This is a genomic window from Microbispora sp. H10830 (assembly GCF_014161375.1).
In the GTDB taxonomy this organism is placed as follows: Bacteria; Actinomycetota; Actinomycetes; order Streptosporangiales; family Streptosporangiaceae; genus Microbispora; species Microbispora catharanthi.
On record NZ_JABBWX010000003.1, the window covers coordinates 512,280 to 569,950 of the forward strand.

A 57,671-nucleotide genomic window follows, 5' to 3' on the forward strand; every position below is an offset into this window, starting at 1 on the left:
CGGGGGAGCGTTCCACGACCTGCTGCCCCTGCGTGCCGAGCCATCCCATCGGAGGCAGCTCGGGGCCGGCCAGTGCTCCGCTCACCAGAGTGAGAGTCAGCGCGAGGACGACGATCGCCCCGCCGACCGCGGCGGCTGTCAAGATCTTGGCCCGGCGCCCGCTCTGGTCCACGAAGACGGCCGCACGCTCCGGACGATGATCTTTCACAGCGCATGATCGTACGTGAATCGAAAGCAGCTTCGAGAAGTTCAAGCCGTTTTGTGATCAGGCATTCGCGATTTCCCGATGCCCGGTGCGAGGGCCTCCCGTCGGCGGCGGTCGTCTCCGGCGGCTGTATGCGCATGAGACCCCTCGGCGGAGGCGTGGCTGGTTAAATGGGGCAAGGTCAATCCCCTGATTGCGAGCGCGCGACGAAGTTGACGTTTGTGCCGTTATGGGGTGGTATCGGGGGCGGTGGTGCCGGGCTTTCGGTCAATGGGGACCGGAAGGGACGCGCCCATCGTGGAGGAGTGGCGCATGCCTGCGACGCCGTATGGCCGGGCCGGGTCCGGGGACGTGCTTCCCCCGCCCCGCAGCTTCGGTGAGGAGGGCGGGCGCCTGTCCTATGGCGGCTATCTCCGCCTGCCCGAGCTGCTCGGCCAGCAGGAGCAGCGGTCGGGGGCCAGCGACGAACTGCTGTTCATCACCGTCCACCAGGTCTACGAGCTGTGGTTCAAGCTCCTCCTGCACGAGCTGGAGCGAATCAGGGACGCGATGATCGAGGGCGCGCTGTGGCGCGCCCGGCATCTGTTCCGCCGGGTCCACGCGGTGGAGAAGGTCCTGGTCGACCAGGTCCAGGTGCTGGAGACCATGACGCCGCAGGACTTTCTGGAGTTCCGGTCGGTGCTCGCTCCCGCGAGCGGCTTCCAGTCGGTGCAGTTCCGCGAGCTCGAGTTCCTCTCGGGTGCCAAGGACCCGGCGTACCTCGGCCGGCTGAGGGACGCGAGCGAGGCGGAACTCGCCAGGCTCCGGCGTCGGCTCGCCGAGCCGACGCTGTGGGATGCTTTCCTCACCGCCCTCTCCCAGCGCGGCCTGCCGGTCTCCGACGAGGAGATCATGGAATCCCTGCTGGCCGTGGCCCGTGACCGGGGGTCGTACGACGATCTGTGGGACCTGGCCGAAGATCTCCTCACCCACGACGAGACGACCGCGCTCTGGCGGATGAGGCACGTGCAGATGGTGGAGCGCCAGATCGGCACGAAATCCGGTACGGGAGGCTCCTCCGGGGCACCGTACTTGAGGGGAAGGGCGCGTTTGCACTTCTTTCCCCTGCTCTGGGAACTCCGGGCCTGGCTTTGAATCCTCACAAGGGAGTGAGTAGCGACATGCCGCTCGAAATGGCGCTGAATCGGCAGGAATCGGATGAAGCGCTGGACGAGCTTCTCCGCATCGCCGCCGAGAGGTGCGCGCACGCGCCGGGAGCGCTGCACGTGGAGGGCGAGGACCCCCTGGCCTTCCTGAGGCGGTACTACCGCAATGTCCCGGTGGAGGACCTGGCCGACCGCGACCCGGTGGACGTGTACGGCCCCGCGATGGCCCACCGCCACCTGGCCCAGCACCGGCCGCAGGGACGCGCCCTGGTTCGCGTCTACACCCCCACGCTTGAGGAGTGCGGCTGGGACCCGGGCCGCACGGTGGTCCAGATCGTCACCGACGACATGCCGTTCCTCGTCGACTCGGTGACGACCGAGCTGGACCGGCACGAGATCGGCACCCACCTGATCGTCCACCCCCAGATGCGGGTGCGCAGGGACATGACGGGTGAGCTGCTCGGCCCCGACAGGGAGAACGTGACCGGGCAGGACGTCCGCGAGTCGTGGATGCACATCGAGATCGACCGGCAGGCCGATCACGGCGTGCTCAAGGAGCTGGAGAGCGACCTGCAGCGGGTGCTGCTCGACGTGCGCTGCGCGGTCGAGGACTTCGCCAAGATGCGGGCGCTGGCCGTGCAGACCGCCGAGGACCTGGCGGTCAACCCGCCGCCGCTCGACCCCGCGCAGGTCGAGGACGGCATGGAGCTGCTGCGCTGGCTGGCCGACGGCCACTTCACGTTCCTCGGCTACCGCGAATACCGGCTCGAGGACACCGACGGCGGCGCCGCGCTGCGCGGCCTGCCCGGCACCGGGCTCGGCATCCTGCGGGCCGACAAGGCCGGATCGGCCAGCTTCGCCGCCCTGCCGCCGAAGGTGCGGGCGAAGGCCCGGGAGAAGCAGCTGCTGATCGTCACCAAGGCCAACAGCCGGGCCACCGTCTACAAGCCCCACTACCTCGACTACGTCGGGATCAAGGTCTTCTCGCCCGAGGGCGAGGTGATCGGCGAGCGGCGGTTCCTCGGGCTGTTCACCCACGTGGCGTACAACGAGTCGATCTCCCGGATCCCGGTCCTGCGGCGCAAGCTCGCCGAGGTGCTGGAGCGTGCCGGGCTGTCGCCCGACAGCCACGATGGCAAGGATCTGATGGAGATCCTGGAGACCTACCCGCGCACCGAGCTCTTCCAGATCTCCGTGGGCGAGCTGCTGCCCATCGCGCTCGGCGTGCTGCGGCTGCGCGAGCGCAAACAGGTCAAGCTGTTCCTGCGCCGCGACGACTACGGCCGCTACATCTCCTGCCTGATCTTCCTGCCACGCGACCGCTACACCACCAAGGTCCGCCTGCACATGCAGCGGATCCTGATGAAGGCGCTCGGCGGCTCCTCGCTCGACTACAGCACGATGATCGGCGAGTCGGCGCTGGCCCGGCTGTACGTCGTGATCCGCGGCGAGCGCGGAAAACCGCTCGGCGAGACGCCGGTCGACGTCGAGGAGCTGGAGGCGCGGCTGGCCGCCACCACCCGCACCTGGGAGGACGACCTCGCCGCCGCGATCGGCGAGCTGTGCCCGGAGGAGGACGCGCCCCGGCTGCTGCGCCGCTACGGCACCGCCTTCCCCGAGGGCTACAAGGCCGACTTCCCCGCGCGTACGGCCGTCGCCGACCTCAAGCGGCTGGAAGCGCTCGGCGAGGACCCGAACGCCATCGGCATGAACCTCTACGAGCCGTACGGCGCGGCGGAGGGGGAGCGGCGCTTCAAGCTCTACCGGCTGGGCGCGCCGATCTCGCTGTCGCGGGTGCTCCCGCTGCTGCAGCGGATGGGCGTCGAGGTGGTGGACGAGCGGCCGTACGAGATCGACCGCGACCACGACCCCGACACCAGGGACGCTTGGATCTACGACTTCGGCCTGCGGTACACCCCCTCGGAGGAGGTGCACCGCGACGAGTTCAAACGGCTCTTCCAGGACGCGTTCGCCGTCCTGTGGCGCGGCGAGGTGGAGAACGACGGCTTCAACGCGCTCGTGCTGGCCGGCGGGCTCACCTGGGAGCAGGCCGAGATCCTCCGGGCCTACGCCAAGTATCTGCGGCAGGCCGGGACCACGTTCAGCCAGTCGTATATAGAGAGGGTGCTGCGCGGCAACGTGCGGCTGGCCCGGCTGCTGGTGCGGCTGTTCGAGGCCAGGCTCGACCCGCGGCGGCCGGACGACGGCAGGCCGGAGGTCTGCGACGCGCTGACCGAGGAGATCCTCGCCTCGCTGGACGAGGTGGCCTCGCTCGACGAGGACCGCATCCTGCGGGCCTACCTGGAGATGATCCAGGCGACGCTGCGCACCAACGTCTTCCAGGCCGCGCGCGACGACGGGCGCGACGCCGGGGACGCGGGCAGCCAGTTCGTCACCGGCAGGCGCAAGCCGTACATCTCGCTGAAGGTCGATCCGCAGTCGATCAGCGTGCTGCCGCTGCCCCGGCCGAAGTACGAGATCTTCGTGTACTCGCCGCGGGTCGAGGGCGTGCACCTGCGCTTCGGCAAGGTCGCCCGCGGCGGCCTGCGCTGGTCGGACCGCATGGAGGACTTCCGCACGGAGATCCTCGGCCTGGTCAAGGCGCAGATGGTCAAGAACACCGTCATCGTGCCGACCGGCTCCAAGGGCGGCTTCGTCGTCAAGCGGCCCCCCCAGCTCAAAAACGGCGCGGGAGGGCGCGACGAGTTCCTGGCCGAGGGCGTGGCCTGCTACCGCCAGTTCATCTCCGGCCTGCTCGACCTGACCGACAACCTGGTCGCGGGGGAGGTCGTGCCGCCGCCCGACGTCGTGCGGCACGACGGCGACGACACCTACCTCGTGGTGGCCGCCGACAAGGGCACCGCGACGTTCTCCGACATCGCCAACGAGGTGGCCAAGGAGTACGGATACTGGCTCGGCGACGCCTTCGCCTCCGGCGGGTCGGTGGGCTACGACCACAAGGCCATGGGCATCACCGCCAGGGGCGCCTGGGAGTCGGTCAAGTACCACTTCCGCACGCTCGGGGTGGACGTGCAGAGCACCGACTTCACCGTGGCCGGCGTCGGCGACATGTCGGGCGACGTGTTCGGCAACGGCATGCTCCTGTCGGAGCACATCCGGCTCGTGGCGGCCTTCGACCACCGGCACGTGTTCGTCGACCCCGACCCGGACGCCGCGCGGAGCTTCGCCGAGCGGCGACGGCTGTTCGAGCTGCCCAGAAGCTCCTGGGACGACTACGACAGGTCGCTCATCTCGGCGGGCGGCGGCGTGTGGCCGCGCACCGCGAAGTCGATCCCGGTCTCGCCGCAGACGCGCGCCGCGCTCGGCCTGCCGCACAACGTCACCGCGCTCGCGCCGAACGACCTGATCAGCGCGATCCTGCGGGCCCCCGTCGACCTGCTGTGGAACGGCGGCATCGGCACGTATGTCAAGGCGTCGTCGGAGACCCACGCCGACGTGGGGGACAAGGCCAACGACGCGCTGCGGATCAACGCGGCCGACCTGCGCTGCAAGGTCGTCGGCGAGGGTGGCAACCTCGGCTTCACCCAGCGCGCCCGGATCGAGTTCGCGCTGAACGGCGGGCTGATCAACACCGACTTCATCGACAACTCGGCCGGTGTGGACACCTCCGACCACGAGGTGAACATCAAGATCCTGCTCGACCAGGTCGTCCGCGACGGCGACATGACCGACAAGCAGCGCAACCAGCTCTTCCTCGACATGACCGACGAGGTGGGCAGGCTGGTGCTGGAGGACAACTACGCCCAGAACGTCGTGCTCGCGGCGGCCCGGGCGCAGGCGCCGGAGATGCTGCACATCCACGCCCGCTACCTACGGAGGCTGGAGCGCGAGGGGCTGGTCAACCGGGAGCTGGAGTTCCTGCCGTCGGACAAGGTGCTCGCCGAGCGGCGCCAGGCCGGGCTCGGGCTCACCAACCCCGAGTTCGCGGTGCTGCTCGCCTACACCAAGCTCGTGGTGGACGCGGAACTGCTGCAGTCGGACATCCCCGACGACCCTTCGCTGGCGTCGTGGCTGGTGTCGTACTTCCCCTCGGCCCTGCGCGACCGCTTCCGGGCGTACATGGACTCCCACCCGCTGCGCCGGGAGATCATCACGACCCGGATCGTCAACGACGTGGTGAACTTCGGCGGGACGAGCCTGGTCTACCGGTTCGGCGAGGAGACCGGCGCCTCGACGCCCGACATCGTGCGGGCCTACCTCGTGACGCGGGAGGTCTTCGACCTGCCCTCGTTCACGCGCCAGATCGAGGAGCTGGACAACGAGGTGGACACCGCGACCCAGCTCGCCATGCTGCTGGAGGGCCGCAAGCTGTCCGAGCGCGGCACCCGCTGGCTGCTCGGCAACCGCCGCCCCCCGCTCGACCTCGCCTCCACGGCCCGCTACTTCATCGAGGGCGCCGGGGGCCTGCTGCCCCACCTGCCCAAGCTGCTGACCGGCCCCGACCTGGCGGCGTACGAGGAGCGCAGGGACTCCTTCGTGGCCAGGGGCGTGCCCGGCGAGCTGGCCGAGCGGGTCGCCGCGATGGTGCCGGCCTACTCCACGTTCGACCTCGTGGAGATCGCGGCGTACACCGGCCGGCCGGTGAGCGAGGTGGCCGAGGTCTACTTCGACCTGGCCGACCGGCTCCAGCTCGCCCGGCTGCGCGAGCGGGTGATCGCGCTGCCGCGCGACAGCCGGTGGAACTCCATGGCCAGGGCGGCGCTGCGCGACGACCTGTACGCCGCCCACGCGACGCTCACCAGGGACGTGCTGATCCACAGCCGGCCGGGCCTGTCGCCGGAGGAGCGGCTGGCGAGCTGGACGGAGGCCAACCAGGCCGCGGTGACGCGGTCGCGGCAGACGCTGTCGGAAATCTGGGAGAGCGACACCTTCGACCTGGCGACTCTGTCGGTCGCGCTGCGCGCGGTGCGGACGCTGGTGTCCACCAGCAACCTCCCGCACGCGGAGGCGTGACCGCGCTCGGCGATCAGCGGTTGGAGCCGCTGGTGACGATGCCCTCGTAGCCGACGACGTGCGCGGGCGCGGTGGACACCTTGGGCGGCACCGCGCTCACGTACTGCTGGGTCTCGACGATCTGCCGCTTCTGCCGGATGAACAGGTCCTTGGTGTGGCCCAGCAGCCAGCGGGCCGCCGCGGGGATCGTCACCGGGCGCCCCTCGCCGCACTTCGGGATGGGGTTCCATGAGGACGTGCGGATCAGCGTGTACAGCATCATCGCGCCGCCGTCGCGCGTGCGCAGCGCGAAGATCGGGTAGTTGGGGGCCGAGGCGAAGATCGACTCGTAGGCCATGCAGTCGTCGTCCTTCGCCGTCGCCTTGGTCTTGACGATCTCGTCGTAGAAGCCCGTCGTCTGCGGGCCGGGGGCGATCAGCCCGGAGGCGTAGCCCTTGGGGCCCTCCTCGGCGACCGTGGCGTGCAGCGGGCCCATGAGGTTGGGGCTGATGGCCACCGAGGCGTCGCGCGACTCCAGCGCCGTGGCGTACCCGTCCGCGTCGAGGGCGACCGAGGGCGGTTTCTCGCCGGGGTAGAGCAGGGACGCGAAGCTGTTGAGCCACCGCTCGTCCCGGCCCTGCCGTACGAACGTGAACACGCCCGTGCGGACCTCGCCGGACGCGTCCCGCCGCCGGGCGGTGGCCGCGAACCAGACGGTCGAGCGGCCGCTCTGCCGGGGCACGAGCACCGTACGGCGATCCCAGGTGTAGCGGGCGGGCTTGCCCTCCTGTGAGTGGATGTCGGCGATCGTGATGGGCCGCTGGCCGTCCTGGGTGAGCAGGAGCTCCCACCGGTCGGCCCCGGCCAGCCGTAGCACGTCGTCGGTGTCGAGGAACGCGTCGAGCGCCCGGGACGCCTCCTCAAGCGTCACCGCGAGGGGGCTGGGCGACGGCGACGGGCTGTCGGCGGGACTCGGCAGGGCGGAGGTGGCCGCCGCCGGGCTGGCCGTCGGCCGGGCCGGCTCCCCGCCGGAGCAGGCGACGGCCGTACAGGTGACGAGGGCAAGAGCCAGCGCACTCCGAACGACCCCGTTCACGCCAGCCTCCCCATGCAATCGATCCACATGCTACCGACGCGTGCTGCCTGACCGGGTCTCCGATTCGCGTACCCTTTACAGACGTGGCAGTCATCGATCCAGCCGAAGAGATCAACGAGCTTAGCGGCACGCTGAAGGGCATTCAGGACGTGCTCGACCTCGACGCCCTGCGCAAGCAGATCGCCGAGTTGGAGGAGCAGGCTGCCGCGCCCGACCTGTGGAACGACCCCGAGCAGGCCCAGCGCGTCACCAGCCGGCTCTCCCATGTGCAGGCCGAGGTCAACCGTGTGGACGGCCTGAGCCGCCGCCTGGAGGACCTGCCGGTCCTGTTCGAGCTGGCCGCCGAGGAGGGTGACGCCGACGCGCTCGCCGAGGCGGAGAAGGAGCTCGCCGCGCTCAGGTCCGAGGTCGGCGCGCTGGAGGTGCGCACGCTCCTGTCGGGCGAGTACGACGCCCGCGAGGCCCTGGTGACCATCAACTCCCAGGCGGGCGGCGTCGACGCGGCCGACTGGGCCCAGATGCTGCTGCGCATGTACCTGAGGTGGGCCGAGCGCAAGGGCTACCCGGCGGAGGTCTACGAGACCTCCTACGCGGAGGAGGCCGGCATCAAGTCCGCCACCTTCGCCGTGAAGGCCCCCTACGCGTACGGCACGCTCAGAGGCGAGCACGGCACCCACCGGCTGGTGCGGATCAGCCCGTTCGACAACCAGGGCCGCCGGCAGACCTCGTTCGCGGGCGTGGACGTGGTGCCCGTGGTCGAGCAGACCGACCACATCGACATCAACGAGGACGACCTGCGCATCGACGTCTACCGGTCGTCCGGGCCGGGCGGCCAGGGCGTGAACACGACCGACTCGGCCGTGCGGATCACCCACCTCCCGACCGGGATCGTGGTCTCCTGCCAGAACGAGCGGTCGCAGCTGCAGAACCGCGCGACGGCGATGGCCGTCCTCCAGGCCAAGCTGCTGGAGCGCAAGCGCCAGGAGGAGGCCGCGGCGATGAACGAGCTGCGCGGCGAGACGACGACGTCATGGGGCACGCAGATCCGCAACTACGTGCTGCACCCCTACCAGATCGTCAAGGACCTGCGTACGGGTGTGGAGGCGGGCAACCCCACCGCCGTGCTGGACGGCGACCTCGACGAGTTCATCGAGGGCGAGATCCGCTGGACGCGCCGCCAGGAGTCCGGTGACGGTCAGTAACCGCTGACGTGCGTGAGCGCGACAAGCGCCACGACCAGTAGCACGACAAGCGCGATGACCAGGGGCGACAGCCCCATGAATCCGTGGTGGTGAACCTTGGCGCGGCCCTCGCGGCAGACGGGGCAGCGCCCCTCCACCACGGGGCCCGCGCACGCGGCGCAGATCAGATGTTCGCAGCTCATAGCAGCTTTACCGCCCCATCGCCCAAGGGCTAATCGTTTTGTTTCCGTTATGGACGTTCCATGCCAGTGTTACCCCTAGACTGGCCTCTGGCCAAACGGAACGTCGATCCAGAGCAAAGTGACCGGCGACCCCCGTACCGGCCGTCCCACCCCCTAGACTGGCTAGCCGTGATGCGCCCGTGATCCATTTCGATAATGTCACCAAGGTCTACGCGAACCAAAACCGGCCCGCCCTCGACCACGTGAGCGTGGATGTCGACAAGGGCGAGTTCGTGTTCCTGGTCGGTCCGTCAGGGTCGGGGAAGTCCACCTTCCTCCGGCTGGTCCTGAAGGAGGAGCGGCCCAACAGCGGCTCCATCCACGTGGCCGGCAAGGATCTGTCGAAGCTGTCCAACTTCAAGGTGCCGCACCTGCGCCGCCGCATCGGCTGCGTGTTCCAGGACTTCCGGCTGCTGCCGAACAAGAACGTCTACGAGAACGTGGCGTTCGCCCTGGAGGTCATTGGCAAGCCTCGCCGCTTCATCCGCAAGGTCGTGCCCGAGGTCATCGAGCTCGTCGGCCTCGAGGGCAAGGCGCACCGCATGCCGGAGGAGCTGTCCGGTGGCGAGCAGCAGCGGGTCGCCATGGCCCGCGCGTTCGTCAACCGGCCGATGATTCTGCTCGCCGACGAGCCCACGGGAAACATCGACCCCGCCACGAGCATCGGCATCATGAAGGTGCTCGACCGAATCAACAGGACCGGCACGACCGTCCTCATGGCGACACACGACGCCGCGATCGTCGACTCCATGCGCAAGCGCGTGGTCGAGCTCGAGGACGGCAAGATCGTCCGCGACCAGTCGCGCGGCGTGTACGGCCAGGCGTATTAGGAGTAACTGGGACCATGCGGGCCAACTTCATCTTCTCCGAGGTCTGGATCGGCCTTCGGCGCAACCTCACGATGACCATCGCGGTGATCGTGACAGTGGCGGTCGGCATGGCGCTGCTCGGCGTCGGACTGATGATCAATTCCCAGGTCTCGAAGCTGACCGGCTTCTGGAGCGACAAGGTCGAGCTGTCGGTCTACCTGTGCACCAAGGGCTCTCCCTTCGAACCCTGTAAGAACAGGGGCGCGGTCACACAGGAGGAGAAGGGCACCCTGGAGCAGACGATCAAGGCGCTCCCGGACGTCGAGCGGGTGCAGTTCGAGAACCAGGCCCAGGCGTTCAAGAACTTCCAGAGCACCGAGAGCAACACGCTGCTGCTTTCGGTGACCAAGCCCGAGGACATGCCGGAGTCTTTCCGGGTCAAGCTGAAGGACCCGGAGAAGGCGGCGGCCGTCGCGAGCAGCCTCAAGGGGCAGCCCGGCGTCTCCAACGTCGTCAACGAGCGCGACCTGCTCCAGTCGGTCTTCGGCTTCATGGACACGCTGCGCAACGTGGCGCTCGGCATCGCGATCCTCATGGTGATCGCGGCCACCCTGCTGATCGGCAACACGGTCCGGCTGTCGGCGTACAACCGCCGAAGGGAGACCGGCATCATGCGGCTGGTCGGCGCCTCCAACATCTACATCCAGCTTCCGTTCGTGCTGGAGGGCCTGATCGCCGGCCTCATCGGCGGCGTCCTGTCCGGTGTGATCCTGATCATCGTCAAGGTCTTCATCTTCGAGTCGATCCAGACCTACATGGCCGCGCCCCTCGGCTGGGACACGGTCGCCGGCGTGATCACCGGCACCATGGCCGTCGGCGTGCTGATCTGTGTGCTCGCCTCGTTCGTCACCCTGCGCCGCTACCTGCGGGTGTGATCCCGCACCGGCCGCGCAGCTCGTTTCCGCCCTTCGCGGCGACGGTAGGCTCCCCTTATGCCACGTGAGACCGGGCGCAAGCTGATCGCCCAGAACAAGCGTGCCAGGCACGACTTCTTCATCGAGGACACCTACGAGGCCGGGCTCGTCCTGACCGGCACCGAGGTCAAGTCCCTGCGGGCGGGAAAGGCCAACCTGACCGACGGCTACGCCTCGGTCGAGGGCGGCGAGGTCTGGCTGATCAACGTGTACATCCCGGAGTACAGCCAGGGCACCTGGACCAACCACGCCGCCCGGCGCACGCGCAAGCTGCTGCTGAACCGCAAGGAGATCGGCAAGCTCGACGCGACGCTGAAGGAGAAGGGCCTCACGCTGATCCCGCTGTCGATGTACTTCAAGGACGGCCGGGCGAAGATCGAGATCGGCATCGCCAGAGGCAAGAAGGACTACGACAAGCGACAGACGCTCATGGAGAAGCAGGCCGGCCGGGAGATGGCGCGGGCCATGTCGAACGCGGTCCGCCGCCGGGGGGGCCGTTAGGCCGTGTCCTTCCGATCATTCGGGGTCGTCCGGGCGAGAGCCGTACGGGCCGCGCTCGCGCTGGGGCTGACCGCGCCCCTGCTGACCGGCTGCTTCGAGGAGCCGTCGCCGCACGAGGCGGTGCGCGACTTCCTCGTCGGCTGGCAGACGGGGGACTACGCGGCCGCCGCGCGGCGGGCCGACGGCGACCAGGCGGCGGTGCGCAAGGCGCTTGAGGACGCCCGGCTGCAACTGGACGCCGCCTCGATCCGCTTCTCCCTGCGCGGCATCAGCCAGGACGGCGACGCCGCGCAGGCCGGCTACCACGCCGAGGTGGACCTCGGCGAGAACAACCCCCTCTGGCAGTACGACGGGAACCTGCCCCTGCACCTGGTCGGCAGCCAGTGGAAGGTGCGGTGGTCGCCGAGCGTCGTCCACCCCGACCTGCACCCCGGGCAGCGGCTCGCGGTCGCCACCGTCCCCAAGGGCCGCAGGCCGGTCCTCGACCGGAACGGCAGCCCGTTGCAGGACGAGACCGTCCTGCACGTCGCCGGGGTCTACCCCGCCAAGGTCAAGGACCCCGGCCGGCTCTGCGACCAGCTGTCGAAGGTCACCGGCTTCGCCCAGGACCGCCTGCTGAGCCGCATCCTGTCGTCGCCCCCGCAGGACTTCGTCCCCCTCGCGACGTTCGGGCGGACGAAGTTCGCCCAGATCAGGTCCAAGCTGGAGGCCATCCAAGGTCTGGAGTTCCAGATCGACAACCCGCCGGTCGCTCCCAAGTCGCCCACCCAGATCGTCGGGGTGGTCACAGCCATCACCCCGGAGGCGGAGCAGCGGCTCGGCGGGCCGCAGCGGGCCGGCGACACGCTCGGCCGGGACGGCCTGCAGAAGGCCTACCAGGACCAGCTCACCGGCTCGACCGAGACCCGGGTCGTCATCCTCGACAACGCCACCGGGCGACTGGTCAAGGAGCTCAAGGCGTGGCCGGGGCGGGAGAACTCGTCGGTCCAGACCACGATCGACAGCCGCCTGCAGAGCGTGGGGGACGCCGCGGTGGCGGGGCCCCGCCCGGCCGCGCTCGTCGCGGTGCAGGCATCCACCGGCCAGTTGCTCGCCGTCTCCACCAACCAGTTGCACCAGGAGAAGGACGCACTGGCCGGCAAGTTCGCGGCCGGCACCGCCTTCTCGGTCGTCGCCGCGGAAGGACTGCTCCAGTCGGGCCTCGACCCGAAGCAGAAGGTGCCGTGCAGCGCCGATCGCACCGTGGGCGGAGCCCGATTCCAGCAGCCCGGCGTCGACGGCGTGATGACGCCCACCTTCCAGACCGACTTCGCGCAGGGCTGCGTGACCGCCCTGGCGTCGCTGGCGCGGCGGATCAGCGGGCAGCGGCTGTCCGCCAGCGCGAGCCAGTTCGGCATCGGCGGCGACTGGAAGCTGCCGCTGAAGACGTTCAGCGGGTCGATGGACGCCCCTGACGGCGACGCCGCCATCGCGAAGATCATGGCCGGGCAGGGCGCCCGCGTGAGCCCGCTGGCGATGGCCCTCGTCGCCGCGGCCGTCAAGTCCGGCACGTGGCGGCCGCCGGTGCTGGTGACCTCGCCCGTCGCTCCCGACCCGGCGGCCGGGGACGGCGTCACGCAGGCCGCCGCGCAGCCCGTGACGCTCGATCCCGCGATCATCGCGAAGCTGCGCACGCTCATGCGGGCCGGTGTGACGTCCGGCGCGGCCTCCGCCGCCTCCGCCCCCGGCGACCCCGTGTACGGCGTGGCCGCCGAGGTCACGCAGACGGAGAAGAAGGAGCGCACCAAGCTCTCGTGGTTCGTGGGCTGGCAGGGGGACGTCGCGGTCGCCGTGCTGGCGCAGAGCGGCGATACGGCGGCCGCTTCGGCGATCGCCGGGAGCTTCTTCCGCGACGCCCAGCCCCAGACCTGAAAAATGCTCGGAGGCGAGCAACCATCAGGGCGGCGACCGGCGTCTTTCTAGGTGACTGGGACCCGCTTGGGGGGTTGCGGGCCCAGTCGCCGTGATGAGGACAGGGCTCCATCTCGGGGGGAGCCCTGCCCGTCTGGACCGGCTCGACCCTGCCGGTCGGCCCCCGGGGGCGCGCGCCAGAGGCCGCGTTCCCGGGGGCTTCGGCGTCTCACCGGCCCACCGGCCCACCGGCGCACCGGGGGGAAGGAATTCGAGTCGCGTCGCCGGTGTTGTCATGAGTAAGCTTGTGAAGCCAGGCCCTCGGGTCTGGGTTGACAACTGCACAGGGGGTGACCGGTTTCGACTTCGGCATTGCAAGTCAGGGGAAGCGGGTCGGGGACTGCGGACATAACCCCGTCAACACTGTGACCGCAAACAAATAAGTGCCAATAAGAAGAGCACTGAGGTGAGCCAGGCTTCCCTGGCTCTCGCCGCCTAAGCAGCGAGAAACCTCTGTCAGCCCGGGAGTGCCTTCGGCCCGGAACTGACATCGCTAGAAGGCTCAACCGTCCGGCCCGGTCACGGGGTCGTACGGGAAACCAAACAGTGACTGGGCCCGTCGGCGACTCGCCTGTGAGATTGCCGGGGCCGAGAAAAGCGCAACAGGCTGCACCCGGAGAAGCCCTGTCTTGGTGTTGAAGGACGCGGGTTCGATTCCCGCCACCTCCACATCTCCGCGGAAGGGCGGGGAGGAAGCGAACGCTTCCTCCCCGCCCTTCCGCTGTTTTCCGCAAGGTCACCGCGGCCTGTCGGCGCCCACCTCCGGAGTGGCTCTCAGGTATGACGAGTACTGTCGGGGACGGTACATGGGAGGGGTCTGCCGTGGGGGAGCCGAGAATCGTGGTGCGGCGATCGTTGCCGTCGGAGCCTGCCGTACGGGGATCGGCCTCGTTGTTCCTGACGGAGGCGCAGCGGCAGGGGGTGCGGGCCGGGCGCAGAATGCTGTACGTCGGTCCGGAGCCCGCGTCCGAGCATGTGGCCGCCGGGCTGCGGGTCGAGCCGGGCACGCCGGTGCTGGCCCGGCGCAAGCTGCTGCTCGCCGGTGACGTGCCGGTGCGGGTCGCCACGAGCTTCCTGCGGCTCGACCTCTTCGCGGACACGCCGCTGTGCGAGCCGGGCTTCCTCGCGCCGAGCCTGCAGGCGCGCATCGAGGAGCTGGGCCACCGGTTCGGGCGGGCGGAGGAGCACCTGGTGGCCCGGCCGCCCCGGGGCGACGAGGCGGCCACGCTGGAACTGGACGCTCACCCCGCCGGCGGAGTGGGCGAGTGGGTGGTCCAGATCGTGCGGGCCGCCTATTCGGCCGACGACCTGCCGATCCACGTGCTGGAGACGGTCTGCGCCGCCTCACGGCACGTCTTCGACATCGTTCAGGTGAGCGGCGCCGACGAGTTCTGAGCGACGTAGGCGTCGATCTCCGCGAGCAGGGCCGAGGTGCCCTCGGCGCCGAGGAAGGACGCCTTCACCGCGGCGCGGGCCAGGTCGGCGACGCCCTTCTCGTCGAGGGAGAGCAGTTCGGCCGCCACGGCGTACTCCCGGTTCAGGTCTGTGCCGAACATCGGCGGGTCGTCGGTGTTCACCGTGATCGGCACCCCGGCCGCGACCAGCGCGGGAAGCGGGTGCTCGGCCAGGCTGGGCACGGCCCGCGTGCACACGTTCGAGGTGGGGCAGACCTCCAGCGTGATCTCGTGCTCGGCCAGGTGCTCCAGCAGCGCCGGGTCCTCCACGCTGTGGATGCCGTGCGCGATCCGCTCCGCGCCGAGCTCGCGTACGGCGTCCCAGACGCACTGCGCGCCGGTCACCTCGCCGGCGTGCGGCACCGAGTGGAGCCCGGCGGCGCGGGCCGCGGCGAAGTGCGGGGCGAACAGCGACCGGGGCACCCCGTGCTCCCCGCCGCCGAGCCCGAGGCTGACGAGCCCGTCCGGCCGCTGGTCGAGCGCGAGGGAGAGCGTCTGATCGGCGGCCGGGACCCCGAAGTCGCCGGGGATGTCGAAGCACCAGCGCAGGACGGTGCCGTAGTCCGCCTCGACCCTGTGGCGGGCGTCCTCGATCACCTCGCAGAACTCCTGCGGGGCGAAGCCCCGCACCAGATGGAGCTGCGGCGTGATGGTGAGCTCGGCGTACCGCACCTGCTGGGCGGCCATGTCGCCGCCCACGCCGTGGATCAGCGTCCACAGGTCGTCGGGCGTCCTCACCAGGTCCACGACCTGCAGGTAGACCTGCAGGAAGTGGGGGAAATCGCGGAAGTCGTAGAACGCCTCGACCAGCGCGGGATCGGCGGGCACGGGCGTGAATCCTTCGTGCCGTGCGGCGAGTTCGGCGACGATGCGCGGAGACGCCGCGCCCACGTGGTGCACGTGCAGTTCGGCCTTGGGCAGCCCGGCGATGAACCGGCTGAGTTCCGGGGAGATCACGGACCGACCGTAACAACCAGGTGGGAGCCCCCTCCAAGAGAATTCGCGGTATCTCACACCACTTTGTCAGGATCGGGGTCATCCCCCGGCCGGTAGCTCGCTGAGCACGACGGTGACCGTGCTCCTGGTGCCGTCCGGTTGCATCAACTCGACCCGGGCCTTGTCGCCCGGCTTCAGCGTCACCAGGACCTGCGACAGGGCGCTGGCGGTGGGCGTGGGCGTGCCGTTGACCTTCACGATCACGTCGCCGGGGCGGATGCCCGCCTTGTCCGCGCCGCCGCCGGGGGACACCGAGCCGACGGCCACGCCGATCGGGTTGCCGTCCGCGTCGACCGCCGTGCCGACCCGTACGCCGAGGGCCGCCCGATGGCTGTTGACGACCCGGCCGTACCTGATGATCTGACGGGCGATGTCGGTCGCGGTGTCACTCGGGATCGCGAAGCCGAGGCCGGGCGCGGCGCCCAGGTTGGGGTCGACGGCGGCCAGCGTCGGGATGCCGATGACCTGGCCGGACAGGTCCACCAGCGCGCCGCCGCTGTTGCCGGGGTTGATGGGCGCGGAGGTCTGGACGGCGTTGGTGATGGTCGCGGCCCCGCCGCCGGCGTGCCTTTCGCCCGTCACGGTGCGGCCCAGGGCCGACACGATGCCCTGGGTCACGCTGCCGGAGAAGCCGAGCGGGTTGCCCATCGCGAGCACGATCTGCCCGACCTTGAGGTTCGCGGAGCGGCCGAAGGTCGCGGGTGTCAGCCCGTTCTTGTTCTCGACCTGGATGATCGCCAGGTCGCCGGGGGGATAGGAGCTCACCAGCCTGGCCTTCCTCGGCTTGCCGCCGGTCGCCAGCGTGACCTGGAACTCCTTGGCGGCGCCCACGACGTGGGCGTTCGTCAGGATGTGGCCGTCGGTGTCGTAGACGATGCCCGAGCCCAGCGCCTGTCCTGTGGTGATCTGCACGATCGACGGAAGGACCCTCTTGATGACCTGCTCGTAGGCCGTCTCGAGCTCGATGGGGCGGGTCGGGACGGGCGCGGCCGTCCCCGTCTTCGGGGGCGCCGCCGGAGGGGAGGTCTCGCCCGGGGCGGTTCCCGGCGCGCATCCCCCCGCGACCAGCGCGGCCACGGCCGGGGCGGCGACCGTACGGAGGACCTTCCGTGAGAGCTGCATAGTCCCCTGTCTACCTGCGGGAACGGTCGCCGCAAGGCGGCACGCCGGACCCGGCGCAGGTCATGACGGGTGCCCGGGACAGCCGATACCCGGGCGCTCCGAGCACCCGCGCTCCGAGCACCCGCGCTCCGAGTAATCCGAGCGCACGGCCACGGCCTAGCCAGCGAATATTCCTCTAGAATATGGTTCTACAAGGACCTAGTGCTGGAGGATCTAATGGCGATCGGGCTGAGCGAGGAGCACGAGGCGCTTCGCGAGTCGGTGACCGGATGGGCCGAGCGGGCCGTGCCCGCCGACGTCGTGCGAGGCACGGTGGGTGTCCTCGCCGATCCGGGAACGGAGGAGCGCCCGGCCTTCTGGCCCGCTCTCGCCGGACAGGGGCTGCTCGGGCTGCACGTCCCGGAGGAGTTCGGCGGCTCCGGCTACGGCCTCCTGGAGGCGGCCGTGGCGATCGAGGCGCTGTCGGAGCGGGTGGCGCCCGGTCCGATGGTGCCGACCGTGCTCGCCAGCGCCGCGATCCTCGCCTCCGAGGGCAAGGCGCAGGCCGAGCTGCTGCCCGGGCTCGCGGACGGATCGCTGACCGGCGCGGTGGCGCTCGGCGGCGAGATCACCGGTGTCCGCGACGGCGACGTCCTGACGATCAGCGGCGCGGCCGGGTTTGTCCTCGGCGCGGCGGTCGCCGACGTGCTGGTCCTGCCGGTGGCGACGGACGGCGGCGAGGAGTGGGTGGCCGTCGACGCCGCCCAGGCGACGGTCACCGCGGTCAAGTCGCTCGACCTCACCCGCGGCGTGGCCAAGGTCGAGCTGGACGGCGTAGGGGTGCCCGCCGAGCGGGTGCTGACCGGCCTGACCGGCGCCGAGGTGCGCAACATCGCCGCGATCGTCCTCGGTGCGGACGCGGCCGGGGTGGCCGCCTGGTGCGTGTCCGCCGCCGCCGACTACGCGAAGGTCCGGGTGCAGTTCGGCCGCCCGATCGGCCAGTTCCAGGGCATCAAGCACAAGATCTCGCGGATGCTCGTGGCGCTGGAGCAGGCCAGGGCCACGGTCTGGGACGCCACCCGGGCGGAGGGCGCCGAGCGCGACTACGCCGCCGCGATCGCCGCCGTCATGGCGCCCGACGCGGCCGTGCAGTGCGCCAAGGACGCGATCCAGACGTTCGGCGGCATCGGTTACACCTTCGAGCACGACGCCCACCTGTACTACCGCCGGGCGCTGACCGTCCGCGCGCTGCTCGGCTCCTCCTCCGAGTGGTCCGACCGGGTGGCCGCGCTCGCGCTCCAGGGCGTCGCCCGGGAGATGGAGATCGACCTGCCGGAGGAGTCGGAGCCGCTGCGCGAATCCATCCGGGCGGAGCTCGCCGAGATCGCCGCCCTGGAGGGCGTCGAGCAGAAGCGTGCCCTGGCCAAGGCGGGCTTCGTCATGCCGCACCTGCCCAAGCCCTGGGGCCGCGCGGCCTCCCCGCTGGAGCAGGTGCTCATCCACCAGGAGGTCAGGGCGGCCAAGATCAAGCCGCCGCAGATGATCATCGGTGCGTGGGTGGTGCCGTCGCTGGTCACCTACGGCACGCCGGAGCAGCAGGAGCGGTTCCTGCCGCCGACGCTGAGCGGCGAGCTGATCTGGTGCCAGCTCTTCTCCGAGCCGGGGGCAGGCTCCGACCTCGCGTCGCTGCAGATGAAGGCGGAGAAGGTCGAGGGCGGCTGGAGGCTCAACGGCCAGAAGATCTGGACGTCGGTGGCGCACGTCGCCGAGTGGGCCATCTGCATCGCCCGGTCCGACACCTCCAAGCCGAAACACGACGGCATCACCTACTTCCTGGTGGACATGAAGGGGCCCGGCGTCACCGTGCGGCCGCTGACCGAGATGACCGGGGAGAACCTGTTCAACGAGGTGTTCCTCGACGACGTCTTCGTGCCGGACGAGCTGGTCGTCGGCGAGGTCGACGAGGGCTGGCGGGTCGCCAGGAACACGCTGTCGAACGAGCGGGTCTCGCTGTCGTCCGGCTCGGGCGGCACCGGCGCCTCGGCACCAGACCTGCTCGGCCTGACCGGCCGGCTGGGCCGCGAACTCACCGCCGCCGAGCGGCAGGACCTGGCCCGCGTGGTGTGCGAGGCGCACTCGATCAACGCGCTGTCGCTGCGGGTGACCCTCAAGCAGCTCGCCGGCAGCGAGCCGGGCGCCGACGCGTCGGTGCGCAAGCTGCTGTCCACCGCGCACGCGCAGCACGTCTCCGAGGTGGCGGTCTCGCTGCTGGGCCCGGCCGCCGTCACCGCCGCCGACTGGAAGCTCGGCGACGCCGGCTACTGGAACCGCGCCGTGCTCGCCACCCGCGCGATGACGATCTACGGCGGCACCACGGAGGTGCAGCTCAACATCATCGCCGAGCGCATGCTCGGCCTGCCCCGCGACCCGGAGCCGGGCAAGTAGCCCCGGCCGCGGCAGGTCGCGCGGGCCCCTCGTGCGCCCGCGCGACCGGCCGCCGGCGCGGACGTACACGCGGGCGGCGCGACAGCCGTGGGCGCGGGCCGGGGTCAGCCGCCGCCGTGGCGCGGGCTCGTCCCAGGGGCAGGATCGCCGAGGTCGAGCCGGCCCAGTTCGGTTCTGGAGGCGACGCCGAGCTTGGGAAAGGCCTTGTGCAGGTGATAGCCCACCGTACGCGGGCTCAGGAAGAGCCGGGCGCCGATGTCACGGTTCGTGGCGCCCCGCGCGGCCAGGCGGACGATCTGCAGCTCCTGCGGGGTCAACAGGCCGGCCACGCCCACCGCGCGGGCGGCGCTGGACACCTCTCCTGTGGCACGCAGTTCGGCTCGGGCACGCGTGGCCCAAGGGCGGGCGCCGGCGCGTTCGAACATGTCCAGCGCCTGTCTGAGGTGGATTCTGGCGTCGGCCTTGCGCCGGTTTCTGCGCAGCCACTCTCCGAACAGGAGTCTGGTGCGGGCCTCCTCGAACGGCCGCCCTCCGTTGAGGTGCAGGCTGACGGCCTGGACGTAGTCGCTCTCCGTCTCCTCATCCCGCGCGGCGGTCAGCGCTTTACAGCGCAGGGCGACGGCGCGCGCCCAGGGCTGCCCGGTGGCGGTGGCCCATTCGTCGAATCTGGCGAGCGGTGCCGTGGCCCGTTCGGGCTGCTCGCACCGGACCGCCGCCTCCACCAGGTCCGGCACGAACAAGGTGGTCGTGAGCTGGTGGCGGACGGTGCCGGTGATACCCGTCTCCAGATGGTCCAGTGCGGCCTGCGCCCTGCCTTGTCCGAGGGCGAGCAGGCTCTGCGCCCAGACCGCCCAGGCCAGGCTCGACACGTTGCCGTGGCCGATGGCGTGGGCGCGAACGCGGCTCGTGAGATGTTCGCAGGTCCGGTCGTCGCCGGAGACCGCGGCGAGCCACGCGAGCACACCGTGCAAGTGGTCGACGCGGTGATGCTGCCCGGTGTCCTCGGCGATGCGCACGGCTTCGGTGGCCGACGCCTTCGCGTCCTGGAACCGGCCCAGGTAGAGCTGGCTGCTGGCGAGGTTCTGCAGCGCGTGCGGCAGCCAGCCGATCATCGCCTGGGCCCGGCAGTCGTCGGCCAGGCCGGCGGACAGGTCCAGCGACGTCTCGTCGTCGCCCACCATGAAGGCCATCGACGCGATGATGAGCCGTTCTCCGGGGCCTGCCGGCTGGGATCGCCTGGCGTCGGCGAGTGCCGCGTGGATGGGCACCAGCCCGCGGGCGGGATCGCCCGCCAGCAGGGCGGCCAGGCCGGTCATCGCGGCGATGACCGGGTGGAGGGGATGCCCGGCCGGCAGCTCCAGGGCGTGGAGGCGGTCGACGGCCTGCGCGGCCAGTTCGGGCGCGCCGGCGAACCAGGCGTCGCGTACGGCTTCCACCAGCATGGACGCGGCCATGGACGGGTCCGCGGCCGCGATGGGAGCGGCGGCGGTCATGAGGATGCCGTGCGCGACCCGCGGTGAGCCCTGCTCGAACTCGACGGCCGCGCGGACTCCCGCGAGCTTGGCCTGCTCGCGCGGATCGTCGGTGAGCAGGGCCGCCCGGTCGGCCAGCGCGCGGGACCGTAGGAGCTGACCGGCGTCCATCGCCGCCTCGGCGGAGCTGATGAGCCGGCGCACCCGCTCGCGCGGGTCCGGGGACAGCTGCGCCGCGCGCTGGTAGGCGGCGGTCGTGGCGGCGTGGCCGCTTCTGCGCCTGGCCCGCTCGGCCGCGTGCTCCAGCTCGGCGGCGACGGCTTCGTCGGGTTCGGTGCACGCGGCGGCGAGATGCCAGGCCCGCGCGTCGGCGTACCGGCCTCCGTCGGCGGCTCCCTCAAGCGCGGCGGCCAGTGCCCGGTGCGCGGCCACGCGCCTGGTGAACGGCGCTCCCTGGTAGGCGGCCGCCCTGATCAACGGGTGGCGGAAGGCCAGCTCCCCGTCGACGCGGATGAGCCCGGCACGCTCACCCGGTTCGGCCGCGTCGGCGCCGACGCCCAGCCGCTGCGCGGCCGCGAGGATGACGGTGAGGTCGCCGGTGCTCTCCGCGGCCGCCACGAGCAGCAGGGTCCGGGCGGGTTCGGGCAGGGCGTGGATCTGCGTCTGGAAGGCCTCCTGCATCCGTCCGGTGAGCGGGAGCGGGCCGAGGTGGTGGGCGAGCGGATCGACGTGGCCGGCCCGCTGTTCTGGCGTGAGCGCCGCGGGAAGCTCGATGAGCGCGAGCGGGTTCCCCTCGCTCTCGGCGAGGATGCGGTCCCTGACGTGCGGCGCCAGCGTGCCGGTGGTCTCATTCAGCAGCGTGGCCGCGTCCGCCGGGCCGAGGCCGCCGAGCCTCATCTCGGGCAGGCCGGTCGGCCCGAATCCGTGGCTGCCGTCGCGGATGGACAGGATCAGCGCCACCCCTTCCGCGTCCAGCCGCCGCGCGGCGAAGAGCAGAGCGTCGGCCGAGGATCGATCCAGCCACTGGGCGTCGTCGACCAGGCACAGCAGGGGCCCGTCGCCGGCGAGCTCGGACAGCAGGGTCAGCGCGCCGAGACCGACCAGGAAGCGGTCGGTCGCGGTGGATGCGGCCATGCCCAGGGCTCCTCTGAGGGCGTCCGCCTGCGGGACCGGCAGCCGGTCGAGCCGGTCGAGCCCGGAACGCAGCAACAGGTGGAGTGCGGCGAACGCCAGCTCGGTCTCGCTCTCGATGCCCACCCCGCGCAAGGTCCGCATCCGTGTGGCGGAGGCATTGCGTGCCGCGTGGTCGAGTAGCGCCGACTTGCCGATCCCCGCCGGTCCGCGAACCACCAGAGCGCCGCTTCGGCCGTCCCTGGCCTCGGCCAGCAAGTGATCGATGCGATCGGTTTCGGCGCTACGCCCGTACAGCACGGGACGATCCTATTGAGGACGTGACGTATGTCCGCTTCGGCATGACCGGTCACGTGACAGATTACGGGCGGGCGCCGCCGCCCTAGCGTCGTCGGCATGGATCTCCCGACGTCTCCCCCGGCGGAACGGGACCCTCACCTCATGAGGAGCACTGGATGACCCGCCACCGTCCCACCGTCGCCGCCGGCGTCGTGGCCGCCGCCCTGATCGCCCTGTTCGCCTACCTGTCACCGGGGCTGGCGCTCTGGCTGACCTTCATCCCCGCGATGGTGATCGCCTACGGCTGCCACCTCGCGACCACCGACCGCCGGCTCCCCGACCCCTCCCGGGTGCTGCCGATCTACCTCATCGGCCTGGCCTGGCAGTTCCTCCACTTCGGGGAGGAGTTCATGAACGGGTTCAACTGGCGCTGGCCCACCGAGGTCTTCGGCGCGCACGCCATGTCACTGTCCCTGTTCGTCTGGATCAACATGATCTCCTACGCGGCCTTCGCGCTGGGCGCGCTCGCGATCTACCGGGGCTGGCGGGTGCCGCTGCTCATCGCCTGGTTCTTCGCCATCATGGGCGCGATGGGCAACGCGATCGGTCACCCCGTCTACGACCTGGTCTCCGGTGACCTCGCCTTCCCCGGCATCGTCACCTCGCTCGGTTACTGGGTCATCGGCCCGATCCTCGTGTATCGCCTGTGGACGTCCGCTCGCCCACACGCGGATGTCGCCCCCGACGCCCGCCCGGTCGCCGCCTCGGTCTGATCTCCGGGTACGGCGACGCGCTCTCGACGGCGGCGTCCGCACTGCAAACCGAACCGAAGGGAATCGTCATGTCCGTCTCTCGCATTCCTGATCGCGAGATCGCCGAGCGGCCCACGGGCTACGGAGGTCCGAACCTGTCGCCGGTGGGTCTCGAACTGGTGCCGCACGAGTTCACGCCCGGCGTGTGGGCGCTCATGGCCAACCTGCCGCCGAAGGACAACAACGGCGTGATCGCGGGGCGGGACGCCGCGCTGGTGGTCGACGCCGGGATCACCCCCGGCGTCTCGGCCATGATCCAGGCCGCCGTCGCCCGCCTCACCGACCGGCCGCTCCGCTACCTGGCCAACACGACCTACCACGGCGACCACACCTTCGGCAACGCCGCGTTCCCCCGGGAGGTCGTGATCGTCTCGTCCGGGGCGAACAAGGCGAACATGACCGACCTGGCGTACGAGAAGCAGACCCGCTCGGCCAACATGTACGGCGACGTCGCACTGCTCGACGAGGTCACCGTGTGGCGCACGCCGGACCTGACGTTCGACTCCTTCGCCGAGATCGACCTGGGCGGACGCGTCGTCCAGCTGCATCACTTCGGCGCGGGCAACGGCCCGGGAGACACGATCGTGTACGTCCCCGACGCCCGCACCGCCTGGACCGGCAACTTCCTCTGTCACGCCGGCATCGCCCACATGCTGCTCCAGGGCGGCCCCGAACCATACCTGGGCTCGCTGCGCAGGATGCGCGAGGCCCTGCCCGATCTGGAGACCATCGTCTCCGGGCACGGCCCGATGGGAGACGGGCCCGCGGCCGTGGACGCTCTCGTCGGCTACCTCGAACGGCTCCATGCCGAGGTTGAGGCGAGTGTGAAGGCGGGCCGCAGTCTGGAGGAGACGTTCGCGGCCTGCACCGATCCCTGGGCGGAGCGCCTCGATCCCCGGCTGTCGGCCGCCCTCGCGCGTTATCCGGTGCCACGGGAACTCGCCCAGCAGGGCATGCTCACCCTCTGCCGTGATCTGCACCGGCTCAACGTCCTGGCCACCTACCGCCTTTACGAAGACCGGTGAGGACCCGTCGAGTACGGCGGCGCTCACACTGACACCTGGAACCGGAAGGTCGTTACCCGACCTTCCGGTAGGCGTACCTCCACTTGCCGCAGGAGGTGACCGTGCGGGTGCCCGTGTCCCAGTAGCAGACCCTGACCCGGATGCTGTCGGGAATGTCCTCCTCCCACGCCTTGATCGTGAAGGGGGTGAAGCCGGCCGGGCCGCACTTCTTGATCGTGGGCTCCCAGAGCTCGCCGTCGGTGTCGATCCTCATGTGCAGGTAGCCGCACAACCGGGCGGGGGAGTTCCGGTCGTACAGCCGTGCCTCGAAGTTGAAGCTGTCGTTGTCCTCGTTATCCCACACCCGGCCGCGTGCCATCGCACGGCCGTTGCCGTAGTAGTCGGAGTAGACGGGCCCCCAGTCGGCGGACAGGTCGTCCGCCGCGTGGGCCGTCGAGGTGAAGGCGGGCAGGCCGCACGCGACGATCGCGGAGGCGGCGGCGAGACCGAGCAGGTGGCGGATCGAGCGGTGCATCTGGCTCTCCCAGGGGTCGTGCCGAGCTTCGGTGACCCAAGTCATACGCCCGGCCGCTTGCAGTCGCCCTGATCTCCGCTTGCCCGTCCCCCGTCGAGGGCGCACTTGTGCCCCTCCCGCCGATCTTTGCTCCGTCGCGTCGCCCAGAGCGGCACCTCGCTGCGTTGTCGCTCGTAGCTCCGCTACGAGCTCCTCCTCCGCCTTGCGATCCACCACTCCGGACACCGCTCCGTCCGGGCAAACCTTGTCGGTCCCGGCACTAGCCTGTACGGCATGCGGCCGCCCTTCCGGTTCGTACGGCTTGGTCTGGTGCGGGGTGGTCCCGCCCTCCGGCCGCGTGCCGTGCTCGCGCGGTTCGGGCCGGCCGCGCTGGGTCTGGCGTTCGGGGTGCTGGCGCTCGGGCCCGCCCTCGGGCCGGGGTTCGTCCTGCGCTACGACATGGTGTTCGTCCCGGACCCGCCGCTGCGCCTCGGCGACGGCTTCCCCCGGGCGGTGCCGAGCGACCAGGTCGTGGCGCTGCTGTCGGCCGTGGTCCCGGCCGAGATCGTGCAGAAGGCGATCCTGCTCGGGCTGTTCGTGCTGGCCGCCTCGGGGGCCGCTGCTCTCGCGCGCGACGCCCTGCCGGGAGGCGGGATCATGCCCAGGCTGGTCGCGGCGGCGTTCTACGCCTGGAACGCCTACCTGGCCCAGCGCCTGCTTATCGGGCAGTGGGCGCTGCTGCTCGGATACGCGGGGCTGCCCTGGGCCGTGCGCGCGGCGGCGCGCGGCGGGACCCCGCGGCTCGCGGCGGCCCTCCTGCCCGCCGCCGTGGGCGGGTTCCAGGCCATGCTCGTCAGCGCCCTGACCGTGCTTCCCGTGGCCGCGTCGCGCGGTAGGGGTGGGGCAGGCGGCGGGGGAGGCGGCGGGGGAGGACGGACGCGGGCGGTGCTGTCGTCGGTGCTGCCGCCATTGGGCGTCCTCGCCGTGCTCAGCCTGCCGTGGCTCGTCCCGGCGCTCGTTTCGGTGCTCGGGGCGGACGCCGGGGCCGATCCCGCCGGGGTGGCCGCCTTCGCACCCCGGGCGGACGGGCCGTTCGGGACGCTCGGCAGCCTGCTCACCCTCGGCGGCATCTGGAACTCCCACGCCACCGTGCCCGGGCAGGACACGCCCGCGCTCGCCGCCGTCCGCCTCGCCCTCACCCTCGTCGCGGTCACCGGGTTCGTACGGCTCGGGTTCGTACGGCGGCCCGCGTGGTGGCCCGGCCTCGCCGCGGCGGCGTGCGCCGGTGTCCTGATCGCGTGCGCCGGGGCGTTCGCGCCGGGCGTGCCGCGCGCCCTGATCGGCTGGTGGGCCGGGTTCGGCCCGCTGCGCGACGGCCAGGTGTACGTCGCGCCGTTCGCGCCGGCGCAGGCCGTGGGGGTCGCGGTGGCGGTGGCGGCCCTCCGTGCGGCCATGCCGGCGCCGGTCGCGGCGGCCGCGGTGGCGGTGCCGGTGCTGGCCCTGCCGACGTTCGCGCTGGGCGCGTTCGGCAGGCTCGGGTCGGCCGAGTATCCCGAGGAGTGGCTCCACGTCCAGGCCGTCGTCAACGGGGATCCCGCCCCCGGCGCGCTGCTGTCGCTGCCCTGGAGCGCCTACCGGGCGTTTCCCTGGAACGGCGGCCGGGTGGTCCTCGACCCCGCCACCAAGATGTTCTCCCGGCCGGTGGTGTGGAACGACGCGCTCGTCGTCGGCACGGGCGGCGGGAGACAGATCCGGGTGGCCGCAGAGAGCCCTCGCGCGCGGCGGATCGGCGCGCTGCTGGCCGGGCCGGCGGCGGGGCCGCTCACCGGGGCGCTCAAGCGGGAGGGGGTGCGTTATGTGCTCGCCGGAGGAGTTGACGAGAACACGTTCTTGTCCCGGTTGCCGGGGGCGACCCCCGTCTACAGGGGTCCGGAACTCCTCCTGGTACGCCTGTGATCAGCCAAGATCCGCGACTCGCGGCATACTGGACGGTAAGTCTTTTTATCACGGTTTGACCAAGGCTATGGTGTAGGAGCTGTATCACGTTCTAATCTCGGCGCACCGCGCGCGTTTCGACGAGGAGGAAGCATCCGTGTTGAAGGTGCTGGCTGCTCTCGCGGTCGGGGCCGTGCTCGCCGGCGTCGCCTCCGTGGCGGTCGTCAACGTGGCCGCGCCCACCGCTGAGCCGCCCAACAAGCCGCTCTACAACTACGGCGACAGGTGAGCGCACCAGACCTGACACCCGTTCCATAAGGACTCCCTCGAAAAGGACTCCCCGCGAAGGCCCAGTTCGTCAGGGGCGTGGTTTCGCCATGCCCTCATGCGTCCGTGCCCCGATTCGCCGCACCGCCCACCCGCCGCGCCCCGGGACCACCTGTACCGGGGGCCGCGTCCCGCGGTGCCCCGAACTCGCCGCGAAGACGCGTCACCCGAAGGAGTGGTCGTGGTCGCACAGGGTGCGAAGGCGAAGTCCTCGGGGCGCCCGGCCCCCCTTCCCGAGCCGCCCGACAGGCCGCATCTGGCGGCGACCGGCGCAGGTGCGGCTCCGGCCGCCGTTCCCCCGCTCGAAGGCGTGCGCGTGGCCGTGCTGAACTTCCGCGAGCCGGGCCAGACCGTCGCGGGCGGCGCGGAGGAGTACGCCTGGCGGGTCGCCGCCTACCTCGTCGGCCAAGGGGCGCGCGTCCACTTCGTCACCAGCCGGGAGCGGTACCAGGCCCGCGGAGAGTCGCGTGACGGCATCGAACTGCGCAGGATGGGCAACAAGTATCTGGTCTACCTCCTCGTCCCGCTCTGGCTGCTGCTGCACCGCCGCCGGTTCGACGTGGTCGTCGACTGCATGAACGGCATCCCGTTCTTCTCGCCGGTCGTGGCACGGCGCCGTACGCGGGTGATCTGCGTGGTCCACCATGTGCACGACCGGCAGTTCTACGCGTTCTTCCCCCGGTGGCTGGCGCGGATCGGCTGTTTCATCGAGGGGCCGGTGGCGCGGCTGCTGTATCGGCGGTGCACGACGGTGACGGTCTCCGAGTCCTCCCGCGACGAGCTGCGTGAGCGCCTCCGCTGGCTGGCCCCGATCGAGGTGGTGCCCAACGGCAGCCCGACCGCCAGGCCCGTCGCGAGGGAGCCGGTGCCGGGCGACCCGGCCGTCGTCTACCTCGGCCGCCTGGTCGGCCACAAGCGCGTCGAGCGGGTGGTCGAGCTCGCCGCCGACCTGGCGCCCGGCCGTCCCGGCCTGCACGTGCACGTCGTCGGACGGGGCCCCGAGCACGACCGGCTGGCCGAGCGGGCGGGCAGGCCCGACATGGCCGGACGCGTCCACCTGCACGGATTTCTGCCGGAGGCGGAGAAGAACGCGATGCTGAGCGGCGCCAGGCTCAACGTCACGGCCTCGGAGTTCGAGGGATGGGGGCTGACCGTGATCGAGGCGGCGGCGCTCGGCGTGCCCACCGTCGCCTACGACGTGGCCGGCCTGCGCGACTCCGTACGGCACGGCGTGACGGGGTGGCTGGTGCGCGACGGCGAGCGGCTCGCCGACGTGGTCGACCAGGCGTTGCGAGAGCTGGACGATCCCCTGACGAGGGCGCGGATGGCCCAGGCGTGCCGTCGCTGGGCGGGCGAGTTCACCTGGGGGAAGACGGGGGCGGCCATCACCAGGCTGGTCGCGGGCGAACTCGGCCGGCTCCCCGCGCGGTCGGAGAGGTGCGCCGAGAGCCTCCGTGAGAAGTCCTGAGCGCGCCCGTGTCCGTTGACGTCTCGGTCGAGCCGCAGGAGCCCGGTCCCGCCCGGGAGGCGACCCCCGCGCCGGAGGAGATGGCCGGGGCCTCCGAGCCGGTCCCCGAAGGCCGCCCCGGGCCGCCGGGCCGGGCGCTGCGGCACCGGCTCCGGCTGCTGGCGGGCTGCCTGCTGCTCGCGGCCGTCGCGTTCAACACCGCGCCCGGCGCGGTGATCTCCGAGACCAAGCTCGACATGGCGGTGAACCCCCTGGGGTTCCTCTCGCGCGCGCTGCACCTGTGGGATCCGGCCTACTTCGGCCACCTGCAGAACCAGGCGTACGGCTACCTCTTCCCGATGGGCCCGTTCTACGTGCTCTTCCGGGCCATGGACATGCCCGCCTGGGACATCCAGCGCCTGTGGATGTCACTCGTGCTGTGCGCGGCGTTCCTCGGGACCGAGCGGCTGGCCCGGACCATGGGGATCGGCTCGCCCGGCACCCGGATCCTCGGCGCGCTCGCCTACGCCCTGGCCCCGCACGCGCTGGCCCTGATCGGGATCAACTCCTCGGAGTTCCAGCCGAGCGCCGTGCTGCCGTGGGTGCTGCTCCCGCTGGTCCATGGGACGCGGGAGGGCACGAGCCCGCGACGGGCCGCCGCGCTGTCGGCCGCCGCGTTCCTGTTCGCGGGCGGCGTCAACGCGGCGGCGGAGCTGGCCGTGCTCGCCGTCCCGCTCGTCTACCTGCTCAGCCGCCGCCACGGCGGGCGCACGTGGGCCCTGCTCGGCTGGTGGCTGTTGTTCGTCGGCCTCGTGTCGATGTGGTGGCTCGTCCCGCTGCTGCTGCTCGGGCGCTACATCTTCTCGTTCCTGCCGTTCATTGAGACGGCGTCGGCGACCACCAGCGTCACCTCACTGGTGAACGCGCTGCGCGGCACGTCGAGCTGGATCTCGTTCCTCCCGGTGGACGGGCAGCCGTGGCTCCCCGCGGCCTACGACCAGGCCACCGTGCCGTGGCTGGTCGCCGCCACGGCGCTGGTGGCCGGGCTCGGGCTGACCGGCGTCGTCCGCAGGGCGACCCCCGAGCGGACGTTCCTGGTCCTGTGCGTGATCGCCGGCCTGCTCCTCGTCACCGCGGGCCACGCGGGCGACCTCGCCCACCCCTGGACCGGCCAGGTCAGGGACCTGCTCGACGGGCCGCTCGCGCCCTTTCGCAACCTGCACAAGTTCGACGCGCTGATCCGGCTGCCGCTCGCGCTCGGCCTGGCCGCGCTTCCCGTCGCGGGGCCGGTGCGCCTGCGCAGGCCGGTCACCGCGGTGGCGGCCGGGCTGCTCGCGCTCACGATCGTGCCGGTCGCGACGGCCGGGGTGACCGCCCGCGGGTCCTTCGCGGACCTTCCCGCCTACTGGCGCGAGGCGGCGGCCTGGCTGAACCGCAACGCGGGCGACGGCATGGTGCTCGCCATGCCCGGCTCGGCGCGGGGCGAGTATCTGTGGGGCCGCCCGCTCGACGAGCCCATGCAGTCGCTGCTGACCGTGCGCTGGGCCACCCACGCCAACGTGCCCTGGGGATCGCCCGGCCTGGCCCGGGTCGTGCAGGCGGTGGACGAGCGCTTCGCCACCGGGCACGGCTCGCCCGGCCTGGCAGAGGCCCTGCGCCGGGCCGGGGTGACCTACCTGCTCATCCGCAACGACCTGGTCAGGGAGACGCTCGGGACCGCCTGGCCCGCCCGGGTGCACCAGACCCTGCAGGACTCCGGGCTGTCCAGGACCGCCGAGTTCGGGCCGCTGGTCGGCCTGACGGCGAACGACACCGCCTCGGGCTGGCTCGACCAGCCCTACCCGGCGCTGGAGGTCTACAAGATCCCCGGGACGGCCCCGCTCGCCTCGACGGTGCCCCGCGCGGGCACGCTGCACGTGGAGGGCGCCCCCGAGGCCGTGCTCGACATGGCCGAGAAGGGACTGCTCACCGGCGACCGCCCGGTGCTCGTGGGCGACGAGCCGGGTGCGGCGGCGATCCCCGCCCGCGACACGATCCTCACCGACACACTGCGCAAACGGGACATCGTGTTCGGCGACGTACGGCGCATCGCGTCGGCGACGCTGACGGGCAACCAGGCGCCGGTCTCGACCGACCTCACCGACCCGGCCTGGTCGGCGGCCACGTCGACCGCCCGCTACCTCGACGTGAAGGACGTCACCGCCTCGTCGGCGGACTCCGCCGTCACGGCCGCCGTGGGCCAGCGCGACCCGGGGCGGCAGCCGTACGCCGCGCTCGACGAGGATCCGCGTACGGGATGGCGGTCGGACGGCTGGCACGGCGCGGTCGGGGAGTGGCTGGAGGTCCGCTTCACCGGCCGGGTGGACCTGACCGAGATCTCGGCGGCCTTCGAGCAGGGGGCGATCGGCCCGCCGGTGGCCGAGGTCGCGCTGGAGACCGAGCGCGGCGTCCGCCGGGTGGCGGTGGCGCGCACCGACGCGCTCCAGCCGCTGCGCCCTGTGCCCGGGAAGAGCTCGTGGCTGCGGATCAGGGTGACCAGGCTCGCGTACGAGCCGAGGACCGCGCTCGGCAGCCGGGCCGGCATCACCGACCTGCGCATCCCGGGCGTGCGGGCGGTGCGGACGATCTCGGTGCCGGACACCGGCACGGGCGACCCGGGCACCGTGCTGCTCACCAAGCAGGGAGACGCCGACGCGTGCATGCGGGGCTCGGTCACCTGGACCTGCTCCTCGCGGCTGCAGATCATCGGGGAGGACGGCTACGGGTTCGACCGGCTCATCCCGGTGGCGCGCGACGGCGTGCGCACGGTGCGCGGGCAGGCCGTGCTCGCCGATCCGAAGGCGGCGGACCTGATCACCACGCTGCCGAACCAGTATCCGCACGTCAGCGCGTCGTCCACGGCGACCGAGCACGGGGCCGTGCTGGGCCGCCAGGCGATGGACGGCGACCCCTCGACGCTGTGGTACGCCCAGCCGTTCGACCGGCATCCCACGCTGTCGATCGACCTGGGCAGGACCCGGACGTTCTCCCGGATCCGGGTGCTGTTCCCCGACTCGGCGCAGGGCATCCCGCCGGTGAAGCTCACGCTGCGCGCGGGGGCTGCGCTCACCGAAACACGGGCGGTGCAGGGCTGGGTGGACCGCGACGGGGTGTTCACGTTCCCCGCGCTGAAGACGCGGAAGTTCACCATCGAGTTCACCGCGCCCGCCTCCCGCGCGATCGAGGTGGCCGAGATCGCCATCCCCGGGGTGAAGCCCCTCGGCGGCCTCGGCGCCATCCCGCTGCGGCTGCCCTGCGGCTATGGCCCGACCCTGCGGGTGGACGGCGACGAGGTGCCGACCCGGGTGGTCGGCGGCACGCTCGACGACGTGCTCAACGGCCGTCCGCTGACCTACTCGGGGTGCGCGCCTCTGCACCTGACCGAGGGCCGCAGCCGGGTCGGCGTGGCGCCCAGCGACGCCTTCCGGGTGCGCTCGGTGGTGCTGGACGACGGGGCAGGAGAGGCCAGGGTGGGAGAGAAGAGCGCGGCGGTGACGGCCACCCCCGCCACGGTGACGTCGTGGGGACCGCAGGAGCGCCGCCTCCGGGTCACCGCCACCGCGCCCTCCTACCTGGTGGTCAACGAGAACTACAACGCCGGCTGGCAGGCGTACCTCGACGGCGTACGGCTGACCCCGGCGAGGCTCGACGGCTGGCGGCAGGCATGGGAACTGCCGGCCGGCGGCGGAGATGTGGTGCTGCGTTACGAGCCCGACCCGGCCTACCGCATCGCGCTGCTCGCCGGGCTGGGCCTGGCCCTCGCGGTGGTGGCCCTGGCACTGGTGCGCGGCCGGTCGCGGCTGCGCCCGGTGGGGCCGGGCCGCGTCCGCACGCCGTGGGTGTGGATCGCGGCGCCGATCGCCGGACTGTGGGCCGGCGGCCTGGCGGGCGTGGTCGTCGTCGCGGCCGCGCTGGCGGCGTTCCTGTGGCTGCGCGGGATCGCCGGCGCCCAGCACGCGGGGCCGAGCCGCCTTCGGGCCTTCGCCCGCCACGCCGCCTCCGCGTGGGTGGCGCTCGTCGCGCTCGGCCTCGCCGGGCTCGCCCAGGCCGCCGGGCAGGGCGCGGCCACCGACGTGCTCTGCCTCGTCGTGCTCGCCCGGCTGCTGGCCGCCGTACGAGACAAGCAGGGGGAGGTGGCCCGATGACGGGCGCGTTCGTGCGGTTTCGGCGCACGCTCCTCCTGGCGGGCATCGCCTTCCTGATCACCGTGGGGGCGCTGTTCCACTTCTACGTCTACCCGCGGACCACGGTCCTGCCGCTGGAGCAGACCCGCGTGCAGCGGCTCGTCTCGCCCTCGGCCACCTACCTCGACACCGCCACCTTCCGCCTGCACCGGAACGTGCCGGTGCAGAACACGGTGGCCGTCTATGGCGATCCGCGGGCGGGTGACGACCGTACGGCCGTCTGGGTGGAGTTCTCCTCGCTCGACACCCGGGACGGCGAGCGCGTCGACTACCACGAGCGCCGCACGGCATTCGACCGGCGGACCGGCCTGGCCGTCGAGTGCTGCGGGGAGTACGTCGACGACGACCCCGGCGTACGGCAGACCGGGCTGGCCTTCCGGCTGCCCGCCGGGGCCGAGCCGCGCTCGTACACGGTGTTCGACCCGGTGCTGCGGCGGGAGGCGCCGATGCGGTTCGAGCGCGAGGAGACCGTCGAGGGCGTGCCGACCTACCGCTACACCTACTCGGCCGGGCCGGTGAAGACGGCCGACCTGCCCGGCCCGGTGCCCGGCACGACGGTCGGCATGCCGGGAGAGGAGCGGGTCGCCGTGGCGCGGTACACCGAGATCACCCGCACGATCTGGGTCGAACCGGAGAGCGGTCTGACCGTGCGCACGCAGGAGCGGCGGCGCGACACCCTGCGGACGCCCGACCAGGTCGAGCGGCAGGTCGCCTTCGACGCCGACCTGATGACGAGCGCCGCCGAGGTGCGTGCCTTCGCGGACGAGGCGGCCAGGTTCCGCCGGTGGATCCTGCTGACGCGCGAGTGGATCCCACTGGCGTGCGGCCTGCTCGCCGCCCTGCTCACCGTGGTGCTCGCCGTCGTCTTCCGGATCGCCACACGGCCGAGGAGGTCACCGGCGGCGCAGCACCAGCAGCAGGTTCCAGGTCACGATCTCGCGAACGCCGGGTAGATGGATCACCGGGGTCGCCCACCGAGGGTGGTAGCGCGGCAGGGCGCCGACGAGGTCGGCGCCGGGATGCCGCCTGGCCCACGCGAGCGCCCGGGCCACCGAGACGGCGTACAGGCTCGTGCCGTACACGTTCTTGGGGGAGCGGCGGTGGCGGCGCGCGTAACGGCGCGCCGCCCGGTGCCCGCCCAGGTAGTGCCACGGCGAGGTCTCGTGGCCGCCCCAGGGCGACAGCCAGTTGGTGAACGACAGGTAGACGATGCCGCCCGGCCGCGTCACCCGCACCATCTCGTCGCCCATCCGCCACGGATCGGGCACGTGCTCCAGCACGTTGGAGGAGAAGCACACGTCGACGGATCCGGTCTTCAACGGCAGGTCGAGGGCGCTGCCGAGCACCGCGCCGTCGGGGATGGCGCCGGTGCGCGCGCTCATCTCCCCGGCGTCGCAGTCGACGCACACCGGCCGCGCGCCCACGGCGCGCAGCGCGTCGGTGAAGTAGCCGGGCCCGCCGCCGACGTCCGCGACGAGCGCGCCGTCGAGGTCGGCGTACGCCGCGAGCTGGGCGACGGTGTCACGGGCGAGCAGGCCGTAGAAGAAGTCGGGGTCGGTCTGCTCCTTGCGGAAGGCGCTGAACAGGCGGATCGAACGGGCCAGGTCGGCGCGGAACGGCTCGGCGTGCACGACGTCCCTCTCCTGTCGGGTGCGCCGGAGCATAACATCCCCCTTTGTTCCCCCCCTTTTGTCCCACAGCGCTGGGAGAATCGCGATGACACAGATCATGCGTACCGGTCGGTCCGGCATCGCGTCGCCGCGATGGCGAGCAGGTCTGGCGAACCCCGTCGTGATCACGGCGGTCCTGCTGGTCGTGGCGTCGCTGGCGGTCCGGATCCCCGTCATGACGTCCTCCTCCTTCGTCGAGGACGACTTCCTGTTCGTGGGCGACGCCTACGAGCACCCCCTGACGTTCGACTTCCTGTTCCGCGTCCACAAGGGCCACCTGATGCCGGGGGCGCTCGGGCTCACCTGGGTGCTGTCGAGGCTGTCGCCGTACAACTGGCTGCTGGTCTCGGCGGTCACGTTCGCCGTCCAGGCGGCCGTGGCGGTCATGCTGCTGCGGCTGCTCGTGCGGCTGTTCGGCACGCGGCCCGGGATCCTGCTGCCGCTCGCCTTCGCCCTGTTCTCGCCGCTGACCGTCCCGGCCTTCGGCTGGTGGTCGGCGGCCATCAACGCGGTGCCGCTGCAGTTCACGATGGTCATGGCTCTGGCGGCCCAGGTCAGGTGGGCCAGGGAGGGCGGGGCGCGGCACGCCCGCCGGGCCTTCTACTGGGTCCTCGCCGGCATGGCGTTCAGCACGAAGGGGGTCTTCGTCCCGTTCCTGCTGTTCGCGCTGACCACGTCGCACCTGCGGCCGTGGGCGGGCGCGTGGATCGCGCTCATGCTCCGCGAGCTGCGCTCCCACTGGCGGCTGTGGGGCTCCTACGTGCTGCTGATGGGCGGATACGCGGCGCTGTACCTCGCCCGCCGCGACACCGCGCCCGGCGAGGGCGCGGCCGTCCCGGCGCCGGGCAACGCGGCCGACCTGCTGGGCCGCCTGCTCGGCCAGGTCTTCCCCGCCGGAGTGGTCGGCGGGCCGCTGTCTTGGGGCCCGGTGCTGCCCAACGGCGGGCTTGCCGATCCCAGCCCGCTGCTGGTGGCCGCCGGATGGGCCGTGCTCGCCGCCCTGGTGGTCGCCACGGTGCTGTGGCGGCGGCGGGCCGCGCGCGCCTGGCTGATCCTGGCGGGCTACCTGGTCGCCGCGGACGGCGTGCCGACGGCGATCGCACGGGGCACCGGGCTCACCCAGGTCGTCGGCTCCGAGACCCGCTATGTCGCGGACGCCGCGATCGTGCTCGCGGTCTGCCTGGGGCTCGCACTGCTGCCCCTGCGGGACGAGACCGAGCCCTACCGGCGGCCGATTCCCCCGGGAAGCGGGCTGCCGACGGCGGCGGGCCTCCTCGCGGGCGCCTACCTCGCGATGTCGATCGTGTCGATACAGAACTACCGCGACACGCTGTCGGGAGACCGGGTGCGGGCCTACCTGGCCGCCGTACGTGCCTCCCTCGCCAAGGTCCCGGACACGGCCGTGATCTACTCCAGCCCGCTCCCCGAGTACATCGTGCTGCCGTGGAACGGCAACCGCAGGCTCAGCCACCACCTGCTGGCCCCGCTCGCCCGGCCCGCGCTGCGCGCCCGGATGCGCGTGCCCGAGCCGTCGGAGCACGCGTTCGTCTTCGACGACAAGGGCGGGCTCGCGCCGGCCGAGGTGAAGGCGTCGATCGGAGTGGTGCCGCCGGGGGGCCGCTCGTGCTTCCCGCTCCTCGGCGACGCGATCTTCTTCCCTGACGTCGTGTCCTTCGGCGGGCCGGGGCCGATCGCCGGGCTGGCCTACACCGCCAAGCGGGCCGGCACCGGCAGCTACGAGATGAACGGGCAGCGGGGGCAGCTGCAGTTCCACGCCACCGGCTCCGGCGGCGCGCTGGTGCAGTTCCCGGTCACGGCCATCGGCAAGGGGCTGCTGATCCGGCTGGACGACCCGGCGGCGGTCTGCCTGAAGGGCTTCGCCTACGGCGACCCGGTGCCCGGAGCGCCCGCCCCTACGGCCGCGGCACCGCCGCAGCCGTCCCCGTCCCCGTCCCCGTCGACGTCTCCGTCGGCGTCCCCTTCCGCGTCCCCTTCCGCGAAGAGGTCGCCAAGCGGGCGAGGTGCCTCGCCGGCTCCTCGACGTAGCGGTGGGTGAGCGTGGCGAGCAGCAGCGTGAGCGCGCCGACCACGACGAGGTTGCCGGCGAAGTTCCCGCTCCACGCCTGCTGCTGGGTGAAGTCGTACCAGAGATAGAGGGCCACGAACTGCCACAGGAACACGCCGTAGGACACCCGGCCGAGGAAGCGCATCACCCGGCTGCTCAGGAAGCGGCCGTACGTCGAGCCCTCGGCCGGCAGCAGCGCGGCCGGGGTCACCAGCCCGGCCGCCACGGTGGCGTACAGGGCCAGCTCCGACAGGTCCGCCCACACGCCGTCCACGCCGCTGAAGCGGGTGCCGGTCAGCGGCGAGGCCGCCACGGCGTACGCGAGGGCGGCGACGAGCAGGAACGAGCCGGCCGACGCGCCCACGGCCCGGACGAACCGGTGCGCCGGGCCGTTCTCGCCGGTTTCCTGGCGGGCCCACTCGGAGACGACGGCCAGCGCCATGCCGACCGCGAAGAACACCCAGGCCCGGGGGAGCCAGGTGTTCAGGTAGGGCCGGTAGACGGGGAAGTAGGTGAGCAGCGCCCACGCGAACGACGAGGCGGCGAGCACGGCGACGCCGATCAGCAGCCGCCTGGCGCGGGTGCCGAGGCCCGGGCCGCCGCGCCGGGCGTACGCCGCCAGCGCGGCGGCGACCAGCGGCAGCAGCACGTAGAAGGCGGCCTCGACGCACAGGCTCCACATCTGGGCGAGCCCGCGCGGCCCGAGGCCGAACCACCAGGGGTGGATCTCGTAGGTCTGGCCGAGCAGCAGCAGTTGCAGCCACGTCTTGACGTCGCCGAGGTGCGGCCCGGCCCACAGTGCCATCGCCACGGCAACGACCAGCCAGTACGCCGGGAGGATGCGCAGGGCGCGCTTGATCAGGTAGACGCGGGTGTCCGGGGGACGCTCGCCGAGCAGCGCGGCGCGCGCGTAGGGCCGGTAGAGGAGCAGCCCGGACAGCGCGAAGAAGATGGGGACCGCGACGTCGCCCCGGGCGAGCAGGCTGCTGAAGAAGTTGTCCCGCAACGCCGCCGCCGACTCGATCGCGACGTGGAAGACGAGGACGGCGACGGCCGCGAGCGCCCGCACGCCGTCGAGGGCGTCCACATGACCGGTGGGAACCTGACCGGAAAGCACGGGTGTGTCACGAACAGGTTGCGAACCGGCCGGTAACATGTCACGAGTCGCCGTCGAGCTAGAACCTGTTTCGGTCACTTTTCCGCATCCCTGGTGACGTCGGTCACTGCCCCGTCTAACATACAGCGAAATAGGAACGTGTTTCAGGACAAATAGGCAGTAGCTGGCCTGCCCCAGGAGGAGCGATGCGCCGCGGATTAGGAGTGGTCCTCGTAGGGCTCGGGGCGTTCCTCGTCGTTCTCGCGCCGCTGCTGAGGTTCCAGGTCGCGGACAAACTCGTGCAGGCGCCGGCGAACCAGTACAGCATCACGCGGCTGACCGCCGAGAACGCGCAGTACTTCAGCAAGCGGGATCTGAAGGTCCTCACCGGCACCCTCGACATCACGGTCACGACGAGGGGCGACGTCAAGGACGCCAAGGACGACCACGTCGTGTGGGACCAGTTCACCAACGCCAACGACGTGACCAACAACAATCCGCAGATCTCCATGACGCAGTTCCGCAGCGCGTTCAACAAATACAACGGTCAGGGCGTCACCTGCTGCGGCACGAGCGTGAACAGCGGGTCGGGCGCGCAGCCGGTGCAGTTGCAGGGCCAGATCTTCCTGTTCCCGTTCGGCGTCGAGAAGAAGACCTACCAGGTGTTCAACACCGACACCCGCAAGGCGTACGACGCGACGTTCGACGGCGAGGACACGGTCAACGGCCTGCCGGTCTACCGCTTCGTGCAGCAGATCCCGCCGACGCCCATCGAGAAGCTCAGCGCGCCCGCCTCCGTGCTCGGCATGAAGGGGACGGGCGACATCCAGGTCGACCGCGTCTACGACGGCGTCAACACCTTCTGGGTCGAGCCGACCACCGGTGTCCCGGTCAAGCAGGAGCAGCAGCGCCACGAGGTGCTGAAGACGGCCGACGGCGTCGAGCGCATGCCCGCCCTCATCGCCACCGCCTCGTTCACGCCGCAGACCGTCGGCGAGCTCGTCCAGACGGCCCGCGACAACATGGCCCAGATCACGCTGATCAAGACGACGCTCCCGCTGGTGGCGCTCATCCTCGGGCTCGCGCTCGCCGTCGTCGGGGTGTGGCTGCTGCTGCGGCCGGGCCGCGTGGACTGACCCGGGAAGCCGGCCGACCCGTGAAGCGGGACAGCGCCCTGAACCCGCCGATGGGCCCGCCGGTGGCGACGCCTCCGGCGGGCACGCCCTCCCGGCGCTCGCGCGCGGCGGGGCTGCTGCGGGCCTGCCGGCCCCGGCAGTGGCTCAAGAACGCGCTCGTCTTCGCCGCCCCGGCCGCCGCCGGCGTGCTGACCACCGGGGCGGGACTGCGCGGCTCGCTCGTCGCGTTCGCCGCCTTCTGCCTGGCCGCCAGCGGCTCCTACCTCTTCAACGACGCGGCCGACGTGGCCGCCGACCGGCGCCACCCCCGCAAGCGGCTGCGCCCGATCGCGGCCGGGATCGTGTCCGTACGGCTCGCGCGGACCGCGGGCGCGGCGCTGCTGGCCGCCGGCCTGCTCGCCGGGCTCGCGGGCGGGTGGCCGCTCGCCGCCGTCGTCGCCGCCTATCTGGCCCTCACCTTCTCCTACACCCTCTGGCTCAAGCACCAGCCCGTGGTGGACCTGGTCGCGGTGGCCGGCTGCCACGTCGTGCGCGCGTACGCGGGGGCGGTCGCCGTGGCCGTGCCGGTGACGAGCTGGTTCCTGGTCGTCGTCTCGCTCGGCTCGCTGCTGCTGGTGGCCGGCAAGCGGGAGGCCGAGCTCCGCGCCGGGCCCGGGGACGGCCGGGCCGCCCGGGCCACGCTGGAGACGTACACCGCGAGCTACCTCGGTCACGTGCGCGTCATGGCCTCGGGGGCGATGATCGTCACCTACTGCCTGTGGGCGCTCCAGGAGCACACCGGGCCGGCCAGGGCGTTCTGCGCGCTCAGCATCGTGCCGTTCGTGCTGGTCGTGCTGCGGCACGCGCTGCTGGTCGACCGTGGGGTGGGGGAGGAACCCGAGGAACTGGTGCTGCGCGACCGGCCGCTCCAGGTGTTCCTCGCGCTGATGCTGATCCTGCTGGCATGCGGTATCCAACTGGCATGACGCTGCTGACGGGATGGGGGCGCACCGCGCCCACGCGTGCGACGGTGGCCCGCCCGCGCACCGCCGAGGAGGCCGCCGGACTCGTGGCGAAGGCGGGCAGGCGCGGAGTCGTGGCCCGCGGCCTCGGCCGCGCGTACGGCGACGCCGCGCAGAACGCGGGCGGGACCGTGCTCGACTGCACGGCGCTGGAACCGTCATGGCGAGTCTGCTCCACCGGGCTCGTCACCGCGTCGGCGGGGGTGAGCCTGCACGACCTCATGACCGCGCTCGTCCCGCGCGGCTGGTTCGTGCCGGTGACCCCCGGCACCCGCTATGTCACGGTCGGCGGGGCCGTCGCGGCCGACGTGCACGGCAAGAACCACCACGTGGACTCCTCCTTCGGGGCCCACCTGCGGTCGCTGCGCCTGCTCACCGCCGACGGAAGCGTGCGTACGCTCGAACCGGGCGACGACCTGTTCTGGGCCACCGTGGGCGGCATGGGGCTGACCGGCGTCATCGTCGAGGCGACGTTCCAGTGCGTGCCGGTCGAGACCGCGTGGATGCGGGTGGACGTCGAGCGCACTCGCGACCTCGACCAGACCTTGGAGACGATGGCCGCGACCGACGACGGTCACCGTTACACGGTCGCGTGGATCGACCTGCTCGCGCGGGGCGGGCGGATGGGCCGGGGCGTGCTCACCCGCGGCGACCACGCCGCGCCGGGCGACCTGCCCGCCCGCGCGCGCGGGAACCCCCTCGCCTTCGCGCCGCGGCCCCTGCTGTCCGCCCCGCCCTGGGCGCCCGGCGGCCTGCTCAACCGGGCCACGGTGCGGGCCTTCAACGCCGCCTGGTACGGCAAGGCCCCCGCCACCCCGCGCCGGATCGTCCAAGGGATCGCGCCGTTCTTCCACCCTCTTGACGGGGTGGGCGGCTGGAACCGGATGTACGGCCCGCGCGGCTTCGTGCAGTACCAGTTCGTGGTGCCGCTCGGGGCGGAGGACACGCTGCGCCGGGTGGTCGAGCGGCTGTCCGGCGCGGGGGTCGTGTCGTTCCTGACCGTGCTGAAGAGGTTCGGGGCGGGGACGCCCGGCATACTGTCGTTCCCGATGCCGGGGTGGACGCTGGCCCTGGACATCCCGGCCGGGCAGAGCGGCCTGGCCGCGATGCTGACCGAGTTCGACGGCTGGGTCGCGGCGGCCGGGGGCCGCCTCTACCTGGCCAAGGACTCCCGCATGTCGGCCACCACCATGGCCGCGACGTACCCCCGGCTGGAGGAATGGCGGGAGATCCGGCGCCGGGCCGACCCGGACGGCGTCTTCGTCTCCGATCTCGCCCGTAGGCTGCGCCTGTGCTGATTCCGTCGTCGAGGGAGTGGTTGTGAGAAACGCGCTGGGCTCGGTCGACACCGTCCTGCTGCTGGGCGGGCGCAGCGAGATCGGCCTCGCGATCGTGGAGCGGCTGGTCCGGCGGGGCGCCCGCAGGGTCGTGCTCGCGGCGCGTGACGCCACCGCGTCCATGAAGGATGGCGGCGGCACCGCGCCGGTGGACGGCCTCGAACGGCTCGGTGCCGAGGTCCATGTGCTGGACTTCGACGCCGCCCGCCCGGAGACGCACGCCGCCCTCATCGAGGAGGCCGCCGCCAAGGTCGGCGACCTCGACGTGGTGATCCCGGCGTTCGGCGTGCTGGGCAGTCAGGCGGTCTACGACGCCGACCCGGTCGCCGCCGCCCGCGACGTCGCGGTCAACTTCGGCGGCCACGTCTCTATCGGCCTGGCCGCGGCACGGCGGCTGCGCGAGCAGGGCCACGGCACGCTCGTCGTGCTGTCGTCGGTGGCCGGCGTGCGGGTGCGGAAGGCCAACTTCGTGTACGGCTCGGCCAAGGCCGGGCTGGACGGCTTCGCCCAGGGACTGGCCGACGCGCTGCACGGTTCCGGGGCCCGGGTCGTGGTCGTCCGGCCGGGGTTCGTGATCGGCCGGATGACGCGGGGGATGGCCCCCGCCCCGATGTCGGTGACGGCGGCCGAGGTCGCGGACGCGGTCGTGGAGTCCCTGGACACGCGGAAGGTGACCGTGTGGGTGCCCGCCCGGCTGCGGCTCGCGTTCACCGTCATGCGGCTGCTGCCCCGGCCCCTATGGCGAAGGCTCCCCCGCTGACCCGGAAAACGGGCCGGCGGGGGAGCTCCCTGGTCGGCTGGGATCAGCCGGTGACGAGTGTCAGTCCGTAGACCGAGAGGGCCTCGTTGACGGGCTGGAAGTAGGTGGTGCCGCCGGAGGAGCAGTTGCCCGAGCCGCCGGAGGTCATGCCCTGGGCCTGGCTGCCCGAGATGAACGAGCCGCCGGAGTCGCCGGGCTCGGCGCAGACGTTGGTCCGGGTCAGCCCGCTGACCGTGCCCTGCGAGTAGCGGACGCTGGCGTTGAGCTGCTGGACGGAGCCGCAGTGCCATCCCGTGGTCGAGCCGGACCGGCAGATCGACGAGCCCACGGGGGCCACGGACGAGCCCTTCACGGTGACGTTGCCGCCGCTGTAGTTGTTGACGTACGGCGTGACCGTCCAGTTGCTGTTGACAGCGGCCCACGAGTAGTCGTTGCCGGGGAACGAGTAGCCCTGGAAGCTGCCCATGGAGACCCGGTTGTAGCCGTACAGCGTGCTGCCGACGGTGGCGCAGTGACCGGCGCTGACGAAGCCGGGTGTGGTTCCCCTGCGTACGGAGAAGCCGATCGAGCACCGGGCCGAGCTGCCGATGTAGTAGGCGTCGCCGCCGCGCACGTTGTAGAAGGTCTGCGGCTGCTCGTTCGACTGCTCGACGCGTACGGCCGACTTGTCGGCGCCGCTCGCGGCCACGAACGCCGCGGCCTCTGCGGTGTTGGAGGACAGCACGACGACGCTGTTGCTGAGCACGTCGACGTACCAGACGGACGTGGAGGCGGGCGCGTCGGCGGCGGCCCGGTCCAGCGCGGCCTCGGCGGAGTCGAGGGCGGCGAGGTTGCGGCTGACGATCTTCGGCTGCGCGCCGGCGGCCAGCACCGCGCCCGCCTTGGAGGCGTCGGAGGTGGCGACGATGAAGCTCTCGGAGGTGGCGCCGGAGACCCAGGATCCGGCGTAGGCGTCGCCGATCGCGGCACGGACCTTGGCGTCGGTGGACATGGCCTTCGCCTCGTTGGCCAGGCGGGCGTTGACCTGGGCGGGGGTGAGCCCGAGGTCGCGCTGCATGGCGTCCACCATCGCGGGCGGGGGCTTGACGGCGGAGGAGGCGGGAGAGTTGCTCGGCTCGGCCATGGCGGGGGTGGCGACCGTGGCGAGGGCCGTGACGGCCAGAGCGCATCCGGCGAGTACGGTGCGTCTGTGGAGCATGTGGGGCTCTCCTTGTCTGTGGGGGGTGCCGTCAACGTAACCGACCTGCGCTGTCACGTGGATCTATCAGTTCGCCCCTATCACCGAGTTATGGAACCGCCCTCGTCTGAAGATTCGCTGGCCCGAAATTGGCGCCCTCGCAGGGCTCCGGCAAGGTCGCCTGGAGAGAGGTCACCGTGCCCGAGCGGTTCACCCGCGACGTGATCGGCGTTCCGGAGGCCACCCACGTAGTGATCATGGGCGGCATAAACCACATCGGCATGGGATCGGCCGTGGCGTCCGGCCGCTCCTGGGCACGCTCACGCCGATGACGGGCAGCTCTACACTGCGGGCCGGCGCCTGCCGCGAAGCGCGGGTCAGGCAGGCCGGCGAACGGCTACGCCAGGCCGTCGGCAGAGCGAACGCCGCCTGACGCGGCGCTTGTCTAGGGAACCGCTCCGTATTCGGGGTTGGTGACGAGCCAGTCGGCGTAGCGGGCGCTGCGCCGCACCGCGTCGGCGTACGCGGCTCTGGCGTGGGCGGCGACGACGGGGGCGGCGGCCCGCGCGCCGATCGAGTCGGCGTGCCAGCCGAGCAGGTGCCGCCAGCGCAGCGGCGCACCGGCCAGCGGCATCATGACCAGCCCGGCGGTGAGCAGGAAGGTGGCCTGGCACAGGGCGACGGCCTTGCCTACCCCGACCAGGTGCAGGCAGGTCGCCACATCCGTCTCGTAGATGGACTCGGGGACGAACCCGGCCCGGGAGCAGGCGGCGGCGAAGCAGTCGGCGAAACAGCCGTCGCCGGGGGCGACCGTCCAGCGTTCGTCGGCGAGGCTGGACAGCTCCAGTTCCTTCTCCCCCGCGAGGGGGTGGTCCTCGGACAGGAGCACGAAGACCGGGTCGGTGCCGACCGTGGTCCAGTTCATCGCCTCGGCAGGGGGAGGCGGGCTGTCGCCGCACGTCCCGAGCAGCACGAAGTCGAGCCGGCCTGCCACGGCGAGCGCGGTCAGCTCACCGGCCGACCAGGACGTGCGGGTGGTGACCGGGATGCCCGGCTGGTCGGCGGTCAGACGCTCGACGAGCCCGCCGAGTATGGGCCCGTTCGTCGCGCCGAGGCGGTAGCCGGGCAGCTTGACGGAGGTGTTGGCGAACCGGACCGCGTCCTCCTGGAGGTCCCGTACGGCGGGCAGCAGCACCCGGGCGCGGGCGAGCACCATCTCGCCGAGAGGAGTGGGACGGGCGCCGTTGCGGTCGCGTTCGAACAGCGGACCCCCGAGTGAGCGCTCGATGCGCTTGAGTTGCGCGGTGAGCGACGGTTGGGCGAGGCCGAGCCGGGTGGCCGCTTTCGTGACGCTCCCGGCTTCGGCGACCGCGTGCACGATTCTCAGGTGGCGGATCTCCAGATCCATAGTGGGACGGTACGACCCCGGTGGTATGGCCGCAATCCCGCATTGTCATGAAATCTGACTTTGGTCCGTGAGCTGTCGTCACCCCTGTGACGCCTGGTGCCCGTGAGCCGCCTGCCAGGGAGGCGGCGGCCGCGTGGAACGTGTTCTTACATGGGCTCCGGCCGCCTCTCGGCGCCTGGTTACCGGCTGGTAGGAACCCGTCCGGTGCAGCTTACTAGAACGCGTTGCAGTTCGCTGAGAGCCGTCGTAGGTTCGAGGCATGCGGACACGTGTCACCGACATGTTCGGTATCGAGTTCCCTGTCTTCGCGTTCAGCCACTGCCGGGACGTCGTCGCCGCGGTCAGCCGTGCCGGCGGCATGGGGGTGCTCGGCGCCCTGTACTTCACCCCGGAAGAGCTCGAGATCGAGCTGAAGTGGATCGACGACCACGTGGACGGCCGTCCGTACGGCGTGGACGTGGTGATGCCCGCCTCCTACGAGGGCGCGGACCTCGACGTGGACTCCCCGGCCGAACTGGTGGCGCGGCTGCAGGGGATGATCCCGCAGGGGCACCGGGCCTTCGTGGAGGACCTGCTGGCCCGGCACGGTGTCCCGCCGCTGGACGGCTCCGACTCCGGCAAGGTGCTGCTCGGCTGGACCGACGCGACCGCGCGGCCGCAGGTCGAGGTCGCGCTCCGGCATCCCATCGCGCTGCTCGCCAACGCCCTCGGCCCGCCGCCCGCCGACGTCGTGGAGCAGGCGCACGCGAAGGGCGTGAAGGTGGCCGCGCTCGCCTCCACGCCCCGCCACGCGATCAAACAGGTCGAGGTCGGTGTGGACGTCGTCGTGGCGCAGGGCACCGAGGCGGGCGGCCACACCGGAGAGATCTCCACGATGGTGCTGATCCCGCAGGTGGTGGACGCGGTGGACGTGCCGGTCCTGGCCGCGGGCGGCATCGGTTCCGGCCGCCAGATGGCCGCGGGCATGGCGCTCGGCGCCGAAGGCGTGTGGACCGGCTCGATCTGGCTGGCCGTGGAGGAGGCCGACACCTCCGAGACCGTGCGGCAGCGCATCATCGCGGCCACCTCCCGCGACACGGTCAGGTCGCGGAGCTGGACCGGCAAGCCCGCCCGCCTGCTGAAGAACGAGTGGACCGACGCGTGGGAGTCGGCCGAGTCGCCCGGCACGCTGCCGATGCCGCTGCAGTTCATGCTGATCTCCGACGCGCTGCGGCGGATCGGCAGATCGGACGCGACCGAGCTGGCCACGTTCCCAGCCGGTCAGATCATCGGCGCGATGAACCAGGTCAAGCCGGCCAGACAGGTCGTCTTCGAGATGGTGGAGGAGTACATCGAGGCCATGGAGCGCCTCGGCCGCATCACCGGCGACGGGTGACGCCGCGAGCGGCGGGGGCCCTCGCGCACCCGGTCACCCACCCCTGCCGCCCGCCGCCCCGCCTCCCTCGGTCGCTCGGCCGCTGCGATTTACTGGCGGTGCAGTTCCGCGAGCCGAGGGAGGATGCCGGGGATGAGTGGTGCCCGCGACGAGACCGTGGCGGAGGCCCCGCCCATCCCGCCGCCGATCAGGGGGAACGTCCCCGGCTCCTATGCTCTGAGCGTCTTCAGGGAGCGGCATCCGGTCCTCGTCCGCCAGGTCGCGCGGGCGCTGCCGTACCCGCCTGACCGGCGGCGCGCGCTCGACCGGCTGCTCGACGAGGTCGTACGCGACGTCATGGAGCCGCTGGAGCCGTCGGCGCACGACGGCGCCGCCTGGGCCGAGTGGGGACGCGGCAAGCTCGGCCGCCGCTACGTCGACGTGCCGTTCCTGTGGGGGGAGAGCTACTTCTACCGGAAGCTGCTTGAGGCCACCGGATACTTCGGCGACGGCCCGTGGCGTGGGGTCGATCCGTTCGGCCCCATGAAACAGGCCGAACTCGACGGCCCGGTCGTGGACGGGGAGCTGGCGGCGCTCGACGGGACGGCGGCGCTCTCCCCGGCCGAGCGGGCCGATGCGCTGCTGCTCGGCTCGCTCTGGGGCAACCGCGCGGACCTGTCCTTCGGCGTCACCCTCAAGGGCGACCGGGAGAGGGCGGCGGACCTGGTGGTGGACGACCGCCCGCTGCTGTGGTCGCTCATCGAGGCCGCCGCACCGGGAAGGATCTGCCTGGTCGCCGACAACGCGGGGCGCGAACTGCTGCCCGACCTCGTGCTGGCCGACCACCTCCTCGCCGGCGGGCTCGCGGGCGAGGTCGTCCTGCACGTCAAGCCCTTCCCTTACTTCGTGTCCGACGCCACCCCGGCCGACGTGCTCGCGTGCCTGCGGCGGCTCGCCGCGGCGCCCGGCAGGGCCGGAGAGGCGGGCGCCCGACTGTGGGGCGCGATGGAGGAGGGACGCCTCACGCTGCGGGCGCATCCTTTCGCCTGCGCGCCGCTGCCCTACGCGGAGATGCCGGACGACCTGCGGGAGGAGTTCGCGTCGGCCTCGCTGACCGTCATGAAGGGCGACCTGAACTACCGGCGGCTCGTCGGCGACCGGATGTGGCCGGCGACCACGCCGTTCGCCGCGGTCACCGCCTACTTCCCCGGGCCGGTCGTCGCGCTGCGCACGCTGAAGTCGGACGCGCTCGTCGGCGTGCCGGAGCGCACGCTGGCGGAGCTCGACGCGGCCGGCCGCCCATGGCGTACGACCGGCACCCACGCCATGGTCCAGGCCCGCCCCTGACCGGCTGCCGGATCCGTCCGCGTGCTCCGGCCTTCTCGTCCGCCGGCGCCGCGCTCAGGACACGCTCCTAGCCTTCCATGAGACGGGCCAGCCGGTCCCACGCCGGGGATGAGGCTCCGGGCTGGGTCCGCACGGCCAACCGGGCGACGGCAGGGTTGTGGACGGGCCGGGTCTCGGATCGGTTCCGGTGCCCGGCGAACCAGTTCCGCGTACGGTCCGCCAGGGCGGGGAGGCGGGGATCACTCGGCGGCCAGTCGTAGGCGGCGTCGTGTTCGAGGTAGAGAGCGCGAAACTCGGGGTCGGTCATGAGCTCGCGTTTCTCGGCGATCCACAGAGCTGCGTCCTCGGGTGAGGCGGTCTGCATGAGGATCCAGCCGTCGCGTTCCAGGCGGATCTGACGCTCGCTCACGCCTGATTCGCGCAGATCGTCGAGATGGTCGGCGACCTCCGGGGAGACGAAGAGCCGGTCGCCGCCGCGCAGCTGGGCGAGTTGTTCGCGGGTTCGCCGCAGCTGCGCGACGCGGTCGTGGAGGTCGCGGTCGATCTCGGCGATGGCCGCCGTGAGCGCGTCGGGGTCGGCGTCGAGGAGGTCCTTGATGCGGGCCAGCGGCACGCCCGCCTGAGCCAAGGTCCTGATCTTGACGAGGCTGACGGCGTCTTCGGCCGTGTAGCGCCGGTAGCCGGACGAGTCGCGGCCGGGCTCGGGGAGCAGGCCGCGCTCGTGGTAGTGGCGGATGGTTTTGATGGTCACTCCGGCGTAGTCCGCGAGCCGGCCAATCGTGATCATGCTGGACATCCTTTCACCGGACGGTCACGCCCGTCGGGTCAGGCGGCCGCCGCCGTTGCGGAAACGCGCTCGGCCGTCGCCGAGGTCGTGATAGGAGACGAGCAGCAGTCGCAGGTATCCGTCGAACGTCTCCAGTGGATATCCGGCGGGTGCGAAGAGGCCGGGCCGGATCGGCACGTAGCGCTGCGGCGGGGCGGAGGTCGTGCCACCGGCGAACTCGGTGAAGATCCGCTCCTGTGACTCGTCCGCCGGCTCGTACGTCGTCCGCTCCTCGAGCTGGCCGTCCACCTCGCGGACGTCGATGCGGAGCTGGTTGGAGCGGTAGGTGCCCACGTAGGGGGTGAGGTCGACGTCCTGTTCCGATTCGGTGATCAGAGTGGGGATCCGGACGCCGAGACGCTCGCTCAGGAGCCGCTGCAGGAGCTGGTCGTGCAGCACGATCGCCCCCGGAGTGTTGCCGAAGGCGGCGAAGACCAGGTCGTGTTCGGGGACGACGCACAGGATGGACACGCCGCCGGGCGACGCGCCCGACATGGCGAGCACGGTCGTGTCGCCGAACGGGTACCGCACCCAGCCCAGGCCCATCGGCGGGACGTTCGGGGTCGCCATGTCGTACGCGACCTGCTGCATCAGCGCGGTCGACTCGGCCGACAGGACACGTGCGCCCGATGGGGACAGACCGCCCGCGAGGTGGGTGCGCCCGAAGGCGAGCAGGTCGGCGATGGTGCCGGTCGGTGTGCCGCCGGCCGGCCCCCAGGTGTCGGGCAGCATGAACATGCCTGTGGGCCGTGTCGCCATCGTCTCGGGATCGGGAAAGTGACCGATGGCCGTGCTGCGAAGGATGGCCTGCTCTGCCGAGGTGCTGGAGTTCTTCATGCCGACGGGTGCGTAGACGTCGCGCTCGAGCAGCTCGGGGAAGGGCGTGCCGGTCACCACTTCCAGCAGACGGCCCGCCACGATCATGCCGCCGTTGCTGTAGCTGAGCCGCTCGCCGGGTTCGAACAGCGTGCCGCAGCCGCTCGCCAGGCCGTGGACGTAGCTCTTCAGAGCGTCGCGGCCCTTGGCGTCGGGGAAGAACAGGTCCGCGTCGATGCCGTTGGTATGCGAGATGAGGTGCCGGACCAGGATCTTGTCCGCCGCGCCCGGTGTGGTCAGGGCGAAGTCGGGGAGGTGCTTCACCACCGGCGTGTCGAGGTCCAGCAGTCCCCGGTCGACCTGCTGCAGGACCAGCGTGGTGGTCAGGACCTTGGTGACGGAGCCGAAGAGGAATCCGGTGTCCTCGAGCATCGGGGCGCCTGTGGCGGTGTTCGCGGTGCCGTGGGCGACGACGACCTGCTCGCCGGCGTGGTGGACGCCGGCGACGAACCCGGGGACGTCGGCGGACGCGCAGTAGGCGGCGGCCTGCTCGCGGATCTGGGCTTCTACGGTGTGCAGCGCGTTGTCGTTCATGCGGAACATCGTCGAACCTTGACCCTGGGGCAAGGTCAAGAGACGGAGTGGTCGCCCGCGGGGAAGCGCCTCAACGCCCCTGGTACACCGGCGGGCGCTTGTCGCGGAAGGCGCGGGAGCCCTCCTTGGCGTCCTCGGAGCCGATGACCGGCCAGCCGATCGCGTCGGAGACCTTGAAGGCCTCGGCCTCCGGCATGCCCAGGGTCTCGCGGTAGGCGCGCAGGATCGCCTGGACGGCCAGCGGCCCGCAGGCGGCCACCTGGCCGGCGAGCTCGCGGGCCGCCGCGAGCGCCTGGCCGTCCGGCACGACCCGGTTGACCATCCCCATCGCGAGCGCCTCGGCCGCCGTGATCGCCCTGCCGGTGAGCAGCACGTCCATGGCGAACGCGTACGGGATCTGGCGCGGCAGCCGTACGGCGCTGCCGCCCATCGGGAACAGCGCCCGCCGCGCCTCGAACAGCCCGAGCGTGGCGCTCTCGCCGGCGACGCGCAGGTCGGTGCCGACGAGCAGTTCGGTGCCGCCCGCGACGGCGTACCCCTCGACCGCGCACACGATGGGCTTGGCGGGCAGCGCCTCGGGATCGCGCAGCAGGCCCTTCCAGTGGTAGTCGGCGATCTCGGCGGCACGGCGGCGCACCCGCTCGTCCTCGGACGGGGTGCCCATGGCCTTGAGGTCGGCCCCGGCGCAGAACGTTCCTTCCGCGCCGGTGAGGATGCCGACCCGCACCTCCGGCTCGTCCGAGATGTACTGCCATGCCTCGGCGAGCCCCACCAGCATGTCCTGCGAGAGCGCGTTCCTGGCCTCGGGCCGGTCCATCGTGACGATCACCACGTGACCGTCGCGCTCGATCCGGCAGTGCGGGGTGCTGATGGGCAGGAGCTCCACAGGTGTCCTCCAGCTGGGTGGCGTCACCAGTTCGATCAAACGCTTGTTAGACATGGCGTGCGGGGTTAGTCTGCCCGCAAGAACTAGAACCGATTCTCATCTGAGTCGCTCCGCATTGCCAGGTCTTGTCAGCGTCGTGCCGGCGTGCTTCACTTCGGGGCCGCTCACGCCGCGGACGCCCCGGCAGTGCGGCCATAAAGGGAGCTGGCATATGGGCTCACTCGGTTTCTGGAGACTTGCGCAGGCCGACCCGGCGTGGATCGCCGCGGTCGATCCCGACGGAACGCAGCACCCCGCGGGCGAGCTGCTCGCCAAGGCCAACCGCGTGGTCCACGGCCTGCGCGAGCTGGGCCTGCGTCCCGGGGACGGCATCTGCGGCCTGCTGCCCAACGGCGCGGACGGTCTCGTGCTCTACCTCGCCGCCCTGCAGGCGGGGTGGTACTACACCCCGGTCAACTGGCACCTCACCGGGCCCGAGATCGGCTACATCGTCGCCGACAGCGAGGCCGCCGCGTTCTTCGCCCACGAGCGGTACGCCGCGGAGGCGGTCAGGGGCGCCCAGGAAGCCGGGATCGCCGCCGACCGGTGCTTCTCCTACGGCGAGGTCGAGGGCTTCCGGCCCGTGGCCGAGCTGACCGACGGCAGGCCGGACAGCACACCCCCCGACCGTACGGCCGGGGCCACCATGCACTACACCTCGGGCACCACCGGCAGGCCGAAGGGTGTGCGGCGCGCGCTCACCGGCCTCGACCCCGACGACTCCGCCGAGTTGATGACGGGGCTGCTGCGGCTGTTCGGCGTGACCCCGGGCCGGCCGAACGCCCACCTGGTCACGTCGCCGAGCTATCACACGGCGGTCACCCAGTTCGCCGGTACGGCGCTGCACATGGGGCACACGCTTGTCTTCATCGACAAGTGGGACGCGGAGGAGACCCTGCGCCTGTGCGAACGCCACCGCGTGACGAACTCCCACATGGTGCCGACGCACTTCAAGCGGCTGCTGTCGCTGCCCGAGGAGACGCGGCGCTCCTACGACCTGTCGTCGCTGCGCTGGATGATCCACGCCGCCGCGCCCTGCCCGGTGCCGGTCAAGTGGCAGATGCTGGAGTGGTGGGGCGACGTGATCTACGAGTACTACGCCGCCACCGAGGGCGGCGGCACGATCGCCACTCCCGAGGACTGGAAGAAGCGGCCGGGCACGGTCGGGAAGGCCTGGCCGGGCAGCGAGCTGCTGATCGTGGACGACGAGCTCGCGCCGGTGCCCGCGGGCACGCCCGGCACCGTCTACATGAAGATGGGCATCTCCTTCGAGTACAAGGGCGACCCGGAGAAGACCGCGGCCAACCGGCTGCGCGATTACTTCACCGTCGGGGACATCGGCTACCTGGACGAGGACGGCTTCCTGTTCCTCTGCGACCGCAAGGCCGACATGATCATCTCGGGCGGGGCCAACATCTATCCGGCCGAGATCGAGAAGGAGCTCATGGTCCACCCGAAGGTGGCCGACGTGGCCGTCTTCGGCATCCCGGACGACGAGTGGGGCGAGCGCATCATGGCCGTCGTCGAGCCCGCGCCCGGCGCCGTCCCCGGGCAGGAACTGGCCGCGGAGATCGTCCTTTCGCTGGAGGGCCGCCTGGCCCGCATGAAGTGGCCGAGCGTGGTCGACTTCATCGACGAGATGCCCCGCGAGCCGAACGGCAAGCTGCTCAAACGCAAGCTCCGCGCCCCCTACTGGGAAGGCAGGGACCGTGCCATCTGACATGTCCGAGGACCTGGTCGCGACGCACGTCCTGGAGTTCCCCGGGGGTTACACCCGGACGACCGGGCCGGTCATCGGGCGGTTCCTCACCGAACTGCGCGACCGGCGGCTCGTCGGGGTCCGTACGGCCGGGGGGCGGGTGCTGGTGCCGCCGCTGGAGTACGACCCGGACACGGGCGAGCCGGTCACCGAGGAGTACGTGGAGGTCGGGCCGGCCGGGACCGTCCAGGCGTGGGCCTGGGTGGACTCCCCGCGCCCCGGACACCCGCTCGACCGGCCGTTCGCCTGGGCGTTGATCAGACTCGACGGCGCCGACACGGCCCTCGTCCACGCCGTGGACGCGGGGAGCCCGAAGGCGCTGCGGCCGGGCATGCGGGTGCGCCCGCGCTGGCGGGCCGCCACCACCGGGCACATCACGGACATCGAGTGCTTCCTGCCCGAGGTCGCCTCGCTCGTCGCGCCCGTGCGGGCCGAGTATCGCGTCACGCCGGGCCGGGCGCTCACCCGGTTCCTGGAGGGCGTGCGCGACGGGAGGTTCGTCGGCGGCAGGTGCGCCGAGTGCGCCGCCGTCTACGTGCCCTACCGCGAGTCGTGCCCCGCGTGCGGCTCGGTCGTCGAGGAGGAGGTGGAGGTCGCCGACACCGGCACGGTCACCACCTTCGCGATCAACAACCTGCCCGACCCCCGGGCCCCCGAGGTGCCGTTCGTCTCCGCGTACGTGCTGCTGGACGGCGCGGACACGCCGATGATCACGCTGATCGGGGGGGTGCCGGCGCACGAGGTGCGGCAGGGCATGCGGGTGCGCGCCGTGTGGGTGCCGCCCGAGGAGCGGACGCTGTCGATGACCAACGTGAAGTGGTTCGAGCCGACCGGGGAGCCGGACGCCGACCTCGACGAAAGCGGAGGTGGTGCCTGATGCGGGACGTCGCGGTCGTCGCCTTCGCCCAGACCGTCCACACCGGCCACGACACCGGGCTGGCCGAGCCGGAGCTGCTGCTGCCGGTGATCGACGAGGTCAAGCGGGCGACCGGGCTGAAGAGGTTCGGCTTCACGTGTTCCGGCTCGTGCGACTACCTGGCCGGGGCGCCGTTCTCGTTCGTCTCGGCCCTCGACGCGGTCGGCGCCTGGCCGCCCATCAGCGAGAGCCACGTCGAGATGGACGGCGCCTTCGCGCTGTACGAGGCGTGGGTGCGGCTCCAGCACGGCGACATCGACACCGCGCTGGTCTACGGCTTCGGCAAGTCGTCGATGTCGGACATCCGGGAGATCATGACGCTCCAGCTCGACCCGTACTATCTGGCGCCGCTCGGGCTCGACCAGGTGTCCTATGCCGCCCTGCAGGCCGCCGCCGCGGGCGCCGACCGGGCCGTGCTCGACGAGATCGTACGGCGCAGCCGCGCGGACGGCCGGGCCAACCCGTACGCCCTCGACCTGCCGGATCCTTCAGGGGAGGAGTTCGAGGTCGAGCCGCTGCGGCCGTACGACGTCGCGCCGGTCACGGACGGGGCGGCGGCCGTGGTGCTGGCCGCAGGGGACCGCGCCCGTGAGCTCGCCGGGCGGCCCGCCTGGATCACCGGCATCGCGCACCGCGCCGAGCCCCACTACCTGGGCATGCGCGACCTCTCCCGGTCGGTGTCCACCGCCGACGCGGGCCGGGCGGCCGGGGTGGGCAAGGGCCCGGTCGACGTGGCGGAACTCCACACCCAGTTCAGCCACGAGGAGCCGATCCTGCGCGAGGCGCTCGGCCTGTCCGCCGGCGTGACGGTCAACCCGTCGGGCGGGCCGCTCGCGGCCAACCCGGTCATGGCCACCGGCCTGATCCGCGTGGGCGAGGCGGCCCGGCGGATCCTCGACGGCTCGGCCGGCCGCGCGGTGGCGCACGCCACCTCAGGACCGTGCCTGCAGCAGAACCTCGTCGCCGTGCTCGAAACGTCCGCGTAGGGAGTCGCCGTGGGAAACCGCTGTGCCGTCATCGGCGTGGGCCAGACCCGCTACCAGACCAGACGGCGGGACGTGTCGCTGGCCGGGCTGGTCCGCGAGGCCGCCCTGCGGGCGCTCGAGGACGCCGGCCTGACGTTCGCCGACATCGACGCGGTCGTCATCGGCAAGGCCCCCGACCTGTTCGAGGGCGTGATGATGCCGGAGGCGTACCTCGCCGACGCGCTCGGCGCGGCCGGCAAGCCGGTGATGCGGGTGCACACGGCGGGCTCGGTCGGCGGCTCGACCGCGCTGGTCGGCGCGTCGCTCGTCCAGGCAGGGGTGCACGGGCGGGTGCTGGTGGTCGCCTTCGAGAAGCAGTCGGAGTCGAACGCCACCTGGGCCCTGACCACGCACCTGCCCTTCAACGCCTCCCTCGTCGTGGGCGCGGGCGGCTACTTCGCGCCGCACATCAGGGAGTACACGCGCAGGTCGGGCGCGCCGGACCACATCGGCACGCTGGTCGCGGTCAAGGACCGGCTGAACGCGTTGAAGAACCCGTACGCCCACCTGCGCATCCCCGGGATCAACCGGGAGATGGTCGAGTCGACCCCGATGCTGTGGGAGCCGATCCGCTACCTGGAGACCTGCCCGTCGTCCGACGGCGCCTGCGCGATGGTGCTCGCGGCCGAGGACAAGGTGACCGGCACGCCCGCCTGGATCCACGGCACGGCGATGCGCTCGGAGCCCATCATGGTGGCGGGCCGCGACGTCGTCAGCCCGCGGGCGGGCCGCGACTGCGCCGCCGACGTCTACCGCCAGGCCGGGGTCACCGATCCGCGCCGGGAGATCGACGTCGCCGAGGTGTACGTTCCGTTCTCCTGGTATGAGCCGATGTGGCTGGAGAACCTCGGCTTCGCCACCGAGGGGGAGGGCTGGAAGCTCACCGAGGCCGGGTGCACGGCCCTCGACGGCGACACCCCCTGGAACGCCTCCGGCGGCGTGCTGTCGTCCAACCCGATCGGCGCCTCCGGCCTCATCCGCTTCGCCGAGGCGGCGCTCCAGGTGCGGGGCATGGCGGGGGAGCACCAGGTCGAGGGCGCGCGCCTCGCGCTCGGCCACGCGTACGGCGGAGGCGCCCAGTTCTTCGCGATGTGGATCGTCGGCAGCAGTAAACCCTGAGCGCGGGAGGTCCGCCGGATGGAGTTCAACCACGCCGATCTTTTCGAGGGGCTCGCCGACGCCATCGGGGACCGCGTGGCGGTGGTCTGCGGCGACGACCGCCTGACCTACGCCGAGCTCGACGCCCGCGCCAACCGGCTCGCCCACCACCTGGCCGCGCACGGCGTCGGCCACGGCACCCACGTCGGCATGCAGCTCTACAACGGGGTGGAGTACGTCGCGGGCCTGCTGGCGACGCTGAAACTGCGGGCCGTGCCGGTCAACGTCAACTACCGGTACGTCGAGTCGGAGCTGCTCTATCTCTACCGGGACTCCGGCATCGGGGCCCTGCTGTTCGACGTGGAGTTCGACGACCGCGTCGCGGCCGTGGCCGCGCAGGTCCCCGGGCTGCGCCACCTCGTCGCCGTCGGCGGCCCCACGGCCGTGCCGGAGGCGGTGCCGTACGAGGAGGCGGTGGCGGGGCAGCCCGAGGGCAGGGGATTCCCGCCCCGGTCCGGCGACGACGTGTACGTCATCTACACCGGCGGCACGACCGGCATGCCCAAGGGCGTGATGTGGCGGTCGGAGGACCTGTTCTACGCCTTCGGCGGCGGCAACCCGTACGGCGAGCCGCTGAAGACGCCCGAGGCGGTGATCGAGCAGGCGCACGGCGCGGCGTCGCCGATCGTCATGATGACGGCGGCGCCGCTGATGCACGGCGCCGCGCAGGTGGGCACCTTCATCGCCTGGTGGATGGGCGGCACGATGGTGTACGTCCGCAGGTTCGACGCGGCCGCCGTGCTGCGCGCGATCGAGCGGGAGAAGGTCGTCAGCCTGAACATCACCGGCGACGCGATGGCCCGCCCGCTCGCCGACGAGATCGCCGCCGGCTCCTACGACCTGTCGTCGCTGTTCGCGCTCAGCTCGACCGGGGCGATCCTCAGCGGGGCCGTACGCGCCCGGCTGGAGGAGCTCCTGCCGGGCCGGATGATCCTCGACAACTTCGGCTCGACCGAGTCCGGATACACGGCGTCCGCCGTCGACGGGTCGTCGCCGGAGTCGGGCCTGCGCTACCGGCCCAACGCCAACGCCTCCGTCGCCGTGCTGGACGAGACGCTGACCCCGGTCGAGCCGGGCTCGGGGCGGATCGGCACCGTGGCCAGGGCCGGCAGGATCGCGTCCGGCTACCACAACGACCCGGACAAGACCGCCCGCACCTTCGTGACCGACGCCCACGGCGTCCGGTGGCTGCTCACCGGCGACCTCGCCACGGTCGAGGAGGACGGCACGATCCGCATACTCGGCCGCGGATCCCAGTGCATCAACACCGGAGGGGAGAAGGTCTTCCCCGAGGAGGTCGAGGCGGTGCTCAAGGGGCATCCCGCCGTGTTCGACGCCGTGGTCACCGGCATCCCCGACGAACGCTGGGGCTCGCGGGTCGCGGCCGTCGTCCAGCCGTACGACGGGACCTCGCCCACGGCGCAGCAGCTCGACGCCCACTGCCGCACCCGGCTGTCGGGCTACAAGGTGCCGCGGACCTACGCGTTCGTGGAGGAGATCCTCCGCTCCCCGGCGGGCAAGGCCGACTACCGGTGGGCCGGCCAGGTGGCCGCCGTCGCATCTCAGCCGGCCGCGGGTCAGCCGGAGTAGGCGGCGGCGAGGGCGTGGAAGACCTCCTTCGGTTCCCTGCCGCCCGCCTTCGGTTCCCTGCCGCCGTCCTTCAGCAGCCGGACCACCCCGTAGGAGGACATGTCGAGGTCGCTGCGCGGGTCCGGGTCGTACGTCGTGTTGTAGCCGGCGAAGGTGAACCAGAAGGCGCTGTCCACGCCCTCCTCCTCGAACACGGTGAGCAGTTCGCGCAGGTAGCGGACCTGCTCGCCCTCGTCGCGGCGGTAGTCGCCGTCCAGCCGGGGCGGATTCGCGGTGTAGTCCACGATGGCCCACGCCATGCCGCCGCGTGCGCCTGCCCCTGTGTAGGCGCACGTGCCGAACTCGGTGACCGCCACCGGCTTGCCGAACCGGAAGCGGGAGCGCAGCTCCTCGCGGTAGGTCGCGGCGTTGCGCTCGTCGCGGTAGGCGTCCACCGCGACGATGTCGAACGGGCTCCAGTCGACGTCCTCCCAGTCGCCCGAGGCGTACGTCACCCGTCCGCCGAAGAGCGTGCGGACGGCCTCGGCGGTCTCCGCCAGGAAAGGGTTCAGCCGCGCGGGGATCTCGGCGAACCGGGCGTACAGCTCGGGATCCCCCGTGCCGAGCGCGGCCATGCGGTGGAAGAAGGTCTCCCCGGGCAGGAAACCGGCGCAGAAGAAGCTCAGCTCGCACCCGGTCACGAGCACCACCTCCGCGCCGTCGCGCCGCACCTCCTCGGCCCGCTCGGCGCATTCCAGGAAGTACGGCGCGAGCTCCCGCGTCGTCATCTCGCAGGGGAAGGGCGCGAACCACACCTCCAGCCCCGCCTCGGCGGCGTGCCGCGCGGCGACGCTGAGCCGTTCGGGATGCCCGCCGGTGATACGGACCGCGGTGCAGTGCAGCTCATCGGCGATGACCCGCATCTCCGCGCGGACCGTCTCCGGGTCGAACGTCTCCCGGCTGATGTGCCCGCCCGGGAGGAAACCGGTGTCGTAGTTGATGCCCCTGCCCCTCATCGCGCGTCCCTCGTCTCGTTGTTGATCATCCACATGATCGGCCCGGAGCCGAACGCGCCCGCGACCACGAGCCCCACCGCGAGTGCGGCGATCAGCAGCACGTTGGACAGCCAGACCATGGTGGAAACCGGCAGCGTGAACGCGCCGATCAGCCGGGCCACGCAGTCGGCGAGCATCGCCGCGCCCCAGATGCCGGTGAAGCGGCGCTCGGCGCGGCGGAACCGGGTGGAGCTCGCGAGCCGTTCCCAGGCGGCCTCCCGCACCGGGTTCCCCCGGGTGATGAACGCGCGCATGCCCGGGGTCATCACCGGGCGCGCGGTGAACGCCGAGAGCATCATGAACAGGCTGATCACGCCGCTGAGGGCCGAGTCCTTGGCGATCATCATGCGGGCGTCGCCGGTGACGAAGCTCAGCGCGATCCCCGCCACGTTGACCACCAGCGTCAGCCCGGCCAGCCCGTTCAGCGTGCGGTCCCTGACGATCCCGGCGATCACCCGGACGGCCGGGATCACGCCGCTCA

At 71.8% G+C, this 57,671-nt stretch carries 43 protein-coding genes and 1 other RNA gene (2 of these 44 cut by a window edge); 28 read left to right on the forward strand and 16 right to left on the reverse strand.

Annotated elements, in window-relative coordinates:
• A protein-coding gene (locus HHX35_RS11640) for a hypothetical protein (protein ID WP_182898823.1) crosses the window boundary here: on the reverse strand, positions 1-208 show its 5' portion. Its footprint begins 350 nt before the window's first position; 208 of the gene's 558 nt are visible here — the first part of the coding sequence; its start codon is at positions 206-208; its stop codon lies off the left edge, out of view.
• Positions 209-517: 309 nt separating this feature from the next.
• On the opposite strand from HHX35_RS11640, the gene HHX35_RS11645 reads away from it, so the two are divergent.
• Both HHX35_RS11645 and HHX35_RS11650 read left to right on the forward strand, forming a co-directional pair.
• A complete protein-coding gene (locus HHX35_RS11645) occupies positions 518-1,339 on the forward strand; it encodes a tryptophan 2,3-dioxygenase (RefSeq protein ID WP_182898824.1) in 822 nt (273 codons plus the stop codon).
• Between the two features lie 26 nt (positions 1,340-1,365).
• Complete coding sequence (locus HHX35_RS11650; RefSeq protein WP_182898825.1) at positions 1,366-6,324, forward strand: NAD-glutamate dehydrogenase; 4,959 nt, start codon at positions 1,366-1,368, stop codon at positions 6,322-6,324.
• Between the two features lie 13 nt (positions 6,325-6,337).
• Here HHX35_RS11650 and HHX35_RS11655 read toward each other — a convergent pair whose 3' ends face one another.
• Positions 6,338-7,399 carry a hypothetical protein gene (locus tag HHX35_RS11655; protein ID WP_182898826.1) on the reverse strand — a complete coding sequence of 354 codons (1,062 nt, stop codon included), beginning with the start codon at positions 7,397-7,399 and terminating at the stop codon, positions 6,338-6,340.
• Positions 7,400-7,482: 83 nt separating this feature from the next.
• On the opposite strand from HHX35_RS11655, the gene prfB reads away from it, so the two are divergent.
• Positions 7,483-8,601, forward strand: coding sequence for a peptide chain release factor 2 (prfB, locus tag HHX35_RS11660; RefSeq protein ID WP_182898827.1), 1,119 nt, complete (start codon positions 7,483-7,485; stop codon positions 8,599-8,601).
• Here prfB and HHX35_RS11665 read toward each other — a convergent pair.
• A complete protein-coding gene (locus HHX35_RS11665; RefSeq protein ID WP_182898828.1) occupies positions 8,595-8,783 on the reverse strand; it encodes a hypothetical protein in 189 nt (62 codons plus the stop codon). The two genes, prfB and HHX35_RS11665, sit on opposite strands and share 7 nt — an antisense overlap.
• Before the next feature lie 179 nt (positions 8,784-8,962).
• Here HHX35_RS11665 and ftsE point away from each other — a divergent pair, with 179 nt between their 5' ends.
• From ftsE to HHX35_RS11695, 6 genes are all read left to right on the forward strand, one after another.
• Positions 8,963-9,652: a cell division ATP-binding protein FtsE gene (gene ftsE, locus HHX35_RS11670; protein WP_079315626.1), complete on the forward strand. Its 690-nt coding sequence runs from the start codon at positions 8,963-8,965 to the stop codon at positions 9,650-9,652.
• Between the two features lie 14 nt (positions 9,653-9,666).
• Positions 9,667-10,566, forward strand: coding sequence for a permease-like cell division protein FtsX (gene ftsX / locus HHX35_RS11675; RefSeq protein WP_182898829.1), 900 nt, complete (start codon positions 9,667-9,669; stop codon positions 10,564-10,566).
• Positions 10,567-10,623: 57 nt separating this feature from the next.
• On the forward strand, positions 10,624-11,106 hold the full coding sequence (gene smpB, locus HHX35_RS11680; protein WP_139573262.1) for an SsrA-binding protein SmpB: 483 nt from the start codon (positions 10,624-10,626) through the stop codon (positions 11,104-11,106).
• 3 nt (positions 11,107-11,109) lie between these two features.
• Positions 11,110-13,017: a penicillin-binding transpeptidase domain-containing protein gene (locus HHX35_RS11685; protein WP_182898830.1), complete on the forward strand. Its 1,908-nt coding sequence runs from the start codon at positions 11,110-11,112 to the stop codon at positions 13,015-13,017.
• A gap of 325 nt (positions 13,018-13,342) precedes the next feature.
• Positions 13,343-13,728: a transfer-messenger RNA gene (gene ssrA / locus HHX35_RS11690) on the forward strand.
• Between the two features lie 150 nt (positions 13,729-13,878).
• Positions 13,879-14,451, forward strand: a complete 573-nt coding sequence (locus HHX35_RS11695) for a UTRA domain-containing protein (protein ID WP_310739030.1) — start codon at positions 13,879-13,881, stop codon at positions 14,449-14,451.
• Here HHX35_RS11695 and HHX35_RS11700 read toward each other — a convergent pair.
• A complete protein-coding gene (locus HHX35_RS11700) occupies positions 14,424-15,467 on the reverse strand; it encodes an adenosine deaminase (protein ID WP_310739031.1) in 1,044 nt (347 codons plus the stop codon). The two genes, HHX35_RS11695 and HHX35_RS11700, sit on opposite strands and share 28 nt — an antisense overlap.
• A 78-nt stretch (positions 15,468-15,545) precedes the next feature.
• A complete protein-coding gene (locus HHX35_RS11705) occupies positions 15,546-16,628 on the reverse strand; it encodes a S1C family serine protease (protein ID WP_182898832.1) in 1,083 nt (360 codons plus the stop codon).
• A 216-nt stretch (positions 16,629-16,844) separates the two neighbouring features.
• Here HHX35_RS11705 and HHX35_RS11710 point away from each other — a divergent pair, with 216 nt between their 5' ends.
• Entirely contained in the window at positions 16,845-19,052 is a 2,208-nt protein-coding gene (locus HHX35_RS11710; RefSeq protein WP_182898833.1) for an acyl-CoA dehydrogenase, read from the forward strand.
• 104 nt (positions 19,053-19,156) lie between these two features.
• Here HHX35_RS11710 and HHX35_RS11715 read toward each other — a convergent pair whose 3' ends face one another.
• On the reverse strand, positions 19,157-21,955 hold the full coding sequence (locus HHX35_RS11715; protein ID WP_182898834.1) for an AAA family ATPase: 2,799 nt from the start codon (positions 21,953-21,955) through the stop codon (positions 19,157-19,159).
• 155 nt (positions 21,956-22,110) lie between these two features.
• On the opposite strand from HHX35_RS11715, the gene HHX35_RS11720 reads away from it, so the two are divergent.
• Positions 22,111-22,707 carry an HXXEE domain-containing protein gene (locus HHX35_RS11720; RefSeq protein WP_182898835.1) on the forward strand — a complete coding sequence of 199 codons (597 nt, stop codon included), beginning with the start codon at positions 22,111-22,113 and terminating at the stop codon, positions 22,705-22,707.
• Positions 22,708-22,775: 68 nt separating this feature from the next.
• Positions 22,776-23,771 carry an MBL fold metallo-hydrolase gene (locus tag HHX35_RS11725; protein ID WP_182898836.1) on the forward strand — a complete coding sequence of 332 codons (996 nt, stop codon included), beginning with the start codon at positions 22,776-22,778 and terminating at the stop codon, positions 23,769-23,771.
• 52 nt (positions 23,772-23,823) lie between these two features.
• Here HHX35_RS11725 and HHX35_RS11730 read toward each other — a convergent pair whose 3' ends face one another.
• Positions 23,824-24,285, reverse strand: a complete 462-nt coding sequence (locus tag HHX35_RS11730; RefSeq protein WP_182898837.1) for a hypothetical protein — start codon at positions 24,283-24,285, stop codon at positions 23,824-23,826.
• A 273-nt stretch (positions 24,286-24,558) separates the two neighbouring features.
• Between HHX35_RS11730 and HHX35_RS11735 the strand changes: the two genes are divergently transcribed.
• The 5 genes from HHX35_RS11735 (at position 24,559) to HHX35_RS11750 (ending at position 33,149) form a co-directional block, all read left to right on the forward strand.
• A complete protein-coding gene (locus tag HHX35_RS11735; RefSeq protein WP_259404961.1) occupies positions 24,559-26,220 on the forward strand; it encodes a hypothetical protein in 1,662 nt (553 codons plus the stop codon).
• Between the two features lie 136 nt (positions 26,221-26,356).
• A complete protein-coding gene (locus tag HHX35_RS42565) occupies positions 26,357-26,488 on the forward strand; it encodes a hypothetical protein (RefSeq protein WP_256862666.1) in 132 nt (43 codons plus the stop codon).
• Between the two features lie 219 nt (positions 26,489-26,707).
• Positions 26,708-27,994, forward strand: coding sequence for a glycosyltransferase family 4 protein (locus HHX35_RS11740; protein WP_310739032.1), 1,287 nt, complete (start codon positions 26,708-26,710; stop codon positions 27,992-27,994).
• Positions 27,995-28,002: 8 nt separating this feature from the next.
• Complete coding sequence (locus tag HHX35_RS11745; protein ID WP_310739033.1) at positions 28,003-32,157, forward strand: alpha-(1->3)-arabinofuranosyltransferase family protein; 4,155 nt, start codon at positions 28,003-28,005, stop codon at positions 32,155-32,157.
• Positions 32,154-33,149 (forward strand): DUF3068 domain-containing protein, encoded by a 996-nt coding sequence (locus HHX35_RS11750; RefSeq protein WP_182898839.1) that lies wholly within the window; start codon positions 32,154-32,156, stop codon positions 33,147-33,149. The genes HHX35_RS11745 and HHX35_RS11750 overlap by 4 nt, the downstream gene beginning before the upstream one ends.
• Here the strand turns inward: HHX35_RS11750 and HHX35_RS11755 are convergent.
• Together HHX35_RS11755 and HHX35_RS11760 are read right to left on the reverse strand one after the other, a co-directional pair.
• Complete coding sequence (locus tag HHX35_RS11755; protein ID WP_182898840.1) at positions 33,090-33,860, reverse strand: bifunctional 2-polyprenyl-6-hydroxyphenol methylase/3-demethylubiquinol 3-O-methyltransferase UbiG; 771 nt, start codon at positions 33,858-33,860, stop codon at positions 33,090-33,092. The genes HHX35_RS11750 and HHX35_RS11755 overlap by 60 nt on opposite strands.
• Before the next feature lie 1,919 nt (positions 33,861-35,779).
• A complete protein-coding gene (locus tag HHX35_RS11760; protein WP_310739034.1) occupies positions 35,780-37,018 on the reverse strand; it encodes an acyltransferase in 1,239 nt (412 codons plus the stop codon).
• 215 nt (positions 37,019-37,233) lie between these two features.
• On the opposite strand from HHX35_RS11760, the gene HHX35_RS11765 reads away from it, so the two are divergent.
• The 4 genes from HHX35_RS11765 to HHX35_RS11780 are packed head-to-tail and all read left to right on the forward strand — an operon-like array spanning position 37,234 to position 41,261.
• The gene (locus HHX35_RS11765; protein WP_182898842.1) at positions 37,234-38,163 is read left to right on the forward strand and encodes a DUF3068 domain-containing protein; all 930 of its coding nucleotides are present in this window, start codon (positions 37,234-37,236) and stop codon (positions 38,161-38,163) included.
• Between the two features lie 50 nt (positions 38,164-38,213).
• On the forward strand, positions 38,214-39,128 hold the full coding sequence (locus HHX35_RS11770; RefSeq protein ID WP_182898984.1) for a decaprenyl-phosphate phosphoribosyltransferase: 915 nt from the start codon (positions 38,214-38,216) through the stop codon (positions 39,126-39,128).
• On the forward strand, positions 39,107-40,462 hold the full coding sequence (locus HHX35_RS11775; protein WP_182898843.1) for an FAD-binding oxidoreductase: 1,356 nt from the start codon (positions 39,107-39,109) through the stop codon (positions 40,460-40,462). Before HHX35_RS11770 ends, HHX35_RS11775 begins: the two co-directional genes overlap by 22 nt.
• A 22-nt stretch (positions 40,463-40,484) precedes the next feature.
• Positions 40,485-41,261 (forward strand): decaprenylphospho-beta-D-erythro-pentofuranosid-2-ulose 2-reductase, encoded by a 777-nt coding sequence (locus HHX35_RS11780; protein ID WP_182898844.1) that lies wholly within the window; start codon positions 40,485-40,487, stop codon positions 41,259-41,261.
• A gap of 43 nt (positions 41,262-41,304) precedes the next feature.
• Here the strand turns inward: HHX35_RS11780 and HHX35_RS11785 are convergent, their stop codons facing one another.
• Together HHX35_RS11785 and HHX35_RS11790 are read right to left on the reverse strand one after the other, a co-directional pair.
• Positions 41,305-42,459 carry a S1 family peptidase gene (locus HHX35_RS11785; protein ID WP_139578639.1) on the reverse strand — a complete coding sequence of 385 codons (1,155 nt, stop codon included), beginning with the start codon at positions 42,457-42,459 and terminating at the stop codon, positions 41,305-41,307.
• 424 nt (positions 42,460-42,883) lie between these two features.
• Positions 42,884-43,846: a LysR family transcriptional regulator gene (locus tag HHX35_RS11790; RefSeq protein ID WP_139578638.1), complete on the reverse strand. Its 963-nt coding sequence runs from the start codon at positions 43,844-43,846 to the stop codon at positions 42,884-42,886.
• Between the two features lie 259 nt (positions 43,847-44,105).
• Here HHX35_RS11790 and HHX35_RS11795 point away from each other — a divergent pair, with 259 nt between their 5' ends.
• Together HHX35_RS11795 and HHX35_RS11800 are read left to right on the forward strand one after the other, a co-directional pair.
• Positions 44,106-45,221 carry a nitronate monooxygenase family protein gene (locus HHX35_RS11795; protein WP_139578637.1) on the forward strand — a complete coding sequence of 372 codons (1,116 nt, stop codon included), beginning with the start codon at positions 44,106-44,108 and terminating at the stop codon, positions 45,219-45,221.
• Positions 45,222-45,353: 132 nt separating this feature from the next.
• Positions 45,354-46,547, forward strand: coding sequence for a damage-control phosphatase ARMT1 family protein (locus HHX35_RS11800; protein WP_182898845.1), 1,194 nt, complete (start codon positions 45,354-45,356; stop codon positions 46,545-46,547).
• Between the two features lie 67 nt (positions 46,548-46,614).
• On the opposite strand, the gene HHX35_RS11805 is transcribed toward HHX35_RS11800, so the two are convergent.
• The 3 genes from HHX35_RS11805 to HHX35_RS11815 all read right to left on the reverse strand — a co-directional run bounded on the left by HHX35_RS11805 (position 46,615) and on the right by HHX35_RS11815 (position 49,669).
• On the reverse strand, positions 46,615-47,334 hold the full coding sequence (locus tag HHX35_RS11805; RefSeq protein ID WP_182898846.1) for a MerR family transcriptional regulator: 720 nt from the start codon (positions 47,332-47,334) through the stop codon (positions 46,615-46,617).
• A 24-nt stretch (positions 47,335-47,358) separates the two neighbouring features.
• A complete protein-coding gene (locus HHX35_RS11810; RefSeq protein WP_220505265.1) occupies positions 47,359-48,783 on the reverse strand; it encodes a serine hydrolase in 1,425 nt (474 codons plus the stop codon).
• 70 nt (positions 48,784-48,853) lie between these two features.
• Positions 48,854-49,669, reverse strand: coding sequence for a crotonase/enoyl-CoA hydratase family protein (locus tag HHX35_RS11815; RefSeq protein WP_310739036.1), 816 nt, complete (start codon positions 49,667-49,669; stop codon positions 48,854-48,856).
• Positions 49,670-49,880: 211 nt separating this feature from the next.
• Here HHX35_RS11815 and HHX35_RS11820 point away from each other — a divergent pair, with 211 nt between their 5' ends.
• From HHX35_RS11820 to HHX35_RS11840, 5 genes are read left to right on the forward strand one after another with little or no spacing between them, the layout of a single operon-like run.
• Positions 49,881-51,428 (forward strand): acyl-CoA synthetase, encoded by a 1,548-nt coding sequence (locus tag HHX35_RS11820; RefSeq protein ID WP_182898849.1) that lies wholly within the window; start codon positions 49,881-49,883, stop codon positions 51,426-51,428.
• A gap of 1 nt (position 51,429) precedes the next feature.
• Positions 51,430-52,344 (forward strand): Zn-ribbon domain-containing OB-fold protein, encoded by a 915-nt coding sequence (locus HHX35_RS11825; RefSeq protein ID WP_182898850.1) that lies wholly within the window; start codon positions 51,430-51,432, stop codon positions 52,342-52,344.
• Positions 52,344-53,369 carry a thiolase domain-containing protein gene (locus HHX35_RS11830; RefSeq protein WP_182898851.1) on the forward strand — a complete coding sequence of 342 codons (1,026 nt, stop codon included), beginning with the start codon at positions 52,344-52,346 and terminating at the stop codon, positions 53,367-53,369. Before HHX35_RS11825 ends, HHX35_RS11830 begins: the two co-directional genes overlap by 1 nt.
• A 9-nt stretch (positions 53,370-53,378) precedes the next feature.
• The gene (locus tag HHX35_RS11835) at positions 53,379-54,527 is read left to right on the forward strand and encodes a thiolase domain-containing protein (protein WP_182898852.1); all 1,149 of its coding nucleotides are present in this window, start codon (positions 53,379-53,381) and stop codon (positions 54,525-54,527) included.
• An 18-nt stretch (positions 54,528-54,545) separates the two neighbouring features.
• Positions 54,546-56,156 (forward strand): acyl-CoA synthetase, encoded by a 1,611-nt coding sequence (locus tag HHX35_RS11840; protein ID WP_182898853.1) that lies wholly within the window; start codon positions 54,546-54,548, stop codon positions 56,154-56,156.
• On the opposite strand, the gene HHX35_RS11845 is transcribed toward HHX35_RS11840, so the two are convergent.
• Together HHX35_RS11845 and HHX35_RS11850 are read right to left on the reverse strand one after the other, a co-directional pair.
• Entirely contained in the window at positions 56,144-57,151 is a 1,008-nt protein-coding gene (locus tag HHX35_RS11845) for a hypothetical protein (RefSeq protein WP_182898854.1), read from the reverse strand. The genes HHX35_RS11840 and HHX35_RS11845 overlap by 13 nt on opposite strands.
• A protein-coding gene (locus HHX35_RS11850; RefSeq protein ID WP_220505266.1) for a VC0807 family protein crosses the window boundary here: on the reverse strand, positions 57,148-57,671 show its 3' portion. 160 nt of this gene lie beyond the right edge of the window; only the last 524 of its 684 coding nucleotides appear in the window; the start codon falls outside the window, past its right edge; its stop codon occupies positions 57,148-57,150. The genes HHX35_RS11845 and HHX35_RS11850 overlap by 4 nt, the downstream gene beginning before the upstream one ends.

What these genes read in the sequence shown, in the direction of transcription:
- HHX35_RS11650 (WP_182898825.1), top strand. Translation starts at nt 1,366, where the DNA reads ATGCCGCTCGAAATGGCGCTGAATCGGCAGGAATCGGATGAAGCGCTG.
- HHX35_RS11730 (WP_182898837.1), bottom strand. Translation starts at nt 24,285, where the DNA reads ATGCACCGCTCGATCCGCCACCTGCTCGGTCTCGCCGCCGCCTCCGCG.
- HHX35_RS11790 (WP_139578638.1), bottom strand. Translation starts at nt 43,846, where the DNA reads ATGGATCTGGAGATCCGCCACCTGAGAATCGTGCACGCGGTCGCCGAA.
- HHX35_RS11710 (WP_182898833.1), top strand. Translation starts at nt 16,845, where the DNA reads ATGGCGATCGGGCTGAGCGAGGAGCACGAGGCGCTTCGCGAGTCGGTG.
- HHX35_RS11785 (WP_139578639.1), bottom strand. Translation starts at nt 42,459, where the DNA reads ATGCTCCACAGACGCACCGTACTCGCCGGATGCGCTCTGGCCGTCACG.
- HHX35_RS11795 (WP_139578637.1), top strand. Translation starts at nt 44,106, where the DNA reads ATGCGGACACGTGTCACCGACATGTTCGGTATCGAGTTCCCTGTCTTC.
- HHX35_RS11775 (WP_182898843.1), top strand. Translation starts at nt 39,107, where the DNA reads ATGCGGTATCCAACTGGCATGACGCTGCTGACGGGATGGGGGCGCACC.
- HHX35_RS11765 (WP_182898842.1), top strand. Translation starts at nt 37,234, where the DNA reads ATGCGCCGCGGATTAGGAGTGGTCCTCGTAGGGCTCGGGGCGTTCCTC.
- HHX35_RS11720 (WP_182898835.1), top strand. Translation starts at nt 22,111, where the DNA reads ATGACCCGCCACCGTCCCACCGTCGCCGCCGGCGTCGTGGCCGCCGCC.
- HHX35_RS11845 (WP_182898854.1), bottom strand. Translation starts at nt 57,151, where the DNA reads ATGAGGGGCAGGGGCATCAACTACGACACCGGTTTCCTCCCGGGCGGG.
- HHX35_RS11830 (WP_182898851.1), top strand. Translation starts at nt 52,344, where the DNA reads ATGCGGGACGTCGCGGTCGTCGCCTTCGCCCAGACCGTCCACACCGGC.
- HHX35_RS11705 (WP_182898832.1), bottom strand. Translation starts at nt 16,628, where the DNA reads ATGCAGCTCTCACGGAAGGTCCTCCGTACGGTCGCCGCCCCGGCCGTG.
- HHX35_RS11825 (WP_182898850.1), top strand. Translation starts at nt 51,430, where the DNA reads ATGTCCGAGGACCTGGTCGCGACGCACGTCCTGGAGTTCCCCGGGGGT.
- HHX35_RS11725 (WP_182898836.1), top strand. Translation starts at nt 22,776, where the DNA reads ATGTCCGTCTCTCGCATTCCTGATCGCGAGATCGCCGAGCGGCCCACG.
- HHX35_RS11770 (WP_182898984.1), top strand. Translation starts at nt 38,214, where the DNA reads ATGGGCCCGCCGGTGGCGACGCCTCCGGCGGGCACGCCCTCCCGGCGC.
- HHX35_RS11750 (WP_182898839.1), top strand. Translation starts at nt 32,154, where the DNA reads ATGACGGGCGCGTTCGTGCGGTTTCGGCGCACGCTCCTCCTGGCGGGC.
- HHX35_RS11810 (WP_220505265.1), bottom strand. Translation starts at nt 48,783, where the DNA reads ATGAACGACAACGCGCTGCACACCGTAGAAGCCCAGATCCGCGAGCAG.
- ftsX (WP_182898829.1), top strand. Translation starts at nt 9,667, where the DNA reads ATGCGGGCCAACTTCATCTTCTCCGAGGTCTGGATCGGCCTTCGGCGC.
- HHX35_RS11755 (WP_182898840.1), bottom strand. Translation starts at nt 33,860, where the DNA reads ATGCTCCGGCGCACCCGACAGGAGAGGGACGTCGTGCACGCCGAGCCG.
- HHX35_RS11820 (WP_182898849.1), top strand. Translation starts at nt 49,881, where the DNA reads ATGGGCTCACTCGGTTTCTGGAGACTTGCGCAGGCCGACCCGGCGTGG.
- HHX35_RS11735 (WP_259404961.1), top strand. Translation starts at nt 24,559, where the DNA reads ATGCGGCCGCCCTTCCGGTTCGTACGGCTTGGTCTGGTGCGGGGTGGT.
- HHX35_RS11840 (WP_182898853.1), top strand. Translation starts at nt 54,546, where the DNA reads ATGGAGTTCAACCACGCCGATCTTTTCGAGGGGCTCGCCGACGCCATC.
- HHX35_RS11805 (WP_182898846.1), bottom strand. Translation starts at nt 47,334, where the DNA reads ATGATCACGATTGGCCGGCTCGCGGACTACGCCGGAGTGACCATCAAA.
- HHX35_RS11645 (WP_182898824.1), top strand. Translation starts at nt 518, where the DNA reads ATGCCTGCGACGCCGTATGGCCGGGCCGGGTCCGGGGACGTGCTTCCC.
- HHX35_RS11800 (WP_182898845.1), top strand. Translation starts at nt 45,354, where the DNA reads ATGAGTGGTGCCCGCGACGAGACCGTGGCGGAGGCCCCGCCCATCCCG.
- HHX35_RS11665 (WP_182898828.1), bottom strand. Translation starts at nt 8,783, where the DNA reads ATGAGCTGCGAACATCTGATCTGCGCCGCGTGCGCGGGCCCCGTGGTG.
- smpB (WP_139573262.1), top strand. Translation starts at nt 10,624, where the DNA reads ATGCCACGTGAGACCGGGCGCAAGCTGATCGCCCAGAACAAGCGTGCC.